The organism is Arthrobacter glacialis, from assembly GCF_002909445.1.
GTDB lineage: Bacteria > Actinomycetota > Actinomycetes > Actinomycetales > Micrococcaceae > Specibacter > Specibacter glacialis.
In genome coordinates, this window is sequence record NZ_PPXC01000009.1 from 56983 (window position 1) to 113465 (window position 56483).

Genomic DNA, 56483 nt, shown 5'->3' on the forward strand with positions numbered 1-56483 from the left:
CCGCGAAGGTCAGGGCGCCTGCGCCCTTGAGGAGGTGCCGTCGAGTCAGTCCATACGTCATTGGAGGAATTCCTATTCGTCAAAGGTTGCCGGCCCTGATGCCAGCAACGCAAGCAGTACCTTGCAGTCAAGGCCACCGTGAAGAGAGGAATAAAGGACTACTTGGAAGGATTGTTCTCAAGGACAGTCACGGGCGTGGTGTGCCGTCCCAATTGGGTCCGGTGAAGGCCCCGAGGGGATCGGGGGTCCCCACTGGGCTGTGGAGCGGGCTGTGCTGACCCGCCCCGGCAACCGGAAGTGCGGCCCCGTCAAAGTCCGGCACCCCATGGTTGGCAAACCAGCCAGCCATTCGCGAACGCAGGGCTGGCCGCATGGGATGCGCGACGGCGTCGAGCATCAGGTTCACGCGCTCCCCGGGATCCGCGGCCAGGTCATAAAGCTCGTGCGGCCCGTGCGGGTGCCGGTGCACGTACTTGAAATCCTGGGTACGGATCATCCGCACCGGGCCGTATTCGTCATAAACCACCACGGCGCCAGCCCGCCGCTCCGCCTCCGGCCGCCCGTCCGTGAGCAGCAGCGGTGCGAAGGAGGCACCCGGCCCCGTCTCAAAGGGGGCCGGATCCAGCCCGGCGATCTCCAAGATGGTGGCGGCGACGTCGTACGCGGACAAAAGCTCCGCCCGGACCTTGCCACCGGCGATCCGGCCCGGCCAGTGGAAGATGGCGGGCACTTTCACGGAGGAGTCGTACATGTTTTGCGGGAACGTGCCGTTGCCCTTGCCCCACACACCGTGGTGGCCGCAATTGAAACCGTTGTCGCTGCTGAAAATGACCAGCGTGCTCTCACGAATGCCGAGGCTGTCCAGGTGCGCCATGAGCCGCCCGATGGCCGCATCCATGGCGCTGACGGCCGCGAAGTATCCCACCAGGGCGGCCCGCACATCCGGCTCCCCGCCAATGGCTACCCCGTCCACCGTGGGCTGCCAGGGATGCGGTTCCTCCTGGGGACAGCTTTCAAAGGCACAATCCGCGTAGAGATCCTCAAATTCCGCGGGGTGCTGACCCTTCCACGGCTTGTGCGGGGCCGTGTAGTTGACGGCGAGGAAGAACGGCTCTTTGGCTTCTTGGGATTGCTGGCGGGAGGCTTCCTGATTCAGGAATTTATGGGCATCCTCGGTGATGGCATCCGTCAGATAACTGCTGGTTTCCTCGCGTTCGCCGTTGCGGTACATGGTTGCGCCCGTGTACGGGCTGCCACCACCTTCGAGCCCATACCAGTGCACAAATCCCTTGCGTGGGGCGTCGTTGGCGCCCAAATGCCATTTTCCGGACAGGCCCAGGCGGTAGCCGTTCTCCGCGAGGACGTCGGTGAAGATTAGCTGCCCGGCCAGGTAGTCCGGGGCCTGCGCACCAACCTCGACGCCGGTCAGGTAGTCGTGCACGCCGTGCCGGGAAGGGATCTGCCCTGTCATCAGGCTGGCCCGGGCCGGGGAGCAGACAGGGGAGACGCAAAAGAAGTTCTCCAGCCGGGTGCCCTGTGCGGCGAGGGCATCCAGGTGTGGCGTCTGGATCTCGGAGTTGCCGGCGCAGCCCAGCGCCCAGGGGCCCTGGTCGTCGCTGAGGATGAAGACGATGTTGGGCAGCGTCGGGTGTTGGCCGGTTGGTTGGGGCTGCCCGGGCAGGGCAGCAGTGGTGGCAGGGCCGGGCATGGGTGCTCCTTGCAAGACGGGACACACCATTGTTAGCAGAGTTCCAGGGGAGGAATAAAGGGGTAATGACAGAGCATTAAACATTGATGGAAAGCGGTTTCCGCACTAGTGTGAAACTAATTAATCGTTTGCCGTTGAAAGGCCCATCATGCCATTGGCGTTTTCCACCCTGGGGTGTCCAGGCGATTCGCTGGAGCAGGTCGTAGAGCTTGCGCAGAAATCCGGTGCCACAGGGGTTGAACTGCGTGCAGCCGCGGGTGAGTTCGTGTACCCGGGCATGAACGCGGCCCAGCGCAGCGACGTTGCCCAAGCACTGGCCAGCGCCGGCCTGGCTGTGGTGACGCTGGCCAGCTATGTCAGCGTCTGCGCTCCACCCGCCAGTGCTTACGACGACGGCGCCGGCGACGGTGCTGCCGATGCCCACGCCGACCAGGGCGCAAACGATCCGGTGCTCGCTGAACTGCTGGCCGCCGTCGAACTGGCTGCAGACCTCTCGGTTGGAAACGCGTCCGGCCCGGCCCAGGTGCGGGTGTTCCCCGGGGCAGGGATTGAGCCATGCGCACTGGGGGAGGACCCGTCGGCGGAAATGCTGGCGGCGGACAAGCTTGGCGCCAGCCGGCTCAACGCGGCAGCTGAACGAGCCAGGGAGCGAGGGGTGGTGATCCTGTTGGAGACCCACGATTCGCATCCCCGCGGGGGCGACATTGTGCGGATCCTGTCCCATGTTGCTGCGGATGCGCCGGTGCAGGTTATTTGGGACCTCATGCACCCGTGGCGCCATGACGAAGAACCCGCCCGCACGGCCGAACTTTTAGCGGACTCCTTGGCGTACGCGCAGTACAAGGATGGCGTGCGGAATCCCGGGACCAATACTGTGACGCTGACGCTGCCCGGCCAAGGCGAACTTCCGTTGCGTGAGATGCAGCGACTCGTCGGTGGGATCTCGGCGAACCATGGAATCGAGGATCCGTGGGTTTCGCTGGAGTGGGAACGCGCCTGGCACCCGCATCTTCCGCCGCTGGCCGAGGCCCTGGAATCATTGAAAGCAGTCCTGGCTTAGCCCGGCGCGGCATTGTTCGCTGAGAAAACTCCACCATCATCAAGAAGGATCCTCATGCCCTCCCTCACTCCCGCGCGTCAACCCAACATTATGGTCATCATCTCCGACGACCATGGCTATGCAGACCGCTCCATTCTGGGAGTGCAGGATGATGTGAGCACGCCCGCGTTGGACAGGCTGGCCCGGCAGGGCGCCTCTTATGGCAACGCCTATGTCACAGCACCCATTTGTTCACCGTCCAGGGCGGGGCTGGCTGCTGGCAGCTATCAGCAGCGCTGGGGTGCCCGCTGGTTTACGGACTCGGAAATCTGCCCGCCAGAGGTACCCACCATGGCCGAGCTCCTGCGCGCCGAAGGCTACGCGACGGGCTATTTCGGCAAGGTCCACTACGGCACCGAACACCATGGTGACCGTGGCACCCCTCCCCGGCACGGCTATGACGAATCGTTTTACGGGCTCGCGGGGGAGTCGATGGGCCGGCTCAACTACCTCCGCCACTCCCAGGACGCGGTGCAGGAGTACGGTGATGCTGCGTTCCCCATGGCTGTACAACCTCTCTGGAATGGCGAAGAGCCCCAGGAACTGGAGGGCTTCCTGACCGACACGATTGGGGAGCGGACCCGGGCGTTTGTTGCGGACCATGCCGACAAGCCGTTCCTGGCCACAGTGGCCTTCAACGCCGTCCACGACTTTTGTTGGCAGCTGCCCGCCGAGGAGCTCGAAAAGCGCGGGCTGCCAGCCTATGAGGATTGGAATCCGGGGGCCAGCGAGTACATTGACTGGTACGACGGCGCCATCAGCCCGCACCTGGAAAACGGCCGCGCGTACTACCTGGCCCAGCTGGAATTGATGGACCAGCAGATTGGTCTGATCCTGGACCAGCTCGACGAACTGGGGCTGGCCGAGGACACCATGGTCATTTACCTCACCGACAACGGCGGATCCACGTGTAACTACGGTGTCAACGCTCCCTTGCGCGGGACCAAGTACACCCTGTGGGAGGGCGGCGTGCGCGTCCCATTCCTGCTGCGCTGGCCCGGCCACGTGCCGGAGGGGGTTACCCGCAGCGGGCTGACAAGTTCCATGGACATACTGCCCACGGCGCTCGCCGCCGCCGGTGCGGACCCGGCCGTTTATGCGCACTGCGACGGCATGGATCTGCTCGCCGCGGCAGACGATTCGACTCAGTGCCACGAAACTCTGCACTGGGATTGTGGCTGGCAATGGTCGGTGCGCCGCGGAGACTGGAAATTGCGCTGGGTGGAACCAGGATCGCCCGTAGCTGATGCCATCAGGGACGTTGAGCACGCCGATCCTGGCAGTGGCTACTTCCTGTGCAACCTTGCCGCAGATCCGGGCGAAACCAGCAACCTGTACGACGCCGAAGCAACAGTAGCCGCCGAGCTCACGGCGTTGCATGAGCAGTGGGTGGCCGGCTTGTCCGCCGGCTGAGTGCCGGCGCAGGACCATTTCGACCTCGTGGAGTTCGGATTGGGCGGACGCCGATATGGTGATGCGCTGCAGATATATCAGCAGCGCATCACCATACCGGCGTCATAATCCAGACCTCAGTCCAGATGCGCGTAGATCTCCACGGGCGCCAACAAGCCCGAGCGGAAGAACATCATCAAGTTGTTCAGCTGGGCGGCCTGCACCCCTGCCGGGCCACTGCCGGACAGTGCCCGCTCAAGGAACGCCACGGAGTCCGAGACGGGAACTTTCGCCTCGTAGTCCACACTGAATCCGGCCTGGCCCAGGGCATCGCTATAGGCAAGGGGCGGTTGCAGGAAGGATGTCTCGGCGGAGGTGGCCCAGGGGAGCGGGTACTCCTCCACATCGCCGCCCATCAGCATGACGTCGTACACGGCCATGACGGAGCCTGGCCGCAACACCCGGGCAGCCTCGGCAAACACCTGGTCCTTGTCTTGTATGTTCATGCCCACGTGAAAGAGGACTGCGGCGTCAAAGGAGTTTTCCTCAAACGGCATCGCCAGGGCGCTGCCCTGGGTGAACGCCACGGCGCTGCTCAGGCCGGTGCGCCGGGTCAGCGAGGTTGCCGCGGCTACAAATTCGGGCGTGAGCTCCACCCCGTGGACGCTGGCGCCAAAGTGCTGGGCCAGATGGCGGGCCACCCCGCCCAAGCCTGAGCCGATGTCCAGCACGTGGTTGCCGGCATTGATTCCGGCCCGTGTTGCCACCCGGGAGGTGGCCTCGGCGCCGCCCACATGCAGTTGGTCCATGCCCTGCAGATCGGCAATGTCAAAGTGCTCGGGATCCTTGCCCAGGGCACTGAGGTGGGCAAGTATGAGTTGTTCGGCATTGCCGCGGCCGTAGTGTTCGGCTACTGAATCTTCATAGCTCATGACGCCTGTGCGCCTCCGTAGTTCAGTGAATTCACGCTTGTTTTTCCCGATCCTACTCCTGTAGACCTTCCATGGCACGGGGAACATCATGGGCGTCCATGATCCTGTAGGCGTAGCCCTGCTCGGCCAAAAAGCGCTGGCGTTTGGCGGCAAAATCGGCATCGACGGTGTCACGGGCCACCAAGGTGTAGAAGCGGGCCGTGCGGCCGTCGGCCTTGGGCCGCATCAACCTGCCCAGACGCTGGGCTTCTTCCTGCCGGGAACCGAAGGCGCCGGAGACTTGAATGGCCACGGAGGCCTCGGGCAGGTCGATGGAAAAGTTGGCCACCTTGGACACCACAAGAGTGGGTACGCGGCCCTGGCGGAATTCCTCAAAAAGCCGTTCCCGTTCCTTGACCGGGGTGGTGCCCTTGATCAGCGGAGCGTTCAGGCGGGCGGCCAGCTCATCCAGTTGGTCGAGGTACTGTCCAATCACCAATATCTGCTCGCCACCATGGGCTGCCACGAGGGCCTGCGCAACCACGGACTTGGCCAGCGTGGTGGCGCACAAACGGTACTTCTCGCCGTCGTCCGCCGTGGCATAGGCCAATCGTTCCGCGCGCGCCAAGTCCACGCGCACCTCCACGCAGTCGGCGGGAGCAATGTACCCCTGGGCCTCGATTTCCTTCCAAGGCGCGTCGTAGCGCTTGGGACCTATCAAGGCGAAAACCTCGCCCTCGCGGCCGTCCTCGCGAACCAAAGTGGCGGTCAGCCCGAGCCGCCGGCGCGCCTGCAAGTCAGCGGTCATGCGGAAAATGGGGGCCGGCAGCAGATGGACTTCGTCATAGATCAGCAGGCCCCAGTCGTTGTCATTGAGCAGCTCCAAGTGCGTGAAGCTGCCATTGCGCCGGGTGGTGAGCACCTGGTACGTGGCAATCGTGACAGGGCGCAACTCCTTCACTGCCCCTGAATACTCCCCAATTTCCGACTCCGTCAAGGTGGTTCGCTTAAGCAGCTCGGCCTTCCACTGCCTCGCCGAGAGGGTGTTGGTGACAAGAATGAGCGTGGTGGTCCCGGACGCGGCCATGGCGGCGGCACCCACAATGGTCTTCCCGGCACCGCACGGCAACACCACCACGCCCGAGCCGCCGGCCCAGAAGTTCTCCACGGCCACGCGCTGGTACGGGCGCAGGGTCCAGGGGCTTGCCCCGGTGTTCTCGCTCAGGGCGATCGGATGACTGGTGCCGTCCACATAGCCGGCCAGGTCCTCGGCAGGCCAGCCGGCCTTGAGCAGCAGCTGCTTGAGCTCGCCGCGGGCAGTCCCGTGGACCACTACAGTCAACGGATCAATGCGGGCGCCCAGCAGCGCGGACACCTTCTTTGCATGGCACACCTCCGCCAGGATCAGCTCGTCGTCACTGCGCAGCACCAAGCCATGCTGCGGATCTTTTTCCAGCCGCAGCCGCCCATACCTGGCCATGATCTCGGCAATGTCCAGCAGCAGCGCATGCGGCACGGGATAGCGCGAATAGTTCAGCAGGGTGTCCACCACGTGCTCGGCGTCGAGCCCGGCAGCGCGGGCGTTCCACAGCCCCAGTGGCGTGATCCGGTAGCTGTGCATGTGTTCGGGTGCACGCTCCAGTTCGGCGAAGGCGGCGATGGCGTGGCGGGCGTCGGTGGAGTCCGGGTGCGCCACCTCCAGCAGGATGGTCTTGTCGCTTTGAACAATCAACGGACCGTCAGTCATGGGAGTTCCGTCCCTTCCTGTGGAGGATCTTCCACTGCCGTGATCCTGTGGATGCTGAAATGCCGTTCACGCCCCGTGCCATTGAGCCGCGCCCGGAGCAAGCCTCCCACAAGTGAGAGCGGCACCAGCAACACCCGTTCAACGTCGCCGGAACCATTCACCGCGCTCAGCCACACCGTGCTGCCGCTGGCAATGGACAGCCGCAATTGTTCCATGACCAGCGCCGGCCCGGCCTCGTCCTGCACGGCCGAACCCCAGACCGGGCTGCGCCGAAGCTGAGCCAGTTGGGCCTGCATCTGGAGATGGACGACGTCGTCAGTTGGCCGGGGTGCCTCCCACGCCAGGGCTGTGGTCCTGTCGGGCCCGCGTCGCGGTGTGCTTGCCGGGGAGTCTTGCCGGGTCATTCCTGCCGGGTGTTTGGCAGCGGCTGCGCCGATCAGGTACTCAAGGGATTGGGGCAGCTCGGTGCGGCAATGCCGGCGAAGAAACCCCAGGATGCTCTCCTTGCTTTGGCCCGCAGCCATGGCGCCTTGCAGTGAGCCCTCACTGATGCGGAAGATCCCGGCAGCTCCCCGCCCTTCCGTGGCGGCCAAAAGTTTCAGTTCCGCTGCGATGGCGGGCGCCAGAAAGCCGGGTGCTACAACGCTCAGGTCACCTTGAATGACAAAGTGGTCAATGGGCTCCGGCAGTGTGGAGTCCAGTGCGGCCAGTGCCGCTGGCCAGTCGTTCGCGGCGGCGCAACGGCCAGTGATGCTCAGCGCACCGGCGCCCGTCAGTCCCAGAAGTTCCAGCTCGGCCATGATTCCCGGCACCAGGGCGGACATGGCAGCGGACTGCCTCGGATGGCGCCAAGCCAGCTGGGCCACGACGGAATCAAGGGTGGGAGCATAAGTGGTGTTCGGTGGTTCGGAGTTGCGGGAGGGTGCGGCCAGCTCCGGGGCGGCGAGAACACGCAGTACCCTGTGGCGCAAAGCGGCAAGGTGGGGGAGAGTCGAGGTCACCGCCAACGGTTTTGCTGCCGGGCTGTCCGGTGCCGGGCTGTTTGGTGCGTCGGAGAACGGAAGCCTGGTGCTGTCCTGCCAGGCTTTGGCTAGCGCCAACCATTGGGCCGGGCGCTCCAACAGCAGCCAATCCGGCGTTGCCGCCCGCCACTGCGCCGATGCGCGGTCATAGGAAATAAGGTGTGCTGTGGCCGCCAGCTCAAGATAAAAGCACAGCTGTGCTTCATTGATTTTCAGCCACACGGCGAGTTTCCGCACAGTACGCACCCCCGCGCCCCTGTCGCGCAATGCTGCCAGCGGAGCATGCCCGATGGACTCCACCAGTTCGGCGGTGACTCTTAGCAGGGTCTCGACGGCGCTCGCCGCTGCGTTGTCGCGCAGGGCCGTGCGAACCTCCGCCAGCTTCGCGCTGGGCGGGGCGGCCGGGGGTGTCAAGTGATCCCCCAGAGGCGGGCCTTCGCCCAAGGCAAGCCCCACGGAGGCGAGGGTGCAAAATTGCTGGGTGCCGCCGTCGTCCGCGGGCGTCTGGGTAGCCGGTGAAGCTGGAATCTCGGCAGTCAGCAGAGCCATCTCATGCAACTCAGCCAGCGTTGCCGGCACGTGGGCTGCTTCCGTGCCCGTCGCGGCAGGTGAATGCAGGGCAGTCAGCGCGTGCAGCTGGGAAAAATTGAGCGCATCCAGTGCGGCCAGAATGCTGCTGGGACCGCACAGCCGCGTTGCCAGGGCGGCGAAATTGGCCACCGGCGGATTGATGGCATCCGGGCGCAGGGTGAAGAGCCGCAGCAGCTGGGCGTCGCTGCGGTGGGCCAGCTCGGCCGCCACGTCCGCCAGAGTGCCCATGGGTGGGAGCAGCGCAGGAATGGTGCCGGCTAGAGTCGGCGGCGAATGGCCACCGAGCGCAGCACGCTGGTGCCCATCATGAGAAACGCCGCGGGCAGGGCGATCATGGAGATCCAGTTGAAGCCGGGCCACGGTGTGCCGCCAGCCCACTTGCTGATCAAGACAACTATCAGCGCGATCAAGGCAATCACTGCCATGGCCATGGCCGCGTAGTTGAACATCTGCCAGCCACGGCTCACTGTTTGCGGGGCGGAAAAGTGGGGGTTCATGAACATAACGCTAACAGCGGACAGTTGGGGCGCAAAGCCGCGGTGACGGGGTCAACACGGTAATGTAAGGGTGCGTGTTGCTACACGTTCTGTCACTGTAGGTACCGGCCGTCACAAATTACGGCCCGAAGTACTGCGGAAAGCACTCGCACAGGCACAGAATGTGATTTCCACCGACAAAACTTTTTAAGGGGTAAGCAAGTGCCTATCGGCAAAGTGAAGTGGTACGACAACGAAAAAGGCTTCGGCATCATTGCTGCCGATGACGGTCGCGAGGTTTTCCTGCGCGCCAATGCGCTGCCGGCGGATGCGGGTGAGATCAAGCCCGGAACGCGGATGGAATTTGGTGTAGCCGACGGCCGCAAAGGTGCCCAAGCCATGGCTGCAAAGATCTTGGACCGCAGCGCCTCGGCGGCCAAGGCCAAGCGCATGCCAGCCCGCGACCTTGCCCCGATTGTGCAGGACCTGGTTTCCTTGCTGGAGCACTCTGTAGGATCACTGACCAACGGCAAGTATCCTGATGGTGACGCGAGCAAGATTGCCGCAGCGTTGCGCAAGGTTGCCGACAACTTCGACGCATAACGGTGCCCACCATGACCGAATTTTCTGGCGAATCAGACGCCTCAGCTGTTCCGGAAGCAACGCAGCGCCCGGGTGTTCCCCTCTGGCGTGTGGGGAAGCCTGACGCTTTCCTGGCCGCAGATGTGGCAACCGCGCGTGAGGCTGTGCGGAGCATTGCCAACGACACTGACATTGGCAGGCATCTCGGTGCCCGCAGTGAAGGTGTCCGCTGCGTGACGCATTTGTTTGAATCCCTGCTGCCCGGATACGGCGGCTGGGTTTGGTTTGCCACGCTGGCCAGGGTTTCCCGCGGCAAGGCCTCCACGGTCAATGAAGTGGGGATGCTTCCCACCAACGATTCCGTTCTGGCGCCCCCGTGGGTGCCCTGGTCCGAGCGGGTGCGCCCCGAGGACCAGCCCGCTCCTGAGGAGGAGCATGGCCTGGTTGAACCGGCCGACGCCGAGGCTGACGCTGATTCCGAGGCTGACGCTGACGACGACGGTGATGAGTCTCCTGCGGACGACGGCGCGCCCGGCGAGACTGACGCCGACGAGCAGAACTAGAGACATGTAGTGCTAAAGAAGCCCCACCAGCTACTGGTGGGGCTTCTTTCATCTGATGTCTGCGAGGGGTCGGAGAGGTTCGGCCCTAGCGTGGTTTGTGCGGACGTTGGCGGCGTTCCGTTGCCGTTTCATGCCAAACGAATAAGGCAAAAAGTCACAGAGTGGAACTCGTGGACAACTAAAACGCACAAACATAGGATGTTATCCATGACAAAATATGGATGTGAGCCGGGTCACTCAACGGTGACGCCGGCAAGGTTGCGGGGCTGGGGCGCCGGAGTGATTGTTTTTGGCCTGGGTGCCGCGCTGGCTGCGGGGGCCATGCCGGCCATTGCCAATGAGGTGAATGCGCCAACAGTTGCCACGCCGTGGGCGGCAGGCACTGCGCTTCCTGCCACAGGACTGAGTTCTCAAACCGTTGGCTTCCACGCCAATCAGCCAGTGGCTTTGGATCAGGCGGCACTGCCCAAGCACGCCGCCAACCGTGTGATTGTTGACGTCACCACCTTCGGGGCCGACCCCACGGGTGTGAAGGACTCGGCCAAGGCGGTCAATGACGCGATTCTGCACGCCAAGAGCTTGCACAAGCCAACCACCATTCTTTTCCCCTGTGGCGTCTACTCCATGTATCCGGAGAATGCTCCGAAGCGTGAACTCTACGTTTCCAACACGGTTGGCGCCGACCCAAACTACAAAACAAAGTCCATCGGCCTGCTGATCGAGGACATGGAAGATGTGATTGTGGAGGGCATGGGCTCGCAGCTCACCTTCCATGGCAGCCAAACCGAATTTGCCAACATTCGCTCCACTGACGTCACCATCCAAAACCTGGACACTGACTGGTACGCCGCCGGAACCCTGGACCTGCCCGTTGTGGGCAGTGGTGTTGCCGACGGTTTCGGGTACCGGGACATCCAGGTCCCCGTGGGTGTCAACGTCGCCATCAATGGCGCAACAGCCACTTTCAATGGTGAAAACAGTCCCGCAACAGGCCTGCCGTACTGGACACATGCACCCTCGGGAGCCACCGGCGGACACAACCAGACCCGCGACCTGGCCACAGGGCAGACCCTGCGCACGGGAGTTCAGCTGTGGAACAACTCGCGGGCCGTTACCGATCTTGGCAACGGCGTGTACCGGGTCAGTTACAACAACGCAGCCGACCCGGGCGGCACCGGCAAGGCGTACGAGATCCGCAAGACCACCCGTGACACTCCTGGTGGGCTGATCTGGGAATCCCAGCGCACGGCCCTGAAGAACATGAAACTGCACTACCTGCATGGATTTGGCATTGTGGGCCAGTTCAGCAAGGACGTGGCTCTGGATGCGATCACGCTGCGCACAGACTTTGGCACGGGCCGCCAAACAGCCGCCTTTGCCGACTTCATCCAGATGTCAGGCATTGCCGGCAAGGTGCAGATCACCAACTCACTCTTTGACAACCCGCACGACGATCCCATCAACATCCACGGCACCTACGTGGAGGTCAAGGCCGTGGACCGGGCGGCCAAGACCGTCACCTTGCAATACATGCACAATGAGACGGCCGGTTTCCCGCAGTTCTATGCAGGAGATGAACTGCGCTTCGTCAAAAAGGCCACCATGCTGCCCGAGGGTGCCACCACCTTCAAGGTGGCCAGCGTTGACGGCCCCACCGGCAAGGACTCCACCAAGAACCTGACGCAGATGACTGTGACTCTCGACGGCGAGCTCCCGACAAATCTGGCGGCGAGCCAGTTCGTGGCCGAGAACCTCACCTACACGCCCGAGGTGTACATTGCCGGCAACACGTTCCAGTCGGTGCCCACACGGGGCATCCTGGTGACCACCCCTCGTGAGGTGCTCATTGAACGCAATGTGTTCGACCAGATGGGCATGGCCAGCATTTACATTTCTGCCGATGCGGCCTCGTGGTACGAATCCAGCGGAGTGGACAATGTGAACATCCGCAACAATGTCTTTGACCGCCCCAGCACGGGCTCCGCGACCATCTTTGTGGATCCCACCAACAGCCAGAGCGAAGCCGGCAAGGCAGTCCATCACGGCATCAACATTGCGGGGAATCGCTTCTCGGTGCTCCCCGGCGGCCAGCTGGTCAGCGCAAAGTCGGTATCCGGGCTGGACTTCACCGCAAACACCGTCAATCACTATGCGCCCACCAATCCCGTCTCGGTGAGCTCGTCCAAGGCGTTGTTCAATTTCAGTTCCAGTGCTGACATCGACATTGCGGGGAACACGTATGAAAAGGGCTTCAACCTGCGGGCCAACACCTCCGGCATGGATGCCGCAGAGGTTAGAGGTACGCCGGATGCGATTGTGAACAATGGCGACAACATCACCCCGCTGGGCAATCCGGCGTCGCCCCTGGCCACCGGTATGGGTTGGGTGCGCGAAGATGTCTCCAAGTGGACGGCCGTGGACAAGAACACGGTGACACTTAAGGCGGGCTCCAGTGGTCTGTGGGCTACGCAGAACGCTGCTGTGAACATCCTGCGCCAGAATGCGCCCCTGGTGGGTGACGCCACCATGGTGGTCAAGATGAGCGGCGCCACCGCGTCCCAGTACGAAGAAGCCGGGCTGATTCTCTACTCCGACGATGACAACTATGTTGCCCTGCAGCGCAAGCATGCCAACGGTTCGCCCGTGCTGGCACTGGTCACGGAAACCGGTGGCAGCCCCAATGAAAACACCAAGGTGGCGGCTCCGGCTGCTGCTGACGTGTGGTTGAAGCTGGTCCGCGCAGGCAACCAGTACACGGCCAGCTACTCCACCGACAATGTCACTTTCACCACCATCGGGACCGTCACCAATGCAACGGTGACCAACGGCAAAACAGGCATCCTGGCTGTTGGCGCCAGCAGCGCAAACGCGCCGTTCACGTTCACTGACCTGTTGGTGAACACCGTGGCCCAGCCGTTCTTTGAGCAGGTGAACGCGCCGGAACCGGCAAAGTTGGTGGCGGGCCTGGCGGCCCCCGTGTGGACTGGTGTGCAGTTTGCTGCGCCCAGTTCGCCGCTGGCCGCGCTGGCGTCCGTGCCCGCAGCCACCAAGTCTGTTTCAACGAAGTTCACGGCAGCCGATGCCTCCACCGGCCTGCAGGTGCAATTCAATGACAAGGTTGCCACAGCCGGCTCAGGAGGTGCCTACACCTTCAATCTGATGCCCGGGGCCAACGTGGTCCAGGTCCAAACCATGGGCAGCGACGGCGTCTCCTCACAAACCTACCGCTGGGTCATTTCCCGTCAAGGTGCGCTGAACAAGCCCGGCGCCAACTTGGTCTGTGCACCGGTTGTGGTGCCCACAACGCCGCCGGCCACTGTGCCCCCAACTACTGCGCCACCAACAACTGTTGCGCCCACCACCGCACCTCCGACGCTGCCGCCGGTGACGACGGCCCCGCCGACAACGACGAGCCCGTCCGTCACTCCGCCTGCAACGACCGCTCCGGCCACTGTTGCGCCGTCCGGTTCAGTGGACGCGGAAACGGTCTCTGCCGGTGGCGAGCTGACGGTGACCGGCAAGAACTTCAAGCCGGGCACAACAGCCACGTTCACGCTGCATTCGAACCCGGTGGTTTTGGGAACGGCAGTGGTTGCAGCTGACGGAACGGTGTCCCTGACTGCCACGGTGCCGGCCAATGCTCTTGCTGGTGCCCACACCGTGGTCATCACAGGAACCGGCATCAACGGTGAGGCGGCCAAGGTCAGCATCGCCGTGACAGTTGCCGGCGGCACTGCCACGGGCGAGGCAACAACCGCTGCGGCAACGACGGCTGCTGCGGCAGCGGATGACCTGGCCAGCACGGGAGCCAGCGGCTCCGTGGTGGGCGGGCTCGCCGTCGCCCTTGTCCTGGGCGGTCTGGTCCTGTTCTGGACTACCCGACGGAGGGCAGCCAACCACTAGGTCTGCATGGCGCTTGGGGAGGGTTCGCAGGCGGGCACAAAGGAGGCGGCTTCCGCAGGGGAAGCCGCCTCCTTGATACGCCTGGTGATGCGTGGAGCTAAATGTTTTCGATCACGTAGTCAATGCACTTGGTCAGTGCCGTGATGTCTTCGGGGTCGATGGCTACAAAGGTGGCGATGCGCAGCTGGTTGCGGCCAAGCTTGCGGTACGGCTCGGTGTCCACAATGCCGTTGGCGCGCAGCACCTTGGCCACGGCTGCGGCGTCCACTGACTCGTCGAAGTCGATCGTGACAATGACGTTGGAGCGGTCGTCCGGGTTCACCACGAACGGGGAGGCGATGGGGGAGGACTCGGCCCAGGAGTAGAGGCGGCCGGCGGAGTCTGCTGTGCGTGTCGAGGCGAAGTCGATGCCGCCGTTGGCGTTGAGCCACTGGACCTGGTTGTTCAGGGTGACCAGGGTGGAGAGCGCAGGCGTGTTGTACGTCTGGTTCAACAAGGAGTTGTCAATGGCTGTCGTCAGGTTCAGGAAGTCAGGAACCCAGCGGTTGGACGCGCCGATGCGGGCGGCGCGTTCCAGCGCAGCGGGGGAGAACAGCGCAAGCCAGATGCCGCCGTCGGAGGCAAAATTCTTTTGCGGGGCGAAGTAGTAAACGTCGCTCTCACGCACATCCACTGCCAAACCACCCGCAGCGGAGGTGGCATCCACCAGCGCCAGCGCGCCGTCGTCAGCACCTGCAACGCGCTTTACGGGAGCGGCAACACCCGTGGAGGTTTCATTCTGCGGCCAGGCGTAGGTGTCCACGCCAGCCTCGGCAACAGCCACCGGCCGGGTGCCGGGGGCCGAGGTGATGATGGAGGATGCGTCAAGGAACGGCGCATTGTTGGTGGCGGAGGCAAACTTGGAGCCGAACTCGCCGAAGGAGAGGTGCTGGGCTTTGTTCTCCACCAGGCCAAACGCTGCAACGTCCCAGAACGCCGTGGAGCCGCCAACGCCCAGGATGACCTCGTAGTCGTCAGGGGCGCCAAAGAAGTCCTTCAGGCCGCTGCGCACATCGCCCACAAGGTTCTTGACGGGCGCCTGACGGTGGGAGGTGCCCAGGAGCGTTCCGCCAGCCTCGGAGAGTGCAGCAATCTGCTCGGGGCGAACCTTGGAGGGGCCGGCGCCAAAACGCCCGTCGGCCGGGCGCAGATTGGCGGGAATGGTGAGGGGCGTGGATTCGCTCACAAGTTGCTCCAAAAAATTAAAAGATGGAAGTTGGTTTAAGACCCAAGGGCTGTTGCCAATTCTGCCGTAGAACTTCGCTCAGCGGAAAAATGCTGACATGTACTGAACAAACCGCCCACCCATGGCCGTTCCCCGTGCACCCATGACTGGCGCGCAGCTGCCCCAGGTTTCCTTCCGTAGCGCCACTCAGGCTAACGTAGAGATGAAAAGGCTTTGCCCAAAATCTCACCCAACAACAGGAGGATACTGCCGTGGCCGATCTGATTGACACGACCGAAATGTATTTGCGGACCATCCTGGAGTTGGAAGAAGAGAACATTGTGGCCCTGCGGGCACGCATTGCCGAACGCCTGCACCACTCAGGTCCCACAGTTTCCCAAACTATTGGACGCATGGAACGTGACGGCCTGGTGATCGTCTCCGGTGATCGGCACCTGGAACTGACCCCTGCCGGCCGGGACAAAGCCACCCGCGTGATGCGTAAACACCGGCTTGCTGAGAGGCTGCTCTCCGATGTGATCGGGTTGGACTGGGCCTACGTCCATGAGGAAGCCTGCCGCTGGGAACACGTCATGAGCGAGCGGGTGGAACAGCGCTTGTTTGACCTCCTGGGCCGGCCCGAAGAATCCCCCTATGGCAATCCCATTCCCGGGCTTGAAGAACTTGGCGGGGAGATCTCGCCCTTGTTTGCCGCGGGACTCGTCACACTGGTTGATGCCATGAGCAGTTACTCCCCGGAGCAGCAAGTGATCATCCACCGGCTTTCTGAGCGCATCCAGGTGGATCCGGAATTGTTGGTCCAGCTTGACGAAGGCGGGCTGCGCCCGGGCGCACAGATTTCCTTGGCCCAGGTCGGGGAGTACATTTCGGTCCGCGTGCCGGGGATCGAAGGGGCGTTGGAACTGCCGCCCGAGGTGGCTTCCCATATCTTCGTCTCCATGAGTTGACTCACAGTTATTGATAACTAAGGTAACGGAATTATTACGTTTACCGCTCGTACCGTATAGTAATAAACAGGCGCTGTAATCAAAGCGTTACCGTTGGGCGACACCGAACCTTGCCTTCGCACAACGGACAGCAATCATTTAGGCAAGGGCGGGGGAACCACTTTCGGCAGGCTTGCAGCCTGCCTTGGGGTGAAGCCCGTCATCGAAAACACAGCAAACTATTCGCTGACACTGTCCTTTTGGGCAGTGCCTTGGATAGATCTGTGTCTCGAGGCTGGGCCGGATCAAAAGTTTCACTCTCTGATCCGAATCCGACAGCTAACTCCGCAGGTGCATCAAAGAGAGGTTTTTAGTGTCAGAAGATAAGCAGCGGGGACGCCGTCGGGCGTCGTCGCCGGCTACTCATGAGCTCGTAGTTATGACCGGCAGCCGCCGCGAAGCACTTGCCGTTGAGCGCGCCAATTCATCATCGAGCGTTTCCGTAGCCGCTTTGCTGCGTGCCGGAGCCGCCAGCGGTGCAGGCCAAAAAATGGGCGTCGCCATGGCCGCCACGGGCTTGGTCCTGGCCGTCACCTTGCCCTCGGCCCAGGCGGTTGACCAGCAGCCGATGGAACCGGAATTTGCCGCTTCGGCGCAGACTCTGGTCAGTGCATCCGCTGATATCCCGATCACTTTTGCGGCTCCGGAAATTGGCAGCAAATTGAACCCCGATGGCCAGCTGAAGGAAACGTTGCAGGTCAACGCCTCCAACGTCGCCCCCGCCGCCTCCAAGGGAACGCTGTCAGCGCCGCTGAAAGTCCTGGCTCCAAGCTCTCCCTTTGGTGACCGCGTAAGCCCCATCACAGGCCAGATTGATGAACACCACACCGGCCAGGACTTCGCTGTTGCGAGCGGCACCGAAGTGCTTGCGGCCGCCGGCGGAACCGTTACCTTTTCGGGCTGGCACACCTACGGTGGCGGCAACAGGGTAGTGGTGGACCACGGCAACGGGCTCTCAACCTCCTACAACCACATGAGTAGCAATTCAGTCAAGGTTGGCCAAAAGGTTGAGCGGGGCGAACTGGTAGGCATCAGCGGCTCCACCGGTGCATCGACCGGCCCCCACCTGCACTTCGAGGTTATCGTCAACGACGAAACTGTCGATCCCATGGGCTGGCTTTAATTCATTCACAGGCAACTTTTGATTACGACTTAGTCACACGACCGTGACCTGAACGTGACATTGCCAAAAATCTGTTGTAACGTCGTAATCGCGCCAACTTCGAATCAAGCGGGCGTCCATGAGTGGATTGCCTAGCTCTGCCACTGCTCGTGGTCCGTTCGTATCAATCGTCTGGCAGGGGCGGGGGAACCAATAATCGGGCTTCGCATTTATTGCAGAAGTCCTTGGGGTGAAGCCGCGAAGCGTTAAACCACGCATAAGAAATGTTTCTTTGTGTGCGCCATAACGTGGAGCGGCCGGGTGACTCCCATCCGAATCCGACAGCTTACCTCGCAGGCATTGGGAGAGGAAACCTTCTTGGCTTCAAATACTGCCCTTGGGCGCCACCGCGCCGAGGTTGTTAAGTCCAGCCCGATCTCCACCCTCACGAAAGCCGTCAGCTTCAACGTCGGCGGGGTTGGTCGTCAGGCGGCTGTTATCGCAGCTGCATCAGGTTTGGTACTTACATCCGGTATCGCAGCAAACGCGGCTACTCCCACGGTGGAGCGCGCTTCTGACGGTGCCACTACGCTGAACATGAAGACGGAACTTGCGTCCGCCATCACAGCAGCTTCCACGGTGAAGATCTCCTTCGCCACCCCCGCAATCACCTCCACCCCGGCCCCTGTTGTTGAGGCTCCGGTAGTTGTAGAGGCAAAGAGCAGCGACGTTGTTGCAGCACCAGTTGTAGAAGAGGCAGTGGCACCCGCCGCAGCACCGGTTGCAACGGTAACCACAACGGCCCCTGCAGCACAGCCTGTTACCCAGAGCGGGATTGGCGCAACCATTGCCAGCGCCGCCTTGGCTCAGATTGGCGTTGCCCAGGACTGCACAGCACTTGCCAGCAACTCCTTGGCTGCCGCTGGAATTAACTTCCACGACTGGCCCGCTGGCTACTTGAGCTTGGGTCGTACGGTTTCCGCAGCCGAAGCTCAGCCCGGTGACTTGATTTACTATGCAGATGGCGGCATGGGCATGGCCCACATCGCTGTTTACATTGGCAACGGCCAGGCCGTACACGGTGGATGGGGCGGCGGCATGACCGCTGTCTTCTCCGCCAACGTCGGTTCAGGCCCCGTTTTCATCGCCATGGGTCACTAAGAACTTTTTATACCCAATAAACCCCGTCCTTGGACGGGGTTTATTGCTTTAAACGCCGCGCGCCAGCCCGTGAGGCTCCGTTGGTGCGCGGTAGCATGGCCACATGCTGACTTTGACCCCACACCCATGCAGGCAGTGATTTTGGCCGGTGGGCTCTCCCGGCGTCTGGGTGGTGTGCCCAAGGCAGGTCTCCTCGTGGAAGGCAGCACGTTGCTGGCCCGCACAGTTGCGGCTGCGGCGGCGGTGATCGCCGCCCAGGAAGCGAGTCTGCAAACTCCGGGACGGATTTTTGACCCGGCCGCAGTGCAGGGTGAGGTGGGTGCCCAGGCCCGCATCGCCGTCGTAGGTCCCGTGGAGAGCATTGCCAGGTGGCTGGGAACAGTGGAACTGGGTGAGCTAGTGGTGGCCGTGCAGGAAGATCCGCCTTATGCCGGCCCTGCAGCGGGAATCGCTGCCGGATTGGCTGCCCTGCCACGCAGCGAGGACCCTGCAGAAAGGGTCCTGATTCTGGCGTGTGATATGCCTGCGGCTGCTGAGGTGGCCCAACTCCTGCTCGCAGCGGATGGCCTTGAGGCGGACAGCCCTGAAGCAGGCAGCGCTGCGCCACCACACGCCGTGCTAGCCGTGGACAACGGCCGGCTGCAGCCGCTGGCAGGAATCTACCCCGTGCGGCAGTTACTGGCTGCCGTTGATGCGGCGCGGGTGTCACAGCGGCTGGCGAACGCGTCCGTGCGCTCACTCATTGCTAGTGTGGCTATCAAGGAATGTGCTGTCCCTGCGGGAATCACCGCGGACATCGACACGTGGGATGACGCCCGCAGCCACGGCATTGCGGTGCCCGGCGGCGGACAGGAATGAGGAACCAGTTGGAAAATCAGGACCAGATTCTGCAGGCGTGGATGACCAAGCTGCAAGAAGCTTTTGAGATTGCCGACATTGAGGTGGACATCCAGGGCGTGTTGAATGTTGCCGGCGTGGCAGCGCACTCGATTGTTCGCCCTGCCGCACCCCTGACCACCTTTGTGGCAGGGTTGGCGGCAGGCTTGGCCGCAGGGTCCGGGCAGACGGATGAGGCCACGGCCATGAAGGCGGCCCTGGGGCTGGCCAAGTCCCTGGCAGCGGCAGAACGGGCCGAGCCTGCGCCCGGCACACCAGCTGAACAATAACCCCATGGATTCCACGCCGGCAGAAACGCCACGCATGTTGCCGCATACATGGGATGAGGCCAGGGCGCTTGCCTACGCGCTCCCCGAGGCGCTGCCGGCCCACCCTGTGCCACTGGCGGAGGCCATGGGCCGGATATTGTTAGGCGATCTGCAGGCACTGAACCCCATGCCCCACTACGCCTCATCCGCCATGGACGGATGGGCGGTTGCGGGCAGCCCGCCGTGGATCTTTGCCCAAGAGGGGCGCCGGCTCGTGGCCGGGCAGGCGATTCCCATTGTCACGGGCGGCTTGATCCCCGCCGGTGCCAAGGCTGTTTTACGCAGCGAGTCGGGCCAGGTTAAGAACGACGACGACGGCCTGCCAGTTTTGGTTCTTGGCCCCGAGTCCCGGCCTGGGGAACCCAAAAACGGCCAGCACATCCGCCCCGTGGCACAAGAGGCTGCCCTGGCTGAGGTTTTGATTAAATCCGGCACCACCCTGAACCCGGCCCACATTTCCCTGGCCGCCTTGGGCGGGTCTGATGAACTCCATGTTTTGGGCAAGCCGATGGTCAAGCTGGTGCTGACAGGCGATGAGGTGATCGCGTCCGGGATTCCGGAACCTGGCGCGGTACGCGACGCTTTTTCGCCGCTGTTGCCGGCCGTGGTGACTCTTTTGGGCGGCCAGGTGGTGGGTCTGGAGCGGGCCAACGACACCCTTGAGTCCGTCTTGGCGGCCCTGGAAGAATCGCCCGATAATCCCGCCGATGTCCTGATCACCACGGGGGCCACGGGAAACTCCTCAGCGGATTTTCTGCGCCGTGCCATTGCAGCAATGGGCGGCACCATCCACATCAACAGCATCGCCATGCGCCCAGGCCACCCCACCTTGCTGGCCGAGCTGCCCGACGGCCGCTTCCTGGTGGGCCTGCCCGGCAATCCCCTGGCGGCCGTGGTGGCGCTGCTGAGTGTGGCCGCCCCCTTGCTGGCAAAACTGGGCAGCGCCCCCATGCCAGACACCTTTGAGGTCCCCTGCGGTACACCCATCAAGGAATTCCAGGGCCCCACCAGACTCATGCCGTACCGACTGGTGTACGGGCTGGCATCGCCGTGCGCGCACACGGACTCCGCCATGATGCGGGGCCTGGCCGCTGCCGACGGCATCATGGTGGTCCCGCCCCATGGGGCCAAAATGGGGGAGACCCTCACAGCTTTCGCGCTGCCATGGAAGTAGGGGCCGGGGACGCGGCGTCCTTGGACGCAGTCGCCGGAGAGGCTGCGGCCGGGGCACTTCGCCATGGTGACGTGAGCGGTCAGCCGGTTTCCTTCGGCTGCGCCGACGGGCGGGTGTTGCACGGGCATGAATTTGTGGTGCCCAGCGGTGTTGGTCAGCGCGGCACTGTTGTCATTGGCAGTGCCACAGGAGTGCTGGCCAACTATTACCACCGCTACGCAGCCTTCCTCGCGGCCCACGGCTTCGCCGCTGTCACCTTTGACTACAGGGGGATTGGCCAGTCCCGCGGCGGATCATTGCGCGGTCAAAACCAGCGCTGGTTTGAATGGGGGTCGGCGGACATTGATGCCGTACTGGCATGGGCCCTGGAGCGTTCACAGGGCTTGCCGGTGAACTTTGTGGGGCACAGCTTTGGCGGCGTTGGCGTGGGGTTGGCGGCAAGCGCCAGCAAGCTGTCCCGCATCCTGACGGTGGGCGGGCAGCACGCATACTGGCGTGACTTTAGCTTCCGGTACAAAATTGACCACGCCGTGCGGTGCCTAGTCACGGTGCCGCTGGTGGCCGTGGTTGGCTATTTTCCGGCCAAGCGCCTGGGCGTCATGGAGGATCTCCCGCGCGGCGTGGCCTTGGACTGGGCACGGTCCCACAAGGACTTTATTGCTGCGGCGCCCGCTGGCTCTGAACGTGATGCCCTGCGCGCGAACCAGTTGGCCGTTACGGCTCCCATCCTGGCCGTGGCGCCTCATGACGACCACTACGCCACCATGGCCGCCATGGAACGGGCCGTTGCATACACACCCAACAGCGCCGCCCGCATCATCCACCTGCGCCCGGAAGACTATGGGGAGTCCGCCATGGGCCATTTCGCCTTGTTCCACAGCAGATACAGGCACACGTTCTGGGAACAATCGCTGGGATGGCTCCGCGACGGAAGCTGGGCGTAGACGGGCAGGCGGGCAGTGCACCCCGCTCTCTCCCCAACGCTCGCGCAGTAGTGGGGCGTTTTTCCTCAACGCTATCGCAGCACGGAACTGAGCAACAGGCTGGTCTCACTGTTGACAACACCCGGGATGGAACGGATCTTGCCCAGAACCTTGTCAAAATCTGCCAGGTTTTCCGCACCCAACTCTGCCACCAGGTCCCAGGCACCATTGGTGGTGTGCAAAGCGCGGATCTCGGCCAGCCCCTTCAGCTGGCCGATGACCTGGTCTGTGGCCCTGCCTTCCACTTCTATGAGGGAGATGGCGCGAATGGCTAAAGGATCCAGCTCATCACGCACACGCACGGAGAAGCCAACCACAGTGCCGGAAGCCAGGAGCCTCTCAAGCCTGCTGTTGACGGTTGCCCGCGAAACGCCAAGCCGTCTTGCCAGGCCGGCCACGGGTTCTCGGCCGTTCTCACGAAGTGCTGACAGCAGTGCCCGGTCCAGATCATCAAGGGTGGTCATGCGCAAATTGTATAGCGCGGTGCTACATTCTGTGCACAAACCATGCGGAATGTGAGTGATTTGCCCATTGAACATGCAAATCGCTGCGCCGTACAGTGAAGGAAACTATGTGAAGGAAGCCCCATGACGCGCTTTGTGGATGTTCAAAATATGATTCGCTGGGTTGCCGCGCGCGGTCCGGAAACCATTATGGCTGAGATGGTGGAATACCTTGCCGATGATTTTCGGCGGTGGGAGGAGTTTGACAAGACTCCTCGCGTGGCCAGCCACACCCCGTTTGGCGTGATTGAGCTGATGCCCACCGCCGACCATGACAGCTATGCCTTTAAGTACGTGAACGGCCACCCCTCAAACCCTATGCGTGGGTTTCAAACTGTCACGGCATTTGGTGTGCTGGCTGATGTGCACAATGGCTACCCAACGTTCATGTCGGAAATGACGCTATTGACGGCGCTGCGCACTGCTGCAACCTCGGCCATGGTGGCCAAGAAACTGGCCCGGACAGATTCCCGCCACCTCGCCCTAGTCGGCACCGGGAGCCAGTCCGAATTCCAGGCACTGGCGTTTCGCGGTGTTCTGGGGATTGAAAAACTTACGGTGTGGGATACCGACCCGGCGGCTATGGAGAAATTTGTGCGCAACATGCGCCCGCTTGGTTTTGACATCACCCTGGCCGAGTCGGCCATGGCAGCTGTCCGGGGGGCGGACATCATCACCACCTGCACGGCAGACAAGACCAAGGCCACCATTCTCACCGCTGACATGGTGGAAGCGGGCGTCCACATCAATGCCATCGGTGGGGACTGCCCCGGCAAGACGGAACTTGAGGCCGCCATCCTGCAGAGAGGCAGTGTCTTTGTTGAGTTTGAGCCCCAAACCCGCATTGAGGGAGAAATTCAGCAGCTGCCCGTGGGATTTCCCGTCACGGAGTTTTGGCGGGTGCTGTCCGGGCAGGCCGCTGGCCGCGTTGCCCGTGACCAGGTGACTATCTTCGACTCGGTGGGATTCGCTGTCGAGGATTTTTCGGCCCTGCGCTTTGTCCGCGATTCAGTGGACGGCACCGAGTTCTTCGCAGAGATTGACCTGGTGGCGAATCCCGCGAACCCCAAAGACCTGTTCGGCCTCATGGGCGTTCTGGCTCCCACCGGGTAATGACCCCTGGCCGGAGCGGACGGCCCGGCACTCACGGCTGCGCGAGCGCCGGGGTAAGGAGGGGGCGGTCTGCCGCCGTCCTTGACTAGCTAACGGGCTCCAGACGGATGACCACTGATTTGGAGGTGGGGGTGCCACTGATGTCGGCCTTGGAATCCAGCGGCACCAGGACATTGGTCTCCGGGTAGTAGGCCGCGGCACAGCCAACGGGGGTGGAATACGCCACCACACGGAAGTCTGGGGCCCGGCGGTCAACGCCGTCCTTCCATTCCGACACCAGGTCCACCATGGCGCCGTCGGCAATGCCCAAGGCATCCAGATCGTTTTTGTTCACAAAGACCACCCGGCGCCCGTTCTTGATGCCGCGGTACCGGTCATCCTTGCCATAGATGGTGGTGTTGTATTGGTCGTGGGAGCGCAGGGTCTGCAGGAGCAGCCGACCAGCCGGGACCTTGGGGTATTCCAGCGTATTGGCGGTGAAATGGGCCAGCCCCGACGCCGTGGCGAAGGACCTGGAATCGCGCGGCCCGTGCGGCAAAACAAACCCGCCGGGCTGCTCGATCTTGGCCTCAAAATCCTCAAAACCTGGCACGACGGCGGCAATATGCTTCCGGATCAGGCTGTAGTCCCCTGCCAAGGCGCTCCAATCGGCGAGGGGCGCGCCGGGGCGGGTGCCGCCGTCGTCCGTTTCAAAAAGCAGTGCTGCGAGCCGGCACACGATGGCCACTTCGGAGAGCAGGTTCTTCGACGCCGGGGCCAGACGCCCGCGCGAGGCGTGCACGGCGCTCATGGAATCCTCAACGGTGACGCGCTGGTCGCCGCCAGCCTGCGCGTCGCGTTCGGTGCGGCCAAGCGTTGGCAGGATCAGTGCCTGCTTGCCCGTGACCAGGTGCGACTTATTCAGTTTGGTGGAGATTTGCACGGTCAGTGAGAGGTTTCCGAGTGCTTTTTCGGTGACATCTGAGTCTGGGGTGGCGCGCACAAAATTGCCGCCCATGCCCAGAAAGACGCCGGCGTTGCCGTCGCGCATGGCCTCGATGGCAGCCACGGTGTCAAAGCCGTGGGCGCGGGGTGAGGCGAAGGAGAATTCCGCATCAAGGGCGTCGAGGAATTTTGCTGGCATGCGCTCAAAAATGCCCATGGTTCGATCGCCTTGAACATTGGAGTGGCCGCGGACCGGGCACACGCCGGCGCCGGGCTTGCCAATGTTGCCTTGCAGGAGCAGCAGGTTGACCACATCGCGGAGCATGGCCACGGAATGCTTGTGCTGGGTCAGGCCCATGGCCCAGCAGACAACCGTGGCCTTGGACGCGAGCAGCCGCTGGCCGGTGGCCCGGATCTGGTCTTCGCTGAGACCGGAGGCGGTGACAATTTCAGCCCAGGTGACGGTCTCCAACTGCTCCAAGTACTCGCCGAGACCCGTGGTGTGGGAGTCGATGAACGCGGTGTCGAACACGCGGCCGGCATGCTCGGATCCGGGCCGGCGCTGTTCCTCGAGCAGAAATTTGCCCAAGCCCTGGAACAATGCTTGGTCCCCGCCGAGCTTGATCTGCAGGAAGTCGTCGGCGAGGGCAATGCCGCCACCCACCAGCCCGCGCACGGTTTGGGGGTTTTCGAAACGCATCAGCCCGGCCTCGGGCAGCGGGTTGACGGCAACAATGACGGCGCCGTTCTTCTTGGCTTTTTCCAAGGCTGTCAGCATGCGCGGATGGTTGGTGCCGGGGTTTTGCCCGGCGATCAAAATCAGTTCAGCCTGGTAAATGTCCTCCAGTGACACCGAGCCCTTGCCAATACCGATGGTCTCCGTCAGGGCCGAGCCGCTGGATTCGTGGCACATGTTGGAGCAGTCGGGCAGGTTGTTGGTGCCCAGTCCGCGCACCATGAGCTGGTACAGAAATGCTGCCTCGTTGGAGGTGCGCCCCGAGGTGTAGAAAATGGCTTCATTAGGATCCTTGAGCGCCTTGAGCTCGTCGGCCAGCAGCCCCAGTGCGAAGTCCCAGGAAACCGGCACGTAGTTCTCGCTTCCCTCGGCCAGAAACATGGGGTCGGTCAGTCGGCCCTGCTGGCCCAGCCGGAAGTCATCCCAGCCGCGCAGCTCGCTGACGCTGTGTTCGGCGAAGAATTGCGGCGGCACGCGCCTCTTGGTGGCTTCCTCGGCAACGGCCTTGGCGCCGTTTTCGCAAAACTCGGCCTTGTGCCGTTTGTCTTCCTCGGGCCAGGCACAGCCGGGGCAGTCGAAGCCGTTTTTTTGATTGATTTTGAGCAGCGCCTGGGCGCTTCGTATCGGCCCCATCTGCTTGAGGGATACTTCCAGGGCGTGCACGACGCCGGGGATGCCCACGGCCTTCTTCTGAACGTCAGTGACGCGCAGTTGTGCTTCGTCAATGTTTTCCTGGGGCGCTTTGCCAGCCATGGGGTCCCTTCACCGTTGAGGATCTAGTCTGATCTTAGACGTTATTGTTTTTTGGAGGATGGAATGGGACGACTGGTCCAACGGGTCAAGGCCACCAGGATTGATATTGCCGGCGGCCGCAGGGTGGTGCGTGAGGAAGCCCTTGCCGTGGAGGAGCCGCTGGAGATTCGGCTGGGGCACGATTCCTTCAGCGTGACGATGCGCACCCCGGGCGACGACTTTGATCTGGTGGCCGGGTTCCTTCTTTCGGAGGGCATCATCTTTGAGCCCGAGCAGCTTATTTCGCTGCGGTTTTGCGCCGGTGAGGATGAAAACGGGAAGCAGACCTTCAATGTTGTTGAAGCCCAGTTGCGCCCCGACGTGGCCCTGCCGCTGCCCGCTGCCCAACGCCATGTGACAACCTCCAGCGCCTGCGGAATCTGCGGCACCGCCTCCATCGATGCTGTGCGGAAGTCCTCGCACTTTGGCATGGCGGCTGCTGTCGCGGAGCCGCTGATTGCTGCGGACGTGCTGGCCGGCCTGCCGGAGATCCTGCGCGAACAGCAGAAACTGTTTGATAAGACCGGCGGCGTCCACGCGGCAGGCTTGTTCGCCCCCGACGGCGAGCTGCTGTCCTTGCGCGAGGACGTGGGCCGTCATAACGCCGTGGACAAGGTCATTGGCGCAGCGTTCCGGGACAAGCAACTGCCGCTGTCCAACACCATCTTGCAGGTGTCCGGACGGGCCTCCTTTGAGCTCGTTCAAAAGGCCGCGATGGCAGGGGTTCCGGTGCTCGCGGCCGTGAGTGCGCCGTCGTCCCTAGCGGTGGAACTGGCGCAGAGCGCCGGGGTGACTCTAGTGGGTTTTAGCCGCGGCAACACGCTGAATGTGTACACGCACGCGGGGCGCGTGGGCTGATACGAGCCGGACTTTCGGACGTCAGCTGTCGGCGCTCAACGTTGCACGGATCGGACTAACCTCCATTGTTGGCGAAGTCGATGATCTCGGGGATCGTGGGCCGTTGCGGCAGGCCGACTGCCGTGGGATTGATGGTGTTTTCCTGGCCCACATCGGTGACCTGGAAGGAAATGCCCATCCGTGGATTGAGTTCCTTGATTTCGCGGGTGGCACCGGCGAAGGCCATCAATGATTCGGTCATGACGGGCTCAAGGATTGCGGTTCCGGCGTCGGCCTGGATGCGGACGCTCAGGGTTGAGCCCATGCCCGTGTTCACGTTGTAGCGGGCCTCAACTTCGGCTACGCCAGGCACCGACGATATGGCGGCCTTGATGCTCTCCGCCACGGTGCCGGAATCGCCCGTTTTGCCGCTTCCGCACGCAGCCAGGAACAGCGTGAAAACCACAATTGTGGTGAGTAAGCCCAGTAAGGAGCGGTTCGGTCTACTCTGCATTGTTCGCGAAATCGATGATGTCCTGGACCGACGGTGACTGCCGCAGTCCGACTGCTGTGGGGTTGATGGTGTTCGCCTGCCCCTCCTCGGTCACTTGGAATGAGAGACTCGTGCTCGGTCTCATGCCAGCAGAAGCGCCGGCAAAGGCGATGAGGGAATCGCGCAGAACCGTCTCCAGTGACTCGGTCCCGGCAGCTGCCTTGATGAGCACACTTGCTGTGGATCCCATGCCGGTGTTGACGTTGTATCTCGCCCTCACTTCCACGACGTCGGCAACTTGGGAGATTGCGGCCTTCAGATTCACTGCCACGGTGCCGGAATCGCCCGTCTTGCCGCTTCCGCCTCCGCAGGCGGCCAGCGTCCATGCGAGCAGTCCCATGAGAATGAACATGGTGGTCTTCTTGAACATGTGCTGGGTTCCTTCTGAAGAGTTGTTGTAGTTCTGGCGTACGTCGGTGGCTAACCGTTTGAGCTGGTGTAGTCCCGAATTTCCTGCACCGTGGGCGACTGCGACAGACCCAGCACGTCCGGCCGGATACCGTTGTCCGCTTCGCCCTCGGGGAAAACGTAGAACTCAACCCTGCTCACGCCCTTGAGGGATCCTGACGCGTCGGCAAAAGCGTGCAATGAATCCCGCAAGACGGCGTCGAGGTCGGTATGTTCAACAGCTGTGATCCGAACATTGATGACGGCGCCCATGCCACCGGGATCGGTGAACCGGGTCTTGTTGCTCACAACATTGGGTACTGCATCAATGGCAGCGCTCGCGTCGGCCACAAAGGTGTCTCCGGCTTTCTGCGGATTGCCCAAGCTGCAGGCGGCCAGCGAAAAGACGAGCAGGGCGGCAAAGATGGCAGCGCCTAGTTTATGCAGCAAGTGGTGGCTCCTTGGGGGAATTAGTTGTCCGGGTTGACCCGAAAGCTAGCCGTTTGAGCTGGCATAGTCCCGAATTTCCTGCACCGTGGGTGTCACACCCAGACCGAAGGCGTCGGGGCGGATCCCGTTTTCCTCATCGCCCTCGGGGAAGACGTAGTACGACACGGAAATGGTCCCCCTGGTGGAGTCCGAAGCACCTGCAAAGGCAAGCAGGGAGTCATCCAGCACGGTTTCCAGAACCGAGTCAGGGGAAGCCGTGATGCGTACAGTGATGCGTTTGCTCACGCCCGCGTTGTTTTTGTATTCGGTCTTGACCGAGACAACGCCGGGCACCTGACTCAAAGCTGAATCCACGTTTTTGACGACCGTGGAGCCGCTACTGCAACTAACCAAGAGGGCGGCCGCCATGAAAGTCAGAACAACTGCAATGATTCGTCGCAACAGGGGATCCCTTGTTTGTTGCCACAGAATCATCCAATAATTGGCGAGCCGTCCGCGGCAGATGTGTACTTGGATGCCACGCTACGCCAGCACCGCAGCTGCTTCGATGGGCACAACACCCCATGGCCGGAGCAGAGCCTGAGGCAGGGGCGCTAGATTTCGTGCAGCAGCCTGCGAATGAACTGCTGGGTGCGCTCTTCCTGCGGCTTGCGCAGCACTTGGCTGGCCGGGCCGCGCTCCACCACCACGCCACCGTCCATGAACACCACCTCGTCGGCTGTTTGGCGGGCAAAGGCAAGCTCATGGGTGACAATCACCATGGTCCAGCCCTCATCCGCCAGTTCCTTGATGACGGCCAGGACGTCGTCCACCAGCTCCGGGTCCAGAGCAGAAGTGGGCTCATCAAAAAGCAGCAGCTGCGGCTTCAACGCCAGCGCGCGGACAATGCCCACGCGCTGCTGCTGTCCGCCGGAGAGCTCAAAGGGGTAGGAGTCGCGCTTCTCGAACAGGCCCACACGCTTGAGCAGGGCATCGGCCTCCGCCACAACTTCTGCGCGCGGACGCTTTTGCACCCGAACCGGGCCCTCGATGACGTTTTGCAGCACCGTCATGTGCGGGAACAGGTTGTAGTGCTGGAAAACCATGGCGCTGCGGTCGCGGAGGGCCGCGACCTCCTTGGGGCTCACCTTGGCATCGAAATCAAGGGTCAGTGACGGCCGCTGAGGCTCGACGCCGGTGCTGGTGCCGCCGCTGGCACCCACGGTGACGGAACCGGCGTCGGGCAGCTCCAGGCCATTGAGCGAGCGCAGAATGGTGGTTTTGCCGGAACCGGAAGGACCAATCAGGGCCACCACCTTGCCGCGGGGGACATCCAAGTCAATGCCGCGCAACACGGTGTTGGCGCCGAAGGACTTGCTCAGGCCCCGAACTTGAAGAACTGAATCAGTGGGCGACATAGCGGTCCAACCTCTTTTCCACGCGGGTCTGGGCGGTTGACAGGGCAAGGCAGATCACCCAGTAAATCATGGCGGCCTCCAAGTAAAGCAGCATGAATTCCTGACTGAACGCCGCCACCTGCTGGGCCACCCGGAACATCTCTGTCACAAGGATCAACGACGCCAGGGAGGTGTCCTTCACGAGCGAGATGAACGTGTTGGATAGCGGCGGGACGGAAACCCGCGCGGCCTGGGGCAAGATGATGCGCAGCAGCGTCTGGTTGCGCGACATCCCGATCATGTGGCCGGCCTCCCACTGCCCCTGGGGCACCGAAAGGATGGCTGCGCGAATGACCTCTGCGGCGTAACCGCCAACATTGAGGGAGAAGGCGATGATGGCGCTGGGCCAGGGATCGATCTTCACGCCCACAGCGGGCAGCCCGTAAAAGATCACGAACAGCTGCACCAGCAGGGGAGTGCCGCGGATGAGCGAGACATACACTCGGCCCACGCCATTGGCCAGTTTGCTGGTGCTGATGCGCATCACAGCCACCAGCAGGGCGATCAGCAGCCCCAGTGCAAAGGAGGCCAGCGCCAGCGGAATGGTGCCCTTGACTGCCCCCAGCAGGAGCGGACCAAGGGAACTCCAGAACAAGTCAAAGTCCATGGCTGAACTCTAACCCGCGCATCGGGGAACTGTATTCAAGGCGACCGGACTTACTTGCTGAAGTCTTCGTCAAAGTACTTTTCACTCAGGGTGGTCAACGTGCCGTCGGCGGCCAAATCCGCCAACGCCGTGTTGACGGCGTCGTTGAGGGCCTTGGCGCCCTTGCGGAAGGCGAAGGAGGAATCGGAGGATTCCTCGGTGGTGGCGGAGATCTTCAATCCCGAGCCGGGATTGGTTTTCAGGTAGTCCACAACCGTGAGCTTGTCATTGACAATGGCGTCGACACGGTCGTCCTTGAGCAACGTCACTGACTGGGCCCAGCCTTCTACGGCCTCCACGTTCGCGCCGCTGTCAATGGCCAGGGTGTACCAGTTGCTGGTCAGTGACTGCGCGGTGGTCTTGCCCTTGAGATCAGCGATGCTGGAGATGTCAGTGTTGTCTTCCTTGGTCACCACCACGCCCCTGGACACCGTGTAGGGGGTGGACAGTTCGTACTTTTCCTGGCGGGTGGGGTTCACAGTGACCTGGTTGGCGATGGCGTCAAAGCGCTTGGACTCCAGCCCGGCAAAGATGGAGTCAAACTGGGTTTCCTCAAACTTGGCCTTGACCCCCAGCTTGGCAGCAACAGCCGTGGCAACCTCGACGTCGTACCCGGTCAAGTCCCCGGCGCCACCCTCATGGAAACTGAACGGCTTGTAGGTGCCTTCCGTGGCGAACACAATCTCCCCGGCGTCCTTGACCTGGCTCAGGGACGTGTCCGTGCCGGAGTCGGTGCCGGCGCCAGTGGTTCCGGTGCCGCCGCAGGCAGCAAGGGCAATCGATGCTGCAGCGAGTAAGCCAACGAGTCCAAAGCTCCGACGATTCATTTCAGTGTTCCTTTGCTGTGCAGGTTCGTGTGCCCGCGAAGATGGTGGGTCACGGACGGCCCATGAATGGACGCTATCATTGCTAAACCTCAAAACAAGAGGCAATATTTCATCATATGACGCAATTGTTAAGAACGTGAATTGACTCACAGAAGATATTTAGGGTACCCGGCGACATTGCAGGTTCCCTGCATGCTGCCTCGTGTGCTGAATGTTGCGCGGAAGCATGGAGCCGGGAATTCCCTTGGCACCACTAGGAGGATTAGGCTGGTAGCTTGCCCTCTTAATGATTAAGGACTACACGCATGAGTATGGAAGGCGCGGCCTGGAGCTCACTTTGGAGTTCCATGCGCTCGGACAAGAGCAATGGTGGAATCTCTGAGGACACCTTGCGCCGGACTATCCGTTTTGCCAAGCCGTATAGCCGGAAACTGCTGGTTTTTGTGGTTCTTTCGGTGTTTTCAGCTGCTCTGGCGGTGGCCACTCCGGTGCTTGCCGGCCAGGTGGTCGATGCGATTGTGGCCAAGACTGCCGTCGATGTGGTGGTGCGGTTGGCCGTCCTGATTGCCATCGTGGCGGTTTTGGATGCCGGGCTGTCCCTGGTGATCCGGTGGATCTCGGCCAACCTTGGGGAGAGCGTGATCTTGGATCTGCGCACGGCGGTGTTTGACCACGTGCAACGCATGCCCATAGCTTTCTTCACCCGGACCCGCACCGGTGCCTTGGTGAGCCGGCTCAACAACGATGTGATTGGCGCCCAGCAGGCCTTCTCCGGCACCCTCTCCGGCATTGTGTCCAACTCGGTGCAGCTGGTTTTGACGCTCATTGTCATGCTGAACACCTCCTGGCTGGTGACCTTGCTGGCACTGGTTCTGCTGCCCATCTTTTTGATGCCGGCCCGCCGTTTTGGCCGCCGACTGGCCGGTCTGCGCCGTGAGGCCGCGGATCTGAACGCCGACATGAGCACCCAGATGACGGAGCGTTTCTCCGCACCGGGAGCCACACTGGTGAAGCTGTTTGGACGCCCGGCCGAGGAATCGCGCGAATTTGCTGCGCGGGCCAACAGGGTTCGCGACATTGGCGTGCGCACTGCCGTCATGCAGTTTGTGTTCTTCACGGCTCTCATGCTGGTTTCCTCCCTGGCCCTGGCGCTCGTGTATGGCCTGGGCGGCACCTTGGCCATCGAGGGGGCACTCAACGCGGGCGACGTCGTCGTACTGGCCCTGCTGCTGACCCGCCTTTACGCGCCGCTCACGGCCCTGGCCAACGCCCGGGTGGACATCATGAGCGCGCTGGTCAGCTTTGACAGGGTGTTTGAAATTCTTGATCTGAAGCCGCTAATCTCCGAGAAGGCAACCGCTATCTCGGTCCCCGCCGGGCGACTGGGCATTGAATTCTCCGACGTGACGTTCGCCTACCCCTCGGCCGACAAGGTCTCGCTGGCTTCACTGGAGGACGTGGCGGTGCTGGACACCCGCGGCGGCGACGACGTGCTGCACGGGATTTCGTTCCGTGCCGAGCCGGGGCAGACCATTGCCTTGGTCGGTTCCTCCGGTGCGGGCAAGTCGACCATTGCGCAGCTTCTTTCGCGCCTGTACGACGTCGATTCCGGCAGTGTGCGCATTGGCGGCGTGGACGTGCGGGACCTGACCTTTGACGGTCTCCGCGCAGGGGTGGGCATGGTCACCCAGGACGGGCACCTGTTCCACGAATCGATCCGTTCCAACCTGCGCCTGGCCAAGCCCACGGCCACGGATGGGGAGATTTGGGACGTGCTGAAAAGGGCGCGCCTCTCGGCTTTCGCGGAGGCGCTGCCGGACGGTTTGGACACAGTGGTGGGCGAGCGAGGTTACCGGCTTTCCGGTGGTGAGCGCCAGCGCCTGACGATCGCCCGATTGCTGCTGGTGCAACCCGCCGTGGTGATTTTGGACGAGGCCACAGCCGCCCTTGACTCCACGAATGAGGTGGCAGTTCAGGCCGCTTTGGCCGAGGCGTTGGAGGGGCGGACAGCCTTGGTCATTGCGCACCGGCTCTCCACGATCCGTTCAGCGGACGCCATTTTGGTGCTGGAAGCCGGGCGCATCGTGGAGCAGGGAACCCACGACGAGCTCATCGTTCGCGATGGGCGCTACGCCGAACTGCACCGAACCCAGTTTGCCCAGGCCGTGGCCGCCGTGATCGAGGCCGAGGAGAAGTAACAGGACTCTGGTGTCCAGGCATTCAACTGACCCGCAGAAGTGGCTGAAAAATCGCGATTTCGCGGCGTTTTTCGACCACTACTGCGGGTCAGTTTTAGTTTTAGTTGCTGTTCAGCCGGGGGAGGACGAACTCAGTGAACCACCGGCGCTTATGCGCTGTGCTGGCAGCTTATGCGACAGCCTAAGAGTTGGTGCCGCTTTGGCCATGGGCGCCACTGATACCGGGCATGGCGCCAGTGTCACAGCTGCGCCGCACTGGTTTCCGCGGCTGCGCATAAGCCACGGCAGAATTTTCAGGGGCCACTGGCGCGGCAACGCCGCCCAGCAACTGACCCGCAGAAAACGCCGAAAAATCGGGGATTTCCTCTATTTTTCGGCGTTTTCTGCGGGTCAGTTTTAGTTTTAGTTGCTGTTCAGCCGGGGGAGGACGAACTCAGTTAGCAGCGGTGCGAGGTCGTCAAAGTCCGCGCCTGCGGCTACGTCCATCCAGCGCAGCTCAGCTATTTCGGCGGTGGGAAGCACTGCTTGCGCATCCCAGCTGCCTGGCGCCGTGAACACTGTTGCCTCAATATCGGTGTTGGATTCGTTGGCGGCTGTGCCGTGCCAAACGCCCATGAGTTCCAGGGCGGCCGCGTCGACATGGATGCCCACTTCTTCCGACAATTCGCGGACAGCCGCCTGGGCTGCGCTTTCGCCGAGCTCAGGCTTGCCGCCGGGATGCATGAACTTGCTGGTGCCAGCCTTGCGGACTGTCAGGAGCCTTCCGGCGGGGTCATAAACGCAAACTGCTGAAACTTTCAGAACATTCTTCACGCCTTCGATCCTATCCAACCCCGGAGCCGGCGATTCTCTCCCATCTCGCCTGCCGAACGGGCAGTAGTTGTTGATGTTTGGCGGGAACATCAACAACTACTGCCCGTTCGGCAGGCAGGCAGGCAGGCGCGCGGGTCGTGGGAGGTGCCCTTCAGGCGGGGCGCGGAGCGAACATGATGACGCTGACGCCCACCATGGCGATAAGGGCCCCGGTGATGTCCCAGCGGTCGGGGCTGAATTTGTCGAAGATCATCCCCCAGATGAGGGATCCGACAATGAACACCCCGCCGTAGGCCGCAAGAACCCGGCCAAAATTGGCGTCGGACTGCAGCGCTGCAATGAAACCGTAGGCGCCAAGAGCCACCACGCCCAGCGCCGCCCACCACCACGCCTTGTCCTCGCGGACGCCCTGCCACACCAACCAGGCGCCGCCGATCTCTGCCACTGCTGCCAGGACAAACAAGATGATGGTTTTGGTGACTGTCATGCCCCATTCTCGCAGGCGACGGTGTGAGCCCAGGGTGTAACGCAAAGCGTGAGGGCAGCTTAGCGAAGGACTCCGCGGCGTCCGTCCACAGCCAGGAACAACAATGCCAGCAGGATGGGCCCATATGTCAGCAGGGAAGCCCAGCCCAGTGTTTCCCCCAAGATCCAGGAGACCACAACGAGCAGTACCGGTTCCACATAGCTGAGCAGGCCAAACAAGGACAGCGGCAGCCATTTGCTGGCCAAGAGGTACAGGGCCATGGCGATCCCGCCCAGCACGCCGATGGCCCAAGCCATCCAAACGCCGTCAAGGTTTCCCAGGCCGCCGGAAGATATGCCGTGCGGACCCGTCAGGATGAAGTAGCTGCCCAGCGGCAGCAGCAACAACAGCTCGGCGGCGAAGGCCGGCAGATTGTCGAAGCCGATCTTGCGGCGCAGCACAAAGTACACGGGGTAGCCCAAGCAGACCAGCAGGGTGGGCCAGGCCAGCCCGCCGGCCGCAACAGCCTCATGGGCCACGCCCAGTGCTGCGGCGCCAACGGCAAGTTTGCGCAGCACGCTGAGCTTGTCGGCAAAGAACACCCGGCCAGCGAGCACCATGGTCAGCGGCAGCAGGAAGTAGCCAAAGGACACCGACAACGCCATATTGTTCAGCGGCGCCCACATGAAAAGCCACAGCTGCACACCCACCATCGCTGCGGCCAGGACGCCCGGCACCAGGAGGGACGGACGACGTCGAACACGCGTCACGAGGGTGCCCAGCTCGGCACGTGCCGCGCCAAGGAAAGGGAAGATGCAGGCCAGTGTGGCAAGTGTGAGCACAACGCGCCAGCCAAAGATTTCTTCGGCGCCCCAGCCTGGCAGCAGGCCCGCGAGCAGGAAGATCACCGCAAAGAGGACCGACGCCGTGATGGAGACTGCCACGCCGCGGGCAGCTGTGCCAGTGCTCATCACAGGATCCTCACGGTTCACAGCCGCAAGGAAACTGGTGGCCCAAAAACGGCGCCAGCATGGGCCTTGCGGGAAGAAAAGAGTGCCCCCGCCGGGGATCGAACCCGGATTTGCCCTTTAGGAGAGGGCTGTCTTATCCATTGGACTACAGAGGCGCGTCACCAAGCCTAGCGGAACTGGCAACCAAGCAAAAAACGAGTGTCAGGAGCGGGGCCCGCTACCCCTCGGCGGGGACAGCCTTTTTCTTTCGTCCAAGGAACAAAGCCACACCCAGTCCGGCCATCGAAAGCACCAGCAGGAACCAGCTGGCGGTGACCAATGCCGAGGCCAAGGAGACGGCTGAGGGATCAATTTTTTCGGCACCGAGCATGTTGTCGATGGCAATATTGGCCCACAGCTGAACCACGGCAAACAAGATGGGGAACACCCACAACACGCGGCGTACAGCCTTCTGGGCCACATTGATGGCGATCAAGGTCAGGGCGCTGAGGGCAAACACCAGCGGGAACAGAGTCCCGGCGGTCTTGTGAACAAATTGCAGCTGGCCCATGGCGTCGGAATCCATGGCCGCCCGCAGCGCCTCAATGTGGGCGACGTCAAAGCCGAAAATCATGGAATCCGGCATGGCCAGGCCGCCGGAGAGGTCAGTCATCTGATTCAGCGTCCACAAATGGAAGTACCAGAACAGGAACAAACTCGCCACGGAACCGGCAATGAGCAGCAGATTCGCGTTGTTCTGCGCCTTTTGCGGTGAACGCAAGGTGCTGGAATTGATCACGGGCGCGCTGGGCGGAGTAGCGGCCCCACCGTGTTTTGCGGCACGTTGAGCGGGAGTTTTAGCCATGAAACCATTATCGCCCAGATTAGGCTGGTGCCATGGCAACAGAACTTGACCCCGCGCTCAACGACATCGAATTGGCGACGAAGCTGCTCCGCCACGCTGGAGCCTTGGCCCACGCTATCCGCGCCGAAAGCCTGGGCGGTCTCCGCGACGGCGGCCGGATCAAGAGCAACGCCTCGGACTTTGTCACTGCCGCCGATCTGGCCGCGGAGGAGTACATTCTCACGCAATTGCGCCGTGCCCGCCCGGACGATTCCATTGTGGGCGAGGAAGGCGCCAGTTTCACAGGCAACTCGGGCCGCGTCTGGGTCATTGACCCGGTGGATGGAACCTTCAACTTCGCCAGCGGATCCACCTACTGGTGTGCAGCCCTTGCCCTGGCCCAATTGCCTGCTGGAACAAGTGCGACGCCGGACACGCTCAGTGACGCCGAGGTGCTGCTGGGCGGTGTGTACCAACACCAGGAGGACAAGTTGTGGTTGGGAGGTTCGGCCTATCAGGCAACGCTCAATGGCCAACCCATACATGTTGATGCACGCCACGAACTGGCCGAGCTCTCCGCCGGCTCCTACCTGCACCCGACCTGGCTGGCCGAACCCAGGGCTGCTCTGCCTTGGCAGCAGGCGGCTGTCCTCCCGGGCACCCTGCGCATGCTCGGTTCGGGGTCCTGCGACCTGGCCCGGGTGGCTCAAGGGGAGTTGGGTGTGTGGTTCCAACACAGCTGCCCGTCCTGGGACTGGCTCCCCGGCAAGGGGATCGTTGCGGCGGCAGGCGGGGACACCGGCGTCGTCCGGGTCAATGGTCTTGACTGGTTCATGGCGGGGCCAGCTGCCGCCGTGGCGCAAATCAAGGCGGCGCTGGAACAGGGCACCCTGCCAGCCTGACCTACACAGACAGGGATTCTTTCCGCTGCCTACATTTTTCAGTCGAACGACGGGGGCACAGATCCTCGCGCCGCTAGGCGCGGGCGGAACGTGGTGCTGTCCGCTCCAAGATGCTGGGTGTGGCCTAGAATTGTCTGATGCCTAAATCAGCAGACCTTACCGTGTGGGGAATCCTCCTCCTTGTCATTGGTTTCCTCGTATCAACCTTTGGTTGGGCTTACGAGATTACCGAATCATCCTCTTACTCTGGCAGCGACGGCGGTGGAGCTGTCTGGGGAATCATCGGACTGCTGACCGGACTGACTGGTCTCATCATGACGCTCGTTGGCATCCATCGTGCGCTCACAAAGATTGACTCGCTTCCCAGTCCACTGAACCCCATCAAGAATGACGATCAGGAAAGCTTCCAAGTTAACAAGGCAGCGGCCGACTCGCGAGAACCAGACACCAGGCCCGAGCCCTTTCGCATATAGCTCGTTGAGTAGGTGGCATGGGCCGCCTTCGTATTGGTTCTGACAAGGGCCAGCATGGAGCGAAGCATGCTGCCGGTGCGAGCCCTCCGAGGTGACAGCGTCTCGTCATTGGCCACACGGTTGGGATCTGCGAGCAGATGGGAGGGCGTGGGGAATGTCAGCGGGGGCAACTAGACTGGATGCCACCATGGATATGTTGTTTGACCCTTACCCGCAAAAGCCCAAATCTACGCCTAGTCCCGGCGCCGGACTGCCAGTGTGGCAGCCTTTTGAGCAGGACGATCCCGGTGCTGACGCGCCCGAATTTGGCGACGCTGGGGTGCCAACGCCGCCCCAGCCGTTCGCGCAGGATGAGCAGTATGGTGCCGGGCCTGTTGCTGCCGCGCGCCAGTGGCCGGATCCGGCCGAGCTGCTTGAGGGCATGAACCCGCAGCAGGAAGCGGCAGTGGTTCACACCGGTGCGCCGCTGCTGATTGTGGCGGGGGCCGGCTCGGGGAAGACCCGGGTGCTCAGCCACAGGATCGCGTATTTGCTGGCTACGGGGCAGGCGCATCCTGGCCAGATTCTGGCCATCACCTTCACTAACAAGGCTGCCGCGGAAATGCGTGAGCGCATCGAGGCGCTCATTGGCGACGTCGCGAAGTCCATGTGGATTTCCACCTTCCATTCCTCCTGTGTGCGGATTTTACGCCGCGAGGCAAAGGTCATTGGGCTCAATTCCAACTTCTCCATCTATGACTCGTCGGATTCGCTGCGCCTGATCACACTGGTTTCCAAGGGCTTGGACCTGGATCCGAAGAAGTTTGCGCCCAAGGCCATGATGCACAAGATTTCGGCCTTGAAGAATGAGCTCATCGATGAGGATGAGAACTCCATGAACACCAACTTCAACGAGCCCTTCGAGGCCGCTGTGGCGGAAGTTTACAAGGGTTACGCGCAGCGCCTGCGCCAGGCCAACGCCATGGACTTTGACGATCTCATTGCGCAGACCGTGTACATGTTCCGGGCCTTCCCCGGCGTTGCCGAGTACTACCGGCGCCGCTTCCGCCACGTGCTGGTGGACGAGTACCAGGACACCAACCATGCGCAATACGCGCTGGTGAAGGAAATTGTGGGCACCGACCACGTTGACAAAGTCGCGTCAGGCTCGATCCCCGTTACCCCGGCGGAGCTGACGGTGGTGGGCGACTCCGACCAGTCCATCTACGCTTTCCGCGGGGCCGATATCCGCAACATTGTGGAGTTTGAGCAGGACTACCCGTCCGCGGACACCATCAAGTTGGAGCAGAACTACCGCTCCACGCAGAACATTCTCAGCGCCGCCAACGCCGTGATCTCCCGCAACCCCAACCGTCGCGAGAAGCGCCTGTGGACGGCAGAGGGTGACGGCGAGAAGATCGTGGGCTATGTTGCCGAGTCCGAGCACGACGAGGCCCGCTTCATCGCCAAGGAGATTGACAGGCTCCAGGACGAGACTGACATTCGTCCCGGTGACGTGGCCATTTTCTACCGCACCAACGCCCAGTCCCGCGCCATTGAGGACATCCTGGTCCGCGTGGGCCTGCCGTACCGGGTGGTGGGCGGCACGCGCTTTTACGAGCGCAAGGAAATCAAGGACGCCCTGGCCTACCTGCGTGCCCTGGTCAACCCGGACGACGACGTGAACTTGCGCAGGATTCTCAACGAACCCAAGCGGGGGATCGGCGACCGCGCGGAGGGTGCCGTGGCGGCCTTGGCCGAACGGGAAAGAATTTCCTTCTCGGCTGCCCTGGCCCGTGCCGAGGAAGCGCCCGGCATTGCCTCGCGCTCCCTGAACGCTGTCAATGCTTTCGCCAAGATGATGGCGGACCTTGGCGAGGTGGCGGCCACCGCCAGCCCCGCCACGGCGCTGGAAGCTGTCCTGGAGCAGAGCGGCTACCTGGCAGCGTTGCGTAACAGCACTGACCCCCAGGATGAGTCCCGCGTGGAAAACCTGGCTGAACTTCTCGCCGTCGTGCGGGAATTTGGGCAGGAAAACCCTGAAGGCACGCTGGGGGAGTTCCTGGAGCAGGTCTCGCTGGTGGCTGACGCCGACCAGATCCCCGATGCCCCCGGCGGGTCCGAGGCCGAGGCTGCTGCAGCCGTGGCCGAGGCGAAACGGCTGGGTGTTGTCACGCTCATGACGCTGCACACGGCCAAGGGCCTGGAATTCCCGGTAGTTTTCCTGACCGGCATGGAACACGGATTGTTCCCGCATTCGCGCTCGGCAACGGATCCCAAGGAGCTCGCAGAAGAGCGGCGTTTGGCATATGTGGGGCTGACCCGTGCACGCAAGCGCCTGTATTTGACCCGCTCAGAGGTGCGCAGCCTGTGGGGGCAGAGCCAGTACAACCCGCCCAGCCAGTTCATTGATGAAGTCCCGGCCGAACTGATCGAGTGGAAGCGCGAAGGCACCGCACGGGTGGCACCGCCGGCAGGAGAATTTGGCACCAGCCGCTACTCGGGATCATCCTGGGGTGCGGGCTCTGCCGTGGGCGGCCGGGATTCTGGCATCCTGCCGCCGAGCATTTCAGCCCGCACGGCAGCCGGGCGGGTGCAGCCGCAAAAGGAAGTGATCTCGGTCAGTGTGGGGGACAAGGTCAACCACACCTCCTTTGGTGATGGCACAGTCCTGGAAGTCACCGGGGTGGGGGATAAAACGGTGGCCAAGGTGCGTTTCAGCATTGGTGAGAAGCGCCTTTTGCTGCGGTACGCGCCCGTGGTGAAAATCGACTAGGGGACATAGGTCTATGGTTTGTGGTTTGCGTAGCTGCTTAGCTGGGGTGAAAACAACCGAATAAACCCTAGGAACGTCATGGTCTCGCGTGTCCGCTCCACCTCTGTCATGGGCATTTTATTGGCCCTTTTGCTAAGTCTCACATCGGTGGGGGTGGTCGCCTTGCCTGCGCAGGCCGCAACCGCTTCCACAGTGGTGAGCATCAACTCGTCCTCACCCACCATGAACCGCATTGGTGCCGGCAGCTGCAGCCAATCCGACACCACGGCGCACTATGCGGTGGTCAAGTACTCCACCAAGGGTGTGGGCAACATGGCAATGGGGCTGAACGTCACAACATCCGGCCCCGTCACGGCCACGCTGTTCCAAGGCGTCTTCCAAGCAGAACCGTACATTGGCAATTGCTACTTTTATGCCTGGAACCAGCCCGCCGGACAGGCAATAGTCACCAACACCGGCTACAACAACTCCGAACTTCCGGATTTTCCGGACCAGACCTGGTACCTGGTGCTGGCCAGCGACAATCCGGGCGCCGGTGTCACCGCCAACGTCAGCGTGACCACGAGCCTGGGCACGGTGGCCCTCGAGGCGGACCTTCCGGCAATCACCACCTCTTCACTTCCGCAGGGCGTCTACGGTGCTGCCTACAGCAGCACCGTCGCCGCGAGTGGCGGCACCGCCCCCTTGAGCTTCAGCGCCACGGGACTTCCCGCGGGGCTCAGCATGTCCGCAGCCGGTGTCGTCTCGGGAACGCCCACGAAAGCTGGGACATTTACTGCAGCCGTGACAGTCGCCGATGCACAGGGCAAGACTGCGGCCAGGAACCTGGGGCTTGCCGTTGCGGCCCCGACCATTTCCGTGGGGCCCAGCACCGTGCCGGCCGCACAGATTGGGCTCCTATATAGCCAAACAATCTCCGCATCCGGAGCCATTGGCCCGTACAGCTACGCAATTACAGCAGGTTCCCTGCCCGCCGGCTTGAGCTTGAGCTCCGCTGGAGTCCTCAGCGGCACGCCCACCGCTGGTGGCACCTTCAACTTCACGATCCGGGCCATCGACGCCGGCGGTTGGCAGGGGGCTCGGGCCTACTCCCTGTCGGTGGCTGCGCCGACCATAGGCATTGCGCCAACAGTCATGCCGGCGATGCGGGCGCTTGACCCTGTATCCGCAACAGTCACCGCAAATGGCGGGACAGCCCCCTATGCGTACACCGTCACTGCCGGGGCACTGCCCGCAGGACTGACGCTGTCATCGGCCGGCGCCCTCATGGGAACACCAGCCGCTGCGGGGCAGTACAACTTCACAGTCACAGCCGTGGACTCCAGCACGGGCGGCACCGGCTATTCGGGCTCTCGAGCCTATTCCGTCACCGTTGCGCCCGTACAGCTACCCACCATCACGCCCGCCACGTTACCCAACGCTGGGGCCGGGAAAGTCTACTCGGAACAGTTGAGTGGCGGCAACGGCGTTGCACCCTACACATTCGCCATTGCTTCCGGCTCTCTGCCGGCAGGCCTGAGTTTGAGCGGTGCAGGACTGATTTCGGGCACACCAACAGCCAGTGGCACCTTCCCCGTGGGCATCACTGTCACCGACTCCCGTGGCCGGGAAAGTACAGTCGCCTACCAGCTGGTTGTGGCCACATCGTCATTCACCGTTGGGCCAACCACCCTTCCCGCCACCACGGCCTACAGTCCCTACTCCGGCAGCGTGACAGCCAGCGGCGGTGTTGGCCCCTACAGTTTTGCCGTAACGGCCGGTGCCTTGCCCCGCGGAATCACGTTGGCATCCAACGGCACATTGTCCGGGACAAGCAACGTCTCCGGAACGTCAAATTTCACCATCACTGCCACTGACAGCAGCACAGGCACCGGGCCCGCCATCGGCGCCAGGTTCTACTCATTCACGGTGAACGCTCCAACACTTCCCTCCATCACACCTGGCACCGTGCCCGGCGGAACGGCAGGCACTGCCTACTCCCAGCAGCTCAGCGGGGCAACAGGTGTGGCACCGTATGTCTTCTCCGTTGTTTCGGGCGCACTGCCAGCGGGCCTGAGCCTGTCGAGCGCAGGTTTGCTCAGCGGCACCCCAACGGTTTCCGGGCCCTTCACCGTGGGCATCAAGGTGACGGACGCCCGCACATTGGAATCGACCAACAGTTTCACCCTCACCGTTGCGGCACCGGTCATCGCCGTCACGCCAGCAACATTGCCGGGAGCCAATGTTGGCGCAGCTTACGCCGTTGATGCTGGTGCAACAGGCGGGACCGCACCGCACAGTTTTGCGGTGACCGCGGGCTCATTGCCGGCAGGGTTGACCCTGACGGCGGCGGGCAAACTTGCGGGGACGCCCACTGCACCCGGCACCAAAAACTTCACCATCACCGCCACAGACAGGTACGGCTTCACGGGTTCGCGGATGTACAGCCTGTTCAGCACGCCGGCTGCGCTGGTCCTGGGGCCGGCATCCCTTCCCGCCCCCGCCGCCGGTGACGCCTACTCGGCGCAGCTGGCCACCACTGGCGGCTACGGGACATTCAGCTACGCAATCACCTCCGGCACCTTGCCCACGGGACTGTCGCTGGACACGGGCACGGGTCTCATCTCGGGAACTCCGACGGCGGTGGGCAGCTACGGCTTCACTGTCACCTCAACGGACGTTGCCACAGCAGGCGGCGCCAACCCAGCGTCGGTGAACCGCAGTTACACCGTGGTGGTGCCGTCGGTTCCGCTCCAGCTGATGGGGCAGCTGCCGCAGGCCCACGTTGGCAGCGCCTACACGGGCGCACTGGCGGCAAGCGGTGGAACAGGCCCCTACACTTTCGCCCTGCAGCCTCAGGAAACGCTGCCCGCAGGATTGTCCCTGGCCGCCAACGGGCTCCTGACTGGAACCCCCACGCTGGCGGGCACCTTCGACGTCGCCGTGAAGGTGACTGATGCCTACGGATCCGTCAGCAACCTCACCGGATCCTTGACAATTGCTCCCCTCGTTGCGGTAGCACCGGGGACTCTTGCCGGCGGCCAGACCGGCAGCAGCTACTCACAGCAACTCACTGCGGCCGGAGGTACGGGACCGTACGCCTTCGCGGTCACCTCCGGGTCCTTGCCGGCCGGCTTGGCCTTGGCCGCGGACGGTGCCCTCTCGGGAACCCCCACAGTGCACGGCAGCTCCAGCTTTACCGTCACGGCCAAGGACGCTGGCGGCTTCCCCGGCACCAAGGCCTACACCGTTTCCGTGAAGCCGGCCGCAGTTGTTGTGGGTCCGGCCTCGTTGCCCGTCCCAACAGCCGGCCTCGTCTACTCGGCACAGCTGACGGCCACCGGAGGAATCGGCCCGTTCACCTTTGCAGTCACAGCAGGCAGCCTGCCCACAGGACTGGCAATGGCCCAGGACACGGGAATCATTTCGGGAATGCCGACGGCGGTGGGAGTCTTCGACTTCACCGTCACCACAACGGACACGGGCACATCGAATGACCCCGTGCCGGTGACGGCCAGCCGGGACTACACGGTGGAAGTGCCGTCGGTGCCTCTGACACTGACAGGCACACTGCCCCAGGCCCAGGCCGGGCAGGCCCACACAGCCCAGCTCGCTGTCACCGGAGGAACCGCACCGTATACCTTCGCCCTGAGCGGCGCGGGCCAGCGGATGGCACGCGCCGCTGCAGCAGCAGGCAGCCTGCCTGCGGGACTGGCACTGAGCAGTGCCGGCGTGCTGAGCGGGACTCCCACCGTGACCGGTGACTTCCAAATCAACCTGATGGTCAAAGATGCGTACGGCTCCACCAGTGAGGTGAGCGCGGTCCTGACGATTGTTCCGGCAGCCGTGCCAACCCCAACGCCGGCACCCACCAGTCCCGCAGCCACCACCCCGGCTCCTGCGGTGCAGAAGAACCAGGCCCAAGGAAGCGGCGATCTGGCCACCACGGGAACAACAACGACCCATTGGATGGTCGTGGGCAGTGGCGCCCTGGTGCTCGGTCTCCTGGCGATGGGGGCCCTGCGCAGGCGCACCCGCAGCTAGCCACGGGCTGATTGGACAGCATCTGATTGCACAGCATCATGTGCACAGTTGGGCGGACTGCCATCAATGCGGCAAGCTTGTTCCATGAACAAGCCCAACCGGATGGCCGCCCGCCCAACTGCGTTATGGAGCGTGCTGGCTGCAGTGGCGGCGCTGAGCTTGGCCGGCTGTATTACCGTGCCAGTCGGCGGCGGCGAAGCCACAGCCACGGCTGGCCCCACTGCGCCGCTGACGTACGTTGACAGGCTCAAGGCCACGCCCGTTGCGCAGCCCAGCGAGGATGCAGCCACCACCGAGCTGCCGCAGTTCATCACCGAATCTCGCAACATCGCCTGCGTTTTCACCACATCACGGGCGGGGCACTTGAACCAGCCGTGGGAGCCGAACAACTTCAATGACAGCGCCAACGCAGCGGCGCCCATCATCCCTGCTGTCAACTGCCAAATGGTCAGCTACCCGCAGGTCCATGCCGCCGATGTGCAGGACAGCTGCGCCGGAAGCAATGTTGGCTACCTGGGCGGGGTTGCCACCCTCCTGCCCGAGGAGGCCGTCTATGGTGGCTGCCGGGCGGGCGTGACGGCCATGGAGGCGGCGTTTGGTGCCCGCGGAACCGTCAACCAACTCATGGGCAGCATCCCCGCCCTGGTGCCGGGTGCGGCCATGGAATCCCAAGGCTACCGCTGTGCCCCCATGGACGACGGCGTTGCGTGCGCCAATCTGGCCAGCGGGCTGGGCTTTTTCCTCGCCGCCGAAAAATACGAAATCTTTGGCCCCGGGCAGCCACCTGCAACGGCCGCCCAGAGCAGCCCAGCGCCGGTCTCAGGGTAAAACGTAAGGAAAGTAACGCCGTCGGGCACCAAAAGGGGCTCTTTGTGAGGTGAATAACTTGCTATGACTGTGGCGAATTGGTCAAGTATGTGCTTTCACATCGACGCGGTAATGTGTGGAAGGGGTCAACGCCCCTCGAAATCACTACTTCGACGTAGAAGGACACCAATCCGTGGACCTGTTTGAATACCAGGCGCGCGACATGTTTGAGGCTCACGGCGTTCCCGTGTTGGCCGGCATCGTGGCGCACACCCCTGAAGAAGCAAAGGCAGCAGCCGAGAAGATTGGCGGCGTCACAGTCGTCAAGGCACAGGTAAAGGTCGGTGGCCGCGGCAAGGCCGGCGGCGTCAAGGTTGCAAAAACCGCTGACGAAGCGTTCGAGCACGCCTCCGCCATTCTTGGCATGGACATCAAGGGTCACACCGTTAACACGGTCATGATCGCCCAGGGTGCAGACATTGCCGAGGAGTTCTACTTCTCCGTATTGCTGGACCGCGCCAACCGCAACTACCTGGCCATGTGCTCGGTAGAGGGTGGCATGGAGATCGAAGAACTCGCAGTTGAGCGCCCCGAGGCCCTGGCAAAGGTCGCCGTTGACCCCGCCGTGGGCATCGATCAGGCCAAGGCTGACGAGATCGTCGCCGCTGCTGGCTTCTCCGCGGAGCTCGCTCCCAAGGTTGCCGACGCGATCATCAAGCTGTGGGACGTCTTCGTTAAGGAAGACGCAACACTGGTCGAGGTCAACCCGCTGGTTCGCACCGGCGCTGGCGACATTGTTGCCTTGGACGGAAAGGTTTCTCTTGATGAGAACGCCGACTTCCGCCACCCCCACCACACCAAGCTCGAAGACGCTGCTGCGGCTGACCCGTTGGAAGCCAAGGCTAAGGCTGCGGACTTGAACTACGTCAAGCTCGACGGCGAAGTTGGCGTCATCGGCAACGGTGCCGGCCTGGTTATGTCCACGCTGGATGTTGTTGCTTACGCAGGCGAGAACCATGGTGGCGTCAAGCCCGCCAACTTCCTGGACATTGGTGGTGGAGCATCCGCAGAGGTCATGGCCGCTGGTTTGGACGTCATCCTCAACGACCCCCAGGTCAAGAGCGTCTTTGTTAACGTCTTCGGTGGCATCACCGCCTGTGACGCTGTTGCCAAGGGCATTGTTGGCGCACTGGCCGAGCTCGGTTCTGCTGCGAACAAGCCCCTCGTTGTCCGTCTCGACGGCAACAACGTTGAAGAAGGCCGTCGCATCCTCAACGAAGCCAACCACCCGTTGGTCACCCTGGCCGCCACGATGGACGAGGGCGCCGACAAGGCTGCCGAACTCGCCCACGCAGCAAAGTAGAGGTTTAGAAAACTTATGTCTATCTTCTTGAATAAAGATTCCAAGGTCATCGTCCAGGGCATCACCGGCGGCGAAGGCACCAAGCACACCGCTCTGATGCTCAAGGCTGGCACCCAGGTTGTTGGCGGCGTGAATGCACGCAAGGCCGGCACCACTGTTGTTCACGGCGACGTTGAACTGCCCGTCTTCGGAACCGTCACCGAGGCTGTTGCCACGACCGGCGCCGACGTCTCGATCGTGTTCGTTCCCCCGGCATTCACCAAGGATGCTGTTGTTGAGGCCATCGAAGCCGGCGTTCCGCTGGTTGTTGTCATCACCGAAGGCGTGCCGGTACAGGACGCTGCCGAGTTCTGGGCCCTGGCCCAGTCCAAGGTTGACGCTTCCGGAAACCAGATCACCCGCATCATCGGCCCGAACTGCCCCGGCATCATCACCCCCGGTGAAGCACTGGTTGGCATCACCCCGAACAACATCACCCAGAAGGGCCCGATCGGCTTGGTTTCCAAGTCCGGCACCCTGACCTACCAGATGATGTTCGAGCTGCGCGACCTGGGCTTCTCCACCGCCATCGGCATCGGCGGCGACCCCGTCATCGGCACCACCCACATCGACGCACTTGCTGCGTTCGAGGCGGACCCGGAGACCAAGGCCATCGTCATGATTGGTGAAATTGGTGGCGACGCTGAAGAGCGCGCAGCCGAATACATCAAGGCCCACGTCACCAAGCCCGTTGTTGGTTATGTTGCAGGCTTCACGGCTCCCGAGGGCAAGACCATGGGCCACGCCGGCGCCATCGTCTCCGGCTCCGCAGGAACCGCTCAGGCCAAGAAGGAAGCCCTCGAGGCTGCTGGCGTGAAGGTCGGCAAGACGCCTTCCGAGACCGCCACACTGCTGCGCGAAGTTTTCGCAGCACTGTAAGTATTCTGTAACGCATAAAAAGCGTGGCCCCTGCACCATTAATGGTGTGGCGGCCGCGCTTTTTTGTGTCCTCCGAGGTTCCTTTCGCCGCTCTTTTCGCTGACTCGGCGACGATGCTCAGATGAGCTCGGCAAGTGCCGCCAAGCCGCGGGGAACCTGGACTTGCAGGCGACCGAGCACAGCATTTAATGCCGCGGATCTGTCCTGCTCCGGCGGGACCCGTGCCGGGTTGAGTGCCACGCCGTTGGCCCACTCCTTGATGTCTGGTTGGGACCCAAACGACATGGTGGCGCGGGTGCCCAGCAGGTTCATTCTTGCCCAGTCCGCCAGCGAATTGGGATACGGCGTTGGTGGACACAGCCGGTTCTTCTCGGCATCGTCGCTGCGCGTGGCTTCCACATACCCCGCCAGGGCTGCCCCGAAGCAGGGGAATCCGGCCCGGATGGGCTGCAACGTGATCGCCGTACGGCCCCAGATAGGTACGTTGGGTGGGTACTGCAAGCCGGACGCGGCGCAGTGCACCACGATCGCATCCTTGGCTAGGGTGACTGCGCCTTCTTCGAGGGTGATGCGTCCCCGCTCAACCAAGCGGACATGCCCCAACCGCACCACATGCTCAATGGTGCGCAGTTGCTCCAGCTCCCACGTGGCCAGCGTAGGTGTCTTCGCCATGGTGGGTGTAAAGGCGCGGTCAATGCGCACCATGATGCCAGCATCCTCAAGCCGGAGGAACAAGTTCTCCAGCGATGTGGCGGTCCCAGCCGCCTCCATGATGTCCGCGGCCATGCCCAGGACCACCGTTGGATCTGGCTGCACCACCGCCCGGTTGAGCATCCAAGGATCGCGGGGGCGCACCCAGACGATCTGAGCTGCGTCCACGCCCCGGGCAAGGAGCCAGATGCACGCGTCTGTGGCGGATTTACCGGATCCGACGATCACATACTGGCTGGCTCCCTCGGCCAGGTGCGCCAGGCCGTTGACCGGAATCACGCGTGCGCCGTCAGCGACCTCGAACGGCGGCGCTGTGTCCGCCGGGATGCTCGGGGCGAGGTACCGCGCGTCGACAATCCGGCACTGCGGCGGAACAGTGAACTGTTTTCCGGAGATGCGTGAACGGACCCGGCGATCTGCGGTGTAGTCGCAGTTGGCCAGGAACTCAACCCGGCCGGACTCCAGCAGGCGGCCGCCCAGAAGATGGGAGTAGTAGGCGCAAATTTCGGGGGCATCGGCCCGCTCGTGCAGCCCGGCCTCCGGCCCGCGGCTCTGCACGAGGCCGCCGCCGAGCAATGTTGAGGCCACGCCGTAGAAGGCGGAAGCTTGGTGCAGGCGCACAAAGGGGTAGGCGTCGAGCCAGTGTCCGCCAACCGCGTGGCGCCGGTCCACGAGGGCCACGCGAGCCTTGGTGTGGTCAATCAGCGCGTCGGTGAACGCCATGCCCGTGGCACCCGCCCCGACCACAAGATAGTCCGCATCCACAATGCGCTCCATGGACTAATCCAAGCACCCTAAGGGTGGCGGAGCAATGGGGTGGGGCTTACTGGGCAGGTACGACGGCGTGAAGTTGGGGGAGTGCCTGAACCAACGGGGCCAGTTCCGGCAACAGGGCGGCCTCGGCCAGTGCGCACTCCAGTGCTTCGTCGTGAACGGGGCGTGCCGTGTCCAACAGTTCCGAGCCAGCTGCCGTCAGTTCCGTGTAGATCCCACGGCGGTCGTCGGCGCACAGGATGCGGGTCAGCAACCCACGATCCTCAAGCCGGTTGACCAGGCGTGTGGTGGCGCTGGGGCTCAGCGCCGTGGCCCGGCCCAGCTGCTGCATGCGCATGTGCCAGCCGTCCTGCCGGCTCAGGGCGTCCAGGACGGTGTATTCCACTACTGAAAGCTGCGCGGCGTTGGTCAGGGCTTTCTCCATGCTTGCCTCGATCAAGCCATGGAGCGCGGCCAGTGTCCGCCACCCTTGGGCGCGAATTTCAACGGCGTCGTCCCTGATGCCCATGGGCGGATTCCTTTCACGGGAAATGTGCAATGCAGCACAAAAGCAATTTAGTTGCTTGCGCGCTATAGTTGCGTGTGCAACAATTTATGAAGCGCTTGCAACTACTAGCTTACGCTCCTTATTTATTTTACCCAAGCCCCTAGAAGGAGAATCATGCCACTCGGCTTGATAGCCCTAGCCCTCGGAGGGTTCGGCATTGGACTCACCGAATTCGTCATCATGGGGTTGCTCCCCGAAGTAGCGGCGGACTTTTCCGTCAGTGAAGCCACCGCCGGCTGGCTCATCTCCGGGTATGCCCTGAGTGTTGTTATTGGGGCGCTGTTCCTCACAGCTGCTGTCACGCGACTTCCGCGTAAGCCCGTTCTGGCGGGCTTGATGGTCCTGTTTATTGTGGGCAACTTGATCTCGGCCATGGCACCGGATTACACCACCATGATGATCGGGCGCGTCATCGCGGCCCTGTGTCACGGTGCGTTCTTTGGCATTGGCGCGGTGGTGGCTGCAGACATGGTGGCCCCCAGCAAGAAGGCCGGGGCCATTGCCATCATGTTCACAGGCCTCACGGCCGCCAATGTGCTGGGCGTTCCCTTCGGCACTCTGCTGGGACAGCACGCCGGCTGGCGCTCAACATTTTGGGCCATCACGGCCATTGGCGTCATTGCACTGATTGGCATCCTGGTCCTGGTGCCCAACCTGAAGCACGAACGCGGTGCGGGTCTGCGCGGTGAACTGCGCGCCTTCAAGTCCCGCCAGGTCTGGCTGTCGATTTCTGTCACGGTGCTTGGCTACGGCGGCATGTTTGGTGCCTTCACCTATATAGCGTTCACGCTGACCGACGTCACGGGCTTCGCGGCAAGCACTGTCCCGTGGCTGCTCATCCTCTTCGGAGTCGGTTTGTTCATCGGCAACACACTCGGAGGCAAGGCCGCGGATAAGAATGTCGACAAGACGCTGCTGGTGGTCCTCTCCATCCTGGTGGTCATTCTGGCCGTCTTTGCCCTGACGGCCACCAGCCAGATCATGACCATCGCGTCCTTGTTCCTCATGGGCGGATTTGGCTTCGCCACGGTGCCCGGCCTGCAGATGCGCGTCATGAAATACGCTGCAGCGGCGCCAACTCTCGCCTCCGGTGCCAACATTGGCGCCTTCAACCTGGGCAATGCCCTCGGCGCCTGGCTGGGCGGGGTCACCATCACGGCCGGACTTGGCTACACCTCACCCATCTGGGCCGGGGCCGGACTAACAGCACTGGCCGTCATCGTCATGGCCTACGCCGCAGCGAACGGGCGGAAGCTTGTCACCGCAAGCCAGCCCGCCGCCGTCGAACTTTCCCACGTCTAATTCTTTCAATCACAAGGAGAACACCATGAATTCCATCCCCACCCTTTCCCTCAACAACGGCGTGGACATGCCCCAGATTGGCTATGGCGTCTTTCAGGTGCCCGACGCCGAAACCGAGCAGGCTGTCGCGGCGGCGCTGGCTGCCGGGTACCGAAGCATCGACACGGCCGCCATCTACGGCAATGAAGAAGGCGTGGGTCGCGCCCTGGCCGGATCCCGACTGCCCCGCGAGGAACTGTTCGTCACCTCCAAAGCCTGGATCGCGGACTTGGGACTTGAAGCAACGCTGGCTGCGTTTGATGTCAGCTTGGCCAAGTTGGGCCTGGACTACCTTGACCTCTACCTTATTCACTGGCCGGCGCCGGCGACTGAGCTGTACTTGGAGTCTTGGAAGGCTCTGGAGCAACTGCTGGCGGCCGGGAAGGTGCGCGCCATTGGTGTCTCCAACTTCCTGCCCGAGCACCTGGAGAAGATCATTGCCCTGGGCGGCACAGTGCCTGCGGTCAACCAGATTGAGTTGCACCCCGCCCTGCAGCAGCAGGACATTGCTGCGTTCAACACCGCCAACGGCATTGCCACCGAGGCCTGGAGCCCGTTGGCGCAGGGCGCCGTGCTGAGTGATCCGGCCGTAGTGGCCATTGCTGTGGCCCACGGATGCACCCCGGCGCAGGTGATTTTGCGCTGGCACCTGCAGCAGGGCCGCGTCATCATCCCCAAGTCGGTGACCCCGGCCCGCATCGCGGAAAACCTGGACATTCTGGGCTTTGAATTGTCGGCTGCGGAGATGGGCGCCCTCGATGCTCTGGAACGGGACGGCCGCACGGGTCCGCACCCGGCGGAGTTCAACGGCTAACCACGGCCAACACGGCTAGGACACAGAAACGGTCATGCGCTGCTGATTTATCAGCAGCGCATGACCGTTTCGACAGCGTGGGGTATTTACTGCACCGGCACCATGGGCAGCCCCTCGGCCTCCCAGCCGCTCATTCCGCCCGTAAGAGTGTCTGCGTTGTAGCCAAGATCAGTGAGCGCCTGTGCCACCCGGCCGCTGCGGCCGCCGCCGTGGCAAACGGCGATGATGCGCCGTGACTTATCCAGCTCTCCAACACGAGCCAGAACCTCGCCCGAGGGAATGTGGACGGCGTCCTCGATCATGCCCGTGGCGAGCTCGGCGGCCTCGCGTACGTCGATGATCTGGACATCCGGGTCTGCTGCCAAAATGTCGGTGGGGGTGATTTCCTGCACGGGTGCTCCTGAAGGTGGGTTCGGCGGGCAGCCAGGGGCCGGCGTCGAACATGGAAACTGTTACTTCCAGACTAGGCGCAAGCCACTAAGCTTGGGGCGTGAACGCGCCTCTTGCACCCCGTGCCCGCAATGTTGAGATTGAAGAGCTGGAACGCTTTGATGCGTTGGTGGCCCACGGCACCAAATCCATGCACGGGTGGCACTTTCAATCCGTGGATTTGAGGGAACGGTCGGCCGAACTGGTGCAACTGAGGGCCTCGGGGGCCATCTTTATGGGCTGCACTTTTGCCCAGGGCGTGGAGGAATTGCTGCGCAGCCGCGGCGCCTTGATCTTCCCCACGCTGCCGCACATCCCTTTCAACCCGTACCGTGGCCACCTGTACACCGGCGCCGAACTCTTCGAGGGGATCGGTACGGCGCCGTATGAAAGTGTGCCCGACGCCCGGATTTACCAGTGGAGCATGCAAGCAGGTCACGCGCCCGCCCTCCACGCCACCCTTGCCACGGCCATGCACGACCATGCCATTTCCGACGCCCTCGACGAGTTTCTGGAGCATCTTGACCGTCCCGTGGTGGGCGTCATGGGCGGCCACGCGGCGGCGCGGGGAAGTGCGCAGTACGCGCAGGCTGCGCAGTTGGGGCGCGCACTGAGCCAGGCCGGCTTTCTGGTGGCAACCGGCGGCGGACCCGGTGCCATGGAGGCCGCGAATCTGGGCGCCTACCTTTCCCCGTACGACGGCGGGACCCTGGAAAGTGCCCTGTCCACCTTGGCTGCCGTCCCCGGCTTCCGGCCCTCGGTCAGCAACTGGGCCCGGGCGGCACACGCCGTGGTTCAGGCGTATCCGGACGGCGCCCAAACGTTGGGAATTCCCACCTGGTTTTATGGCCACGAACCGCCCAATATGTTCGCCACCAAAATTGCCAAGTACTTCACCAACGCCCTCCGTGAAGCGGTTTTGCTCGACCGCTCAGGCGGTGGCATTGTGTTCTTGCCCGGGGCTGCCGGGACGGTTCAGGAGATCTTCCAGGACGCCTGCGAAAACTACTATGCGGCCGAAACCGCAGTGGCACCGATGATCCTTGTTGGTCGAAGCTACTGGGAAACCGAGCTGCCCGTCTTGCCACTGCTGACCGCACTGGCGAAGGGGAGGGCCATGGACACCATGGTCCATGTGGTGGATTCGGTGGAGGAAGCCTGCGCACTGCTCACCACCAACTAGAAGTAGCCCGCAGAAAACGACGAAAATACGCGCTTTTGATGCGATTTTCGCCGTTTTCTGCGGGCCAGTTGTTGAGGCTGCTAGCCCACCACAGTGCCAAAGAGCAGGCCCAGGAGGTAGGTTGCTGCCGCTGCGCCCATGCCGATGGCGAGCTGTCGCAGGCCACGCCACAGTGGCGATGCCCCGGACAGCAGGCCAACCACTGCGCCCGTGCCCAGCAGTGCAATGCCCACCAAGACGCAGGCGAGCACCAGGGCGCCCATGCCCGTCATGCCAAACAGGAACGGCAGAATGGGGATGATGGCTCCGGAGGCGAAGAAGCAGAAACTGGAGCCGGCGGCGCCCCACGCCGTGCCCAGGGTTTCGTGGCTGTTTGTCGCTTCAAACTGCTCGGGCTGCAGCGACAAGCTGGGATCACAGTCGCAACTGAACTGGCCCATGCGCTCGGCAGCCCTGTGCTCGGCGACGTCGCGGGACATGCCGCGAGCCAGGTAGACCAGCACCAGTTCATTGTTTTCAAGGTCCAGCGAAGCCGCCGCAGAGAGAGTGATCTGGGTGGGTTGGGAGGCGTCCAGCAACTCGCGTTGGGAGCGGACTGAAACAAATTCACCGGCGCCCATGGACAGGGCCCCGGCCAGCAAACCGGCAATGCCACTGAACAACACCACCTGGCTGCCTACACCGGTTGCGGCCATGCCCATGACCAGGGAAAGGTTGCTGACAAGGCCGTCATTGGCACCAAAAACGGCTGCCCGGAACGAACCGGAAAGCCTGTTCCTGCCCCTCGCTGCCAAGCCACGAATGACCTCTTCATGGATGGATTCATCGGCCGCCATGGCATCGGTAGCGTCAGCATCGGAGGCGTAGGGGGATCTGGACTCCGCCCGTTGGGCCAGAGCCAAGACAAACACTGAACCAAAACGCCGTGCCAAAAGGCCTAAGAGCTGGTTGCGCACGGACGGGCGCAGGGGCGGGTGGGCATGGTCGCCCAGCAAGTTCAACCAGTGCTGCTCGTGCCTGCCCTCGGCAGCTGCCAAGGCCGTCAGGATAGTCTTTTCTTCGCCCGTGCGACGCTTGGCCAGGTCACGGTAGACGGCGGCTTCAGCGCGCTCGTCGGCCAGATATTGCCGCCATCGCTTGATTTGTGCGGGGCTCGGATTGCTTGTTGACACTTGGGGATCTCCTCGACTCAGCCCCTACTGTAGCCCGGATTCCCGCGGTTTTTCGGCCGGTTCCCCTAGTGAAAAAGTTTAGGTGCACCGCAACGTGGCCGCTCCGCTCCGCAGCCAATATTGGCATTCCCTGCACCGGCGAACTCGCATAGGCTCTAGTTCCAACGGCCGCTCACACTGCGGCCACGTCCCGGAAGGCGCGCTGGCCATGGAAGTACTGTTTCCGATGATGACCGGGGACCCGCAGGACTGCGGCGTCCTCATCGACTGGCGTGCGCCCAACGGCAGCACGGTGACCGCCTACCAGGTGATCGCCGAGGTGACCATCGAGAAGTTCGACGCCGAGATCAACGCCCCCGCAGCCGGCACCTTGAGGTGGCAAGTCCAGGAGGGTGACGAAGTGGCCCAAGGTGCCGTCATTGCCACCATCGAGTAGGCCGGTGCCAGTCAACTGTGAAAAGAGACGGCGTTCGCGCTTAAAGATGGCGGTAGAGCGCCGTCTTTTTGCGCCAGTGCCGTCCGAATTCGGAACCGGCACCTAACGGTTCAGTAGTTTTCGAGCTTGAAGCCCAGCCGACGCCCAGCCCGGGAACCCGTCTGGGCCACCGTGACAACCAACGTTCCGAGCTCGGCAATCCAGTGCGCGGGCCGCACGGCAGCGGCGAGGGCATCCACCAGCAGGGCCGGGTCTGCGGAGAAGTACGCGCGGTGCCCGGTGGGGGTGAAAAAGGTGACGGTGCCCAAATTCACGTCCACGGCGGGCAGCACCGGAATGCCGTTGGGATTCTTGGACGTCTTGGCGCGCTGTGCATGGGCGACGGAGATGAAAGTCATGGCGGGGCCTTTGTGATTGCTCTTGCCCGCGGATCCAGTCACCGCCGGCCGCTTCCTCATCCGAGCCACCCTGTGAACATGGGGTTGGCGTGCGACCAGTCGGAGCTTGGCATCGCATCTCTTGAAGCTGTCCCTTACGTTACTCCTTAAACGTACGACGGCGGGAGGTGACGTCATAAATTACGTCACCTCCCGCCGTCGTACATTAAAGAACAACTGACCCGCAGAAATCGCCGAAAATGGCGTAAAAAACGCGTATTTTCGTCGATTTCTGCGGGTCAGTTGGAAAAGCGGGGCTACTTCTGAAGCTGCGCAGGCACGTCTTCCGGGTTGGAATCCGTGGCTGCTGCAGCGAGGCGGTCGCCCCAGACCTTGCGGATGTGGGCCGGGGTGGCCGGGGTCAGCAGGGAAACCACAAGGTAGACGATGAGCGAGGATGCCAAACCGAAGTAGATGGGTTCGTTGGCGTAGATGCCATCGGCGCTGTGGATGATGCCGGTGGCGTAGATGACCAAGGATGCGATGGTGACCAAGCAGCCAACGGCCATGGACCATGCTGCGCCCAGGCCCGTGCCGCGCTTCCAGATGAGGCCGCCAATGATTGCCACGAGCAGGCCGCCTACCAAGATGTCGTAGGCGATGGTCAGGGCGAACACCACGTCGTTGACCACGATGGAGATCAGCACAACAAGCATGCCGATTACCAAGATGTACCAGCGGTTTGCCCTGATGTCGTGTTCGGGGTTGGCGGAATCGGAGTTGTCGATGTCCTTGCCGAACCAGCTGGCCACGAAGGGCACAACGTCCTTGCGGGCTACTGTGGCGGCGGCAATGAGTGAGCCGGATGCCGTGGACATCATGGCTGCCACGGCGGCGGCCAGTACGATGCCGCCAACGCCGATGGGCAGCAGTTCCGTGGCCACGAGGGCATAGACGTCGTCCTTGAGTTCCACATCTGCGGAAAGGGCCACGGAGGCTGCCATGCCGATCAGTGCACCGGCCACACCGTAGAGGATGCAGTAGATACCGGCGGTGGCGCCGCCCCATCGGGCGACTTCCGGGGTGCGGGCCGTAAAGACGCGCTGCCAAATATCCTGGCCGATCAGCAGACCCAGCGTGTAAACCACAAAGT

General features: G+C 62.7%; 53 protein-coding genes, 1 tRNA gene and 3 riboswitches (2 of these 57 only partly in view). Of the genes, 27 read left to right on the forward strand and 27 right to left on the reverse strand.

What is annotated here, in order from left to right:
• Nucleotides 1–61 carry the beginning of a polysaccharide lyase 8 family protein gene (locus tag CVS27_RS12515; RefSeq protein ID WP_103466080.1) on the reverse strand. It extends 2306 nt beyond the left edge of the window, so the window shows 61 of its 2367 coding nt (coding positions 1–61); its start codon is at nucleotides 59–61; its stop codon lies off the left edge, out of view.
• Nucleotides 62–187: 126 nt separating this feature from the next.
• Entirely contained in the window at nucleotides 188–1708 is a 1521-nt protein-coding gene (locus CVS27_RS12520; protein ID WP_103466081.1) for a sulfatase family protein, read from the reverse strand.
• Nucleotides 1709–1856: 148 nt separating this feature from the next.
• Between CVS27_RS12520 and CVS27_RS12525 the strand changes: the two genes are divergently transcribed.
• Together CVS27_RS12525 and CVS27_RS12530 are read left to right on the forward strand one after the other, a co-directional pair.
• Entirely contained in the window at nucleotides 1857–2768 is a 912-nt protein-coding gene (locus CVS27_RS12525; RefSeq protein ID WP_103466082.1) for a sugar phosphate isomerase/epimerase family protein, read from the forward strand.
• Nucleotides 2769–2822: 54 nt separating this feature from the next.
• Nucleotides 2823–4220, forward strand: coding sequence for a sulfatase family protein (locus CVS27_RS12530; RefSeq protein WP_103466083.1), 1398 nt, complete (start codon nucleotides 2823–2825; stop codon nucleotides 4218–4220).
• A 116-nt stretch (nucleotides 4221–4336) separates the two neighbouring features.
• Here CVS27_RS12530 and CVS27_RS12535 read toward each other — a convergent pair whose 3' ends face one another.
• The 4 genes from CVS27_RS12535 to CVS27_RS12550 are packed head-to-tail and all read right to left on the reverse strand — an operon-like array spanning nucleotide 4337 to nucleotide 8967.
• On the reverse strand, nucleotides 4337–5131 hold the full coding sequence (locus CVS27_RS12535; RefSeq protein WP_165788302.1) for a class I SAM-dependent methyltransferase: 795 nt from the start codon (nucleotides 5129–5131) through the stop codon (nucleotides 4337–4339).
• Between the two features lie 52 nt (nucleotides 5132–5183).
• A complete protein-coding gene (locus tag CVS27_RS12540) occupies nucleotides 5184–6857 on the reverse strand; it encodes a DNA repair helicase XPB (protein ID WP_103466085.1) in 1674 nt (557 codons plus the stop codon).
• On the reverse strand, nucleotides 6854–8698 hold the full coding sequence (locus tag CVS27_RS12545) for a helicase-associated domain-containing protein (protein WP_103466086.1): 1845 nt from the start codon (nucleotides 8696–8698) through the stop codon (nucleotides 6854–6856). The genes CVS27_RS12540 and CVS27_RS12545 overlap by 4 nt, the downstream gene beginning before the upstream one ends.
• 29 nt (nucleotides 8699–8727) lie before the next feature.
• Nucleotides 8728–8967: a hypothetical protein gene (locus CVS27_RS12550; RefSeq protein ID WP_133159051.1), complete on the reverse strand. Its 240-nt coding sequence runs from the start codon at nucleotides 8965–8967 to the stop codon at nucleotides 8728–8730.
• 201 nt (nucleotides 8968–9168) lie between these two features.
• Between CVS27_RS12550 and CVS27_RS12555 the strand changes: the two genes are divergently transcribed.
• From CVS27_RS12555 to CVS27_RS12565, 3 genes are all read left to right on the forward strand, one after another.
• Complete coding sequence (locus CVS27_RS12555; protein ID WP_103466088.1) at nucleotides 9169–9549, forward strand: cold-shock protein; 381 nt, start codon at nucleotides 9169–9171, stop codon at nucleotides 9547–9549.
• Nucleotides 9550–9560: 11 nt separating this feature from the next.
• The gene (locus CVS27_RS12560) at nucleotides 9561–10091 is read left to right on the forward strand and encodes a DUF3027 domain-containing protein (protein WP_103466193.1); all 531 of its coding nucleotides are present in this window, start codon (nucleotides 9561–9563) and stop codon (nucleotides 10089–10091) included.
• Between the two features lie 207 nt (nucleotides 10092–10298).
• A complete protein-coding gene (locus CVS27_RS12565; protein ID WP_165788303.1) occupies nucleotides 10299–13994 on the forward strand; it encodes a beta-xylosidase family glycoside hydrolase in 3696 nt (1231 codons plus the stop codon).
• A gap of 97 nt (nucleotides 13995–14091) precedes the next feature.
• On the opposite strand, the gene serC is transcribed toward CVS27_RS12565, so the two are convergent.
• Complete coding sequence (serC, locus tag CVS27_RS12570) at nucleotides 14092–15219, reverse strand: phosphoserine transaminase (protein WP_103466090.1); 1128 nt, start codon at nucleotides 15217–15219, stop codon at nucleotides 14092–14094.
• 251 nt (nucleotides 15220–15470) lie between these two features.
• Between serC and CVS27_RS12575 the strand changes: the two genes are divergently transcribed.
• The 7 genes from CVS27_RS12575 to CVS27_RS12605 all read left to right on the forward strand — a co-directional run bounded on the left by CVS27_RS12575 (nucleotide 15471) and on the right by CVS27_RS12605 (nucleotide 21791).
• The gene (locus CVS27_RS12575) at nucleotides 15471–16166 is read left to right on the forward strand and encodes an iron-dependent transcriptional repressor DtxR (RefSeq protein WP_103466091.1); all 696 of its coding nucleotides are present in this window, start codon (nucleotides 15471–15473) and stop codon (nucleotides 16164–16166) included.
• Between the two features lie 119 nt (nucleotides 16167–16285).
• Nucleotides 16286–16516: riboswitch (cyclic di-AMP (ydaO/yuaA leader) on the forward strand.
• 68 nt (nucleotides 16517–16584) lie between these two features.
• Nucleotides 16585–17328, forward strand: coding sequence for a M23 family metallopeptidase (locus CVS27_RS12580; RefSeq protein ID WP_103466092.1), 744 nt, complete (start codon nucleotides 16585–16587; stop codon nucleotides 17326–17328).
• A gap of 151 nt (nucleotides 17329–17479) precedes the next feature.
• Nucleotides 17480–17681: riboswitch (cyclic di-AMP (ydaO/yuaA leader) on the forward strand.
• 4 nt (nucleotides 17682–17685) lie between these two features.
• Nucleotides 17686–18468 (forward strand): NlpC/P60 family protein, encoded by a 783-nt coding sequence (locus CVS27_RS12585; protein ID WP_103466194.1) that lies wholly within the window; start codon nucleotides 17686–17688, stop codon nucleotides 18466–18468.
• Nucleotides 18469–18594: 126 nt separating this feature from the next.
• Nucleotides 18595–19326 (forward strand): molybdenum cofactor guanylyltransferase, encoded by a 732-nt coding sequence (mobA, locus tag CVS27_RS12590; RefSeq protein WP_103466093.1) that lies wholly within the window; start codon nucleotides 18595–18597, stop codon nucleotides 19324–19326.
• 8 nt (nucleotides 19327–19334) lie between these two features.
• Nucleotides 19335–19634 (forward strand): DUF6457 domain-containing protein, encoded by a 300-nt coding sequence (locus tag CVS27_RS12595; protein WP_103466094.1) that lies wholly within the window; start codon nucleotides 19335–19337, stop codon nucleotides 19632–19634.
• A 4-nt stretch (nucleotides 19635–19638) separates the two neighbouring features.
• Nucleotides 19639–20847 (forward strand): molybdopterin molybdotransferase MoeA, encoded by a 1209-nt coding sequence (locus tag CVS27_RS12600; protein ID WP_243400169.1) that lies wholly within the window; start codon nucleotides 19639–19641, stop codon nucleotides 20845–20847.
• Nucleotides 20838–21791, forward strand: a complete 954-nt coding sequence (locus tag CVS27_RS12605; RefSeq protein WP_103466095.1) for an alpha/beta hydrolase family protein — start codon at nucleotides 20838–20840, stop codon at nucleotides 21789–21791. The genes CVS27_RS12600 and CVS27_RS12605 overlap by 10 nt, the downstream gene beginning before the upstream one ends.
• A 71-nt stretch (nucleotides 21792–21862) precedes the next feature.
• Here CVS27_RS12605 and CVS27_RS12610 read toward each other — a convergent pair whose 3' ends face one another.
• Nucleotides 21863–22294 carry an Lrp/AsnC family transcriptional regulator gene (locus CVS27_RS12610; RefSeq protein WP_103466096.1) on the reverse strand — a complete coding sequence of 144 codons (432 nt, stop codon included), beginning with the start codon at nucleotides 22292–22294 and terminating at the stop codon, nucleotides 21863–21865.
• 123 nt (nucleotides 22295–22417) lie between these two features.
• On the opposite strand from CVS27_RS12610, the gene ocd reads away from it, so the two are divergent.
• Nucleotides 22418–23446 carry an ornithine cyclodeaminase gene (gene ocd, locus CVS27_RS12615; protein ID WP_103466097.1) on the forward strand — a complete coding sequence of 343 codons (1029 nt, stop codon included), beginning with the start codon at nucleotides 22418–22420 and terminating at the stop codon, nucleotides 23444–23446.
• An 85-nt stretch (nucleotides 23447–23531) separates the two neighbouring features.
• On the opposite strand, the gene CVS27_RS12620 is transcribed toward ocd, so the two are convergent.
• Complete coding sequence (locus CVS27_RS12620; protein ID WP_103466098.1) at nucleotides 23532–25859, reverse strand: FdhF/YdeP family oxidoreductase; 2328 nt, start codon at nucleotides 25857–25859, stop codon at nucleotides 23532–23534.
• 63 nt (nucleotides 25860–25922) lie between these two features.
• Between CVS27_RS12620 and fdhD the strand changes: the two genes are divergently transcribed.
• The gene (fdhD, locus tag CVS27_RS12625) at nucleotides 25923–26756 is read left to right on the forward strand and encodes a formate dehydrogenase accessory sulfurtransferase FdhD (protein ID WP_103466099.1); all 834 of its coding nucleotides are present in this window, start codon (nucleotides 25923–25925) and stop codon (nucleotides 26754–26756) included.
• Between the two features lie 55 nt (nucleotides 26757–26811).
• Here the strand turns inward: fdhD and CVS27_RS12630 are convergent, their stop codons facing one another.
• From CVS27_RS12630 to CVS27_RS12660, 7 genes are all read right to left on the reverse strand, one after another.
• Nucleotides 26812–27201 carry a hypothetical protein gene (locus CVS27_RS12630; RefSeq protein ID WP_103466100.1) on the reverse strand — a complete coding sequence of 130 codons (390 nt, stop codon included), beginning with the start codon at nucleotides 27199–27201 and terminating at the stop codon, nucleotides 26812–26814.
• Between the two features lie 37 nt (nucleotides 27202–27238).
• Nucleotides 27239–27658, reverse strand: coding sequence for a hypothetical protein (locus tag CVS27_RS12635; RefSeq protein ID WP_103466101.1), 420 nt, complete (start codon nucleotides 27656–27658; stop codon nucleotides 27239–27241).
• A 50-nt stretch (nucleotides 27659–27708) separates the two neighbouring features.
• Nucleotides 27709–28125 carry a hypothetical protein gene (locus CVS27_RS12640; protein WP_103466102.1) on the reverse strand — a complete coding sequence of 139 codons (417 nt, stop codon included), beginning with the start codon at nucleotides 28123–28125 and terminating at the stop codon, nucleotides 27709–27711.
• A 45-nt stretch (nucleotides 28126–28170) separates the two neighbouring features.
• Nucleotides 28171–28566, reverse strand: coding sequence for a hypothetical protein (locus CVS27_RS12645; protein ID WP_103466103.1), 396 nt, complete (start codon nucleotides 28564–28566; stop codon nucleotides 28171–28173).
• Between the two features lie 152 nt (nucleotides 28567–28718).
• Nucleotides 28719–29522: an amino acid ABC transporter ATP-binding protein gene (locus CVS27_RS12650; protein ID WP_103466104.1), complete on the reverse strand. Its 804-nt coding sequence runs from the start codon at nucleotides 29520–29522 to the stop codon at nucleotides 28719–28721.
• Nucleotides 29509–30168 carry an amino acid ABC transporter permease gene (locus CVS27_RS12655; protein WP_103466105.1) on the reverse strand — a complete coding sequence of 220 codons (660 nt, stop codon included), beginning with the start codon at nucleotides 30166–30168 and terminating at the stop codon, nucleotides 29509–29511. The genes CVS27_RS12650 and CVS27_RS12655 overlap by 14 nt, the downstream gene beginning before the upstream one ends.
• 50 nt (nucleotides 30169–30218) lie before the next feature.
• Nucleotides 30219–31034, reverse strand: coding sequence for a transporter substrate-binding domain-containing protein (locus CVS27_RS12660; protein WP_103466106.1), 816 nt, complete (start codon nucleotides 31032–31034; stop codon nucleotides 30219–30221).
• 305 nt (nucleotides 31035–31339) lie between these two features.
• On the opposite strand from CVS27_RS12660, the gene CVS27_RS12665 reads away from it, so the two are divergent.
• Together CVS27_RS12665 and CVS27_RS12670 are read left to right on the forward strand one after the other, a co-directional pair.
• Entirely contained in the window at nucleotides 31340–33232 is a 1893-nt protein-coding gene (locus CVS27_RS12665; RefSeq protein WP_103466107.1) for an ABC transporter ATP-binding protein, read from the forward strand.
• A 10-nt stretch (nucleotides 33233–33242) separates the two neighbouring features.
• Entirely contained in the window at nucleotides 33243–33632 is a 390-nt protein-coding gene (locus CVS27_RS12670; protein WP_103466108.1) for a hypothetical protein, read from the forward strand.
• A 2-nt stretch (nucleotides 33633–33634) separates the two neighbouring features.
• Here CVS27_RS12670 and CVS27_RS12675 read toward each other — a convergent pair whose 3' ends face one another.
• The 5 genes from CVS27_RS12675 to CVS27_RS12695 form a co-directional block, all read right to left on the reverse strand.
• Complete coding sequence (locus CVS27_RS12675; RefSeq protein ID WP_207767523.1) at nucleotides 33635–34045, reverse strand: NUDIX hydrolase; 411 nt, start codon at nucleotides 34043–34045, stop codon at nucleotides 33635–33637.
• A 151-nt stretch (nucleotides 34046–34196) separates the two neighbouring features.
• Nucleotides 34197–34532: a YnfA family protein gene (locus tag CVS27_RS12680; protein WP_103466110.1), complete on the reverse strand. Its 336-nt coding sequence runs from the start codon at nucleotides 34530–34532 to the stop codon at nucleotides 34197–34199.
• Nucleotides 34533–34591: 59 nt separating this feature from the next.
• Nucleotides 34592–35482: an EamA family transporter RarD gene (rarD, locus tag CVS27_RS12685; RefSeq protein WP_103466111.1), complete on the reverse strand. Its 891-nt coding sequence runs from the start codon at nucleotides 35480–35482 to the stop codon at nucleotides 34592–34594.
• Between the two features lie 83 nt (nucleotides 35483–35565).
• A tRNA-Arg gene (locus tag CVS27_RS12690) sits at nucleotides 35566–35637 on the reverse strand.
• Between the two features lie 62 nt (nucleotides 35638–35699).
• On the reverse strand, nucleotides 35700–36326 hold the full coding sequence (locus CVS27_RS12695) for a hypothetical protein (RefSeq protein WP_103466112.1): 627 nt from the start codon (nucleotides 36324–36326) through the stop codon (nucleotides 35700–35702).
• 32 nt (nucleotides 36327–36358) lie between these two features.
• On the opposite strand from CVS27_RS12695, the gene CVS27_RS12700 reads away from it, so the two are divergent.
• The 7 genes from CVS27_RS12700 (at nucleotide 36359) to sucD (ending at nucleotide 47546) form a co-directional block, all read left to right on the forward strand.
• Nucleotides 36359–37207 (forward strand): inositol monophosphatase family protein, encoded by an 849-nt coding sequence (locus CVS27_RS12700; protein WP_103466113.1) that lies wholly within the window; start codon nucleotides 36359–36361, stop codon nucleotides 37205–37207.
• Nucleotides 37208–37344: 137 nt separating this feature from the next.
• The gene (locus CVS27_RS12705; protein WP_103466114.1) at nucleotides 37345–37680 is read left to right on the forward strand and encodes a hypothetical protein; all 336 of its coding nucleotides are present in this window, start codon (nucleotides 37345–37347) and stop codon (nucleotides 37678–37680) included.
• Between the two features lie 193 nt (nucleotides 37681–37873).
• Entirely contained in the window at nucleotides 37874–40435 is a 2562-nt protein-coding gene (gene pcrA / locus CVS27_RS12710; protein ID WP_103466196.1) for a DNA helicase PcrA, read from the forward strand.
• A gap of 78 nt (nucleotides 40436–40513) precedes the next feature.
• On the forward strand, nucleotides 40514–44458 hold the full coding sequence (locus CVS27_RS12715; RefSeq protein ID WP_103466115.1) for a beta strand repeat-containing protein: 3945 nt from the start codon (nucleotides 40514–40516) through the stop codon (nucleotides 44456–44458).
• An 84-nt stretch (nucleotides 44459–44542) separates the two neighbouring features.
• Nucleotides 44543–45286, forward strand: a complete 744-nt coding sequence (locus CVS27_RS12720; RefSeq protein ID WP_103466116.1) for a hypothetical protein — start codon at nucleotides 44543–44545, stop codon at nucleotides 45284–45286.
• A gap of 172 nt (nucleotides 45287–45458) precedes the next feature.
• A complete protein-coding gene (gene sucC / locus CVS27_RS12725) occupies nucleotides 45459–46628 on the forward strand; it encodes an ADP-forming succinate--CoA ligase subunit beta (protein ID WP_103466117.1) in 1170 nt (389 codons plus the stop codon).
• Nucleotides 46629–46643: 15 nt separating this feature from the next.
• Nucleotides 46644–47546 carry a succinate--CoA ligase subunit alpha gene (gene sucD, locus CVS27_RS12730; RefSeq protein ID WP_103466118.1) on the forward strand — a complete coding sequence of 301 codons (903 nt, stop codon included), beginning with the start codon at nucleotides 46644–46646 and terminating at the stop codon, nucleotides 47544–47546.
• Nucleotides 47547–47663: 117 nt separating this feature from the next.
• Here sucD and CVS27_RS12735 read toward each other — a convergent pair whose 3' ends face one another.
• Together CVS27_RS12735 and CVS27_RS12740 are read right to left on the reverse strand one after the other, a co-directional pair.
• Nucleotides 47664–49034 carry an NAD(P)-binding protein gene (locus CVS27_RS12735; protein ID WP_103466119.1) on the reverse strand — a complete coding sequence of 457 codons (1371 nt, stop codon included), beginning with the start codon at nucleotides 49032–49034 and terminating at the stop codon, nucleotides 47664–47666.
• A gap of 46 nt (nucleotides 49035–49080) precedes the next feature.
• A complete protein-coding gene (locus tag CVS27_RS12740; protein ID WP_103466120.1) occupies nucleotides 49081–49539 on the reverse strand; it encodes a MarR family winged helix-turn-helix transcriptional regulator in 459 nt (152 codons plus the stop codon).
• Between the two features lie 153 nt (nucleotides 49540–49692).
• On the opposite strand from CVS27_RS12740, the gene CVS27_RS12745 reads away from it, so the two are divergent.
• Both CVS27_RS12745 and CVS27_RS12750 read left to right on the forward strand, forming a co-directional pair.
• Nucleotides 49693–50880 (forward strand): MFS transporter, encoded by a 1188-nt coding sequence (locus tag CVS27_RS12745; protein ID WP_103466121.1) that lies wholly within the window; start codon nucleotides 49693–49695, stop codon nucleotides 50878–50880.
• Between the two features lie 25 nt (nucleotides 50881–50905).
• A complete protein-coding gene (locus tag CVS27_RS12750) occupies nucleotides 50906–51733 on the forward strand; it encodes an aldo/keto reductase (protein ID WP_103466122.1) in 828 nt (275 codons plus the stop codon).
• Nucleotides 51734–51819: 86 nt separating this feature from the next.
• Here the strand turns inward: CVS27_RS12750 and CVS27_RS12755 are convergent, their stop codons facing one another.
• Nucleotides 51820–52125, reverse strand: a complete 306-nt coding sequence (locus tag CVS27_RS12755; protein ID WP_103466123.1) for a rhodanese-like domain-containing protein — start codon at nucleotides 52123–52125, stop codon at nucleotides 51820–51822.
• 98 nt (nucleotides 52126–52223) lie between these two features.
• On the opposite strand from CVS27_RS12755, the gene CVS27_RS12760 reads away from it, so the two are divergent.
• Nucleotides 52224–53345 carry an LOG family protein gene (locus CVS27_RS12760; RefSeq protein ID WP_243400170.1) on the forward strand — a complete coding sequence of 374 codons (1122 nt, stop codon included), beginning with the start codon at nucleotides 52224–52226 and terminating at the stop codon, nucleotides 53343–53345.
• A gap of 80 nt (nucleotides 53346–53425) precedes the next feature.
• Here the strand turns inward: CVS27_RS12760 and CVS27_RS12765 are convergent, their stop codons facing one another.
• On the reverse strand, nucleotides 53426–54517 hold the full coding sequence (locus CVS27_RS12765) for a VIT1/CCC1 transporter family protein (RefSeq protein WP_306418495.1): 1092 nt from the start codon (nucleotides 54515–54517) through the stop codon (nucleotides 53426–53428).
• Nucleotides 54518–54725: 208 nt separating this feature from the next.
• Between CVS27_RS12765 and CVS27_RS12770 the strand changes: the two genes are divergently transcribed.
• A complete protein-coding gene (locus CVS27_RS12770) occupies nucleotides 54726–54953 on the forward strand; it encodes a biotin/lipoyl-containing protein (RefSeq protein WP_103466125.1) in 228 nt (75 codons plus the stop codon).
• Nucleotides 54954–55063: 110 nt separating this feature from the next.
• Here the strand turns inward: CVS27_RS12770 and CVS27_RS12775 are convergent, their stop codons facing one another.
• Both CVS27_RS12775 and CVS27_RS12780 read right to left on the reverse strand, forming a co-directional pair.
• Entirely contained in the window at nucleotides 55064–55351 is a 288-nt protein-coding gene (locus tag CVS27_RS12775; RefSeq protein ID WP_103466126.1) for a hypothetical protein, read from the reverse strand.
• A 13-nt stretch (nucleotides 55352–55364) separates the two neighbouring features.
• Nucleotides 55365–55478: riboswitch (SAM riboswitch) on the reverse strand.
• 169 nt (nucleotides 55479–55647) lie between these two features.
• On the reverse strand, nucleotides 55648–56483 hold the 3' portion of the coding sequence (locus CVS27_RS12780) for a sodium:solute symporter family protein (RefSeq protein ID WP_243400179.1). The gene runs 637 nt beyond the window's last position; the window shows 836 of its 1473 coding nt (coding positions 638–1473); the start codon falls outside the window, past its right edge — the gene reads right to left on this strand; it ends in the stop codon at nucleotides 55648–55650.

Excerpts from the sequence above, each read along its gene's own strand:
- CVS27_RS12520 (WP_103466081.1), bottom strand. The coding sequence starts at position 1,708 with ATGCCCGGCCCTGCCACCACTGCTGCCCTGCCCGGGCAGCCCCAACCA.
- CVS27_RS12525 (WP_103466082.1), top strand. The coding sequence starts at position 1,857 with ATGCCATTGGCGTTTTCCACCCTGGGGTGTCCAGGCGATTCGCTGGAG.
- CVS27_RS12530 (WP_103466083.1), top strand. The coding sequence starts at position 2,823 with ATGCCCTCCCTCACTCCCGCGCGTCAACCCAACATTATGGTCATCATC.
- CVS27_RS12535 (WP_165788302.1), bottom strand. The coding sequence starts at position 5,131 with ATGAGCTATGAAGATTCAGTAGCCGAACACTACGGCCGCGGCAATGCC.
- CVS27_RS12540 (WP_103466085.1), bottom strand. The coding sequence starts at position 6,857 with ATGACTGACGGTCCGTTGATTGTTCAAAGCGACAAGACCATCCTGCTG.
- CVS27_RS12545 (WP_103466086.1), bottom strand. The coding sequence starts at position 8,698 with ATGGGCACTCTGGCGGACGTGGCGGCCGAGCTGGCCCACCGCAGCGAC.
- CVS27_RS12550 (WP_133159051.1), bottom strand. The coding sequence starts at position 8,967 with ATGAACCCCCACTTTTCCGCCCCGCAAACAGTGAGCCGTGGCTGGCAG.
- CVS27_RS12560 (WP_103466193.1), top strand. The coding sequence starts at position 9,561 with ATGACCGAATTTTCTGGCGAATCAGACGCCTCAGCTGTTCCGGAAGCA.
- CVS27_RS12565 (WP_165788303.1), top strand. The coding sequence starts at position 10,299 with ATGACAAAATATGGATGTGAGCCGGGTCACTCAACGGTGACGCCGGCA.
- CVS27_RS12580 (WP_103466092.1), top strand. The coding sequence starts at position 16,585 with ATGACCGGCAGCCGCCGCGAAGCACTTGCCGTTGAGCGCGCCAATTCA.
- mobA (WP_103466093.1), top strand. The coding sequence starts at position 18,595 with ATGCAGGCAGTGATTTTGGCCGGTGGGCTCTCCCGGCGTCTGGGTGGT.
- CVS27_RS12600 (WP_243400169.1), top strand. The coding sequence starts at position 19,639 with ATGGATTCCACGCCGGCAGAAACGCCACGCATGTTGCCGCATACATGG.
- CVS27_RS12605 (WP_103466095.1), top strand. The coding sequence starts at position 20,838 with ATGGAAGTAGGGGCCGGGGACGCGGCGTCCTTGGACGCAGTCGCCGGA.
- CVS27_RS12610 (WP_103466096.1), bottom strand. The coding sequence starts at position 22,294 with ATGACCACCCTTGATGATCTGGACCGGGCACTGCTGTCAGCACTTCGT.
- ocd (WP_103466097.1), top strand. The coding sequence starts at position 22,418 with ATGACGCGCTTTGTGGATGTTCAAAATATGATTCGCTGGGTTGCCGCG.
- CVS27_RS12620 (WP_103466098.1), bottom strand. The coding sequence starts at position 25,859 with ATGGCTGGCAAAGCGCCCCAGGAAAACATTGACGAAGCACAACTGCGC.
- fdhD (WP_103466099.1), top strand. The coding sequence starts at position 25,923 with ATGGGACGACTGGTCCAACGGGTCAAGGCCACCAGGATTGATATTGCC.
- CVS27_RS12635 (WP_103466101.1), bottom strand. The coding sequence starts at position 27,658 with ATGTTCAAGAAGACCACCATGTTCATTCTCATGGGACTGCTCGCATGG.
- CVS27_RS12650 (WP_103466104.1), bottom strand. The coding sequence starts at position 29,522 with ATGTCGCCCACTGATTCAGTTCTTCAAGTTCGGGGCCTGAGCAAGTCC.
- CVS27_RS12655 (WP_103466105.1), bottom strand. The coding sequence starts at position 30,168 with ATGGACTTTGACTTGTTCTGGAGTTCCCTTGGTCCGCTCCTGCTGGGG.
- CVS27_RS12660 (WP_103466106.1), bottom strand. The coding sequence starts at position 31,034 with ATGAATCGTCGGAGCTTTGGACTCGTTGGCTTACTCGCTGCAGCATCG.
- CVS27_RS12665 (WP_103466107.1), top strand. The coding sequence starts at position 31,340 with ATGAGTATGGAAGGCGCGGCCTGGAGCTCACTTTGGAGTTCCATGCGC.
- CVS27_RS12680 (WP_103466110.1), bottom strand. The coding sequence starts at position 34,532 with ATGACAGTCACCAAAACCATCATCTTGTTTGTCCTGGCAGCAGTGGCA.
- rarD (WP_103466111.1), bottom strand. The coding sequence starts at position 35,482 with ATGAGCACTGGCACAGCTGCCCGCGGCGTGGCAGTCTCCATCACGGCG.
- CVS27_RS12695 (WP_103466112.1), bottom strand. The coding sequence starts at position 36,326 with ATGGCTAAAACTCCCGCTCAACGTGCCGCAAAACACGGTGGGGCCGCT.
- CVS27_RS12700 (WP_103466113.1), top strand. The coding sequence starts at position 36,359 with ATGGCAACAGAACTTGACCCCGCGCTCAACGACATCGAATTGGCGACG.
- CVS27_RS12705 (WP_103466114.1), top strand. The coding sequence starts at position 37,345 with ATGCCTAAATCAGCAGACCTTACCGTGTGGGGAATCCTCCTCCTTGTC.
- pcrA (WP_103466196.1), top strand. The coding sequence starts at position 37,874 with ATGTTGTTTGACCCTTACCCGCAAAAGCCCAAATCTACGCCTAGTCCC.
- CVS27_RS12715 (WP_103466115.1), top strand. The coding sequence starts at position 40,514 with ATGGTCTCGCGTGTCCGCTCCACCTCTGTCATGGGCATTTTATTGGCC.
- CVS27_RS12720 (WP_103466116.1), top strand. The coding sequence starts at position 44,543 with ATGAACAAGCCCAACCGGATGGCCGCCCGCCCAACTGCGTTATGGAGC.
- sucD (WP_103466118.1), top strand. The coding sequence starts at position 46,644 with ATGTCTATCTTCTTGAATAAAGATTCCAAGGTCATCGTCCAGGGCATC.
- CVS27_RS12735 (WP_103466119.1), bottom strand. The coding sequence starts at position 49,034 with ATGGAGCGCATTGTGGATGCGGACTATCTTGTGGTCGGGGCGGGTGCC.
- CVS27_RS12740 (WP_103466120.1), bottom strand. The coding sequence starts at position 49,539 with ATGGGCATCAGGGACGACGCCGTTGAAATTCGCGCCCAAGGGTGGCGG.
- CVS27_RS12745 (WP_103466121.1), top strand. The coding sequence starts at position 49,693 with ATGCCACTCGGCTTGATAGCCCTAGCCCTCGGAGGGTTCGGCATTGGA.
- CVS27_RS12750 (WP_103466122.1), top strand. The coding sequence starts at position 50,906 with ATGAATTCCATCCCCACCCTTTCCCTCAACAACGGCGTGGACATGCCC.
- CVS27_RS12770 (WP_103466125.1), top strand. The coding sequence starts at position 54,726 with ATGGAAGTACTGTTTCCGATGATGACCGGGGACCCGCAGGACTGCGGC.
- CVS27_RS12775 (WP_103466126.1), bottom strand. The coding sequence starts at position 55,351 with ATGACTTTCATCTCCGTCGCCCATGCACAGCGCGCCAAGACGTCCAAG.